The 56975-nt window shown below is 61.2% G+C and carries 49 protein-coding genes; 31 read left to right on the top strand and 18 right to left on the bottom strand.

Features of this window, described 5'->3' with window-relative positions:
- Positions 1-82: 82 nt before the first annotated feature.
- Together J7E24_RS16665 and J7E24_RS16660 are read right to left on the bottom strand one after the other, a co-directional pair.
- Positions 83-1330 carry a hypothetical protein gene (locus J7E24_RS16665; protein ID WP_215139253.1) on the bottom strand — a complete coding sequence of 416 codons (1248 nt, stop codon included), beginning with the start codon at positions 1328-1330 and terminating at the stop codon, positions 83-85.
- Positions 1331-1381: 51 nt separating this feature from the next.
- Positions 1382-3409, bottom strand: a complete 2028-nt coding sequence (locus J7E24_RS16660; RefSeq protein ID WP_215139252.1) for an OmpA family protein — start codon at positions 3407-3409, stop codon at positions 1382-1384.
- Between the two features lie 204 nt (positions 3410-3613).
- On the opposite strand from J7E24_RS16660, the gene J7E24_RS16655 reads away from it, so the two are divergent.
- Positions 3614-4174 carry a hypothetical protein gene (locus J7E24_RS16655; protein WP_215139251.1) on the top strand — a complete coding sequence of 187 codons (561 nt, stop codon included), beginning with the start codon at positions 3614-3616 and terminating at the stop codon, positions 4172-4174.
- A gap of 76 nt (positions 4175-4250) precedes the next feature.
- On the opposite strand, the gene J7E24_RS16650 is transcribed toward J7E24_RS16655, so the two are convergent.
- On the bottom strand, positions 4251-4766 hold the full coding sequence (locus J7E24_RS16650; protein ID WP_215139250.1) for an NUDIX domain-containing protein: 516 nt from the start codon (positions 4764-4766) through the stop codon (positions 4251-4253).
- A 213-nt stretch (positions 4767-4979) separates the two neighbouring features.
- Here J7E24_RS16650 and J7E24_RS16645 point away from each other — a divergent pair, with 213 nt between their 5' ends.
- Together J7E24_RS16645 and J7E24_RS16640 are read left to right on the top strand one after the other, a co-directional pair.
- A complete protein-coding gene (locus J7E24_RS16645) occupies positions 4980-6401 on the top strand; it encodes a DEAD/DEAH box helicase (RefSeq protein ID WP_215139249.1) in 1422 nt (473 codons plus the stop codon).
- Positions 6402-6719: 318 nt separating this feature from the next.
- Entirely contained in the window at positions 6720-7199 is a 480-nt protein-coding gene (locus J7E24_RS16640; RefSeq protein ID WP_215139248.1) for a hypothetical protein, read from the top strand.
- Positions 7200-7299: 100 nt separating this feature from the next.
- Here J7E24_RS16640 and J7E24_RS16635 read toward each other — a convergent pair whose 3' ends face one another.
- The 3 genes from J7E24_RS16635 to J7E24_RS16625 form a co-directional block, all read right to left on the bottom strand.
- On the bottom strand, positions 7300-7470 hold the full coding sequence (locus tag J7E24_RS16635) for a hypothetical protein (protein ID WP_215139247.1): 171 nt from the start codon (positions 7468-7470) through the stop codon (positions 7300-7302).
- Positions 7471-8369: 899 nt separating this feature from the next.
- On the bottom strand, positions 8370-8930 hold the full coding sequence (locus J7E24_RS18035) for a helix-turn-helix domain-containing protein (protein WP_215139246.1): 561 nt from the start codon (positions 8928-8930) through the stop codon (positions 8370-8372).
- Positions 8931-9353: 423 nt separating this feature from the next.
- Positions 9354-11123, bottom strand: a complete 1770-nt coding sequence (locus J7E24_RS16625; RefSeq protein ID WP_215139245.1) for a murein L,D-transpeptidase — start codon at positions 11121-11123, stop codon at positions 9354-9356.
- A gap of 298 nt (positions 11124-11421) precedes the next feature.
- Between J7E24_RS16625 and J7E24_RS16620 the strand changes: the two genes are divergently transcribed.
- Positions 11422-13248, top strand: coding sequence for a M1 family metallopeptidase (locus J7E24_RS16620; RefSeq protein ID WP_215139244.1), 1827 nt, complete (start codon positions 11422-11424; stop codon positions 13246-13248).
- Between the two features lie 209 nt (positions 13249-13457).
- On the top strand, positions 13458-14396 hold the full coding sequence (locus J7E24_RS16615; RefSeq protein WP_215139243.1) for a cyanophycinase: 939 nt from the start codon (positions 13458-13460) through the stop codon (positions 14394-14396).
- 172 nt (positions 14397-14568) lie between these two features.
- On the opposite strand, the gene J7E24_RS16610 is transcribed toward J7E24_RS16615, so the two are convergent.
- A complete protein-coding gene (locus tag J7E24_RS16610) occupies positions 14569-15534 on the bottom strand; it encodes an isoaspartyl peptidase/L-asparaginase family protein (RefSeq protein ID WP_215139242.1) in 966 nt (321 codons plus the stop codon).
- 170 nt (positions 15535-15704) lie between these two features.
- Between J7E24_RS16610 and J7E24_RS16605 the strand changes: the two genes are divergently transcribed.
- The 4 genes from J7E24_RS16605 to J7E24_RS16590 all read left to right on the top strand — a co-directional run bounded on the left by J7E24_RS16605 (position 15705) and on the right by J7E24_RS16590 (position 19575).
- Positions 15705-16130 (top strand): DUF3127 domain-containing protein, encoded by a 426-nt coding sequence (locus tag J7E24_RS16605; RefSeq protein WP_215139241.1) that lies wholly within the window; start codon positions 15705-15707, stop codon positions 16128-16130.
- 334 nt (positions 16131-16464) lie between these two features.
- Positions 16465-17805 (top strand): leucine-rich repeat-containing protein kinase family protein, encoded by a 1341-nt coding sequence (locus J7E24_RS16600; protein ID WP_215139240.1) that lies wholly within the window; start codon positions 16465-16467, stop codon positions 17803-17805.
- Positions 17806-17978: 173 nt separating this feature from the next.
- Positions 17979-18854 carry an SDR family NAD(P)-dependent oxidoreductase gene (locus J7E24_RS16595; protein WP_215139239.1) on the top strand — a complete coding sequence of 292 codons (876 nt, stop codon included), beginning with the start codon at positions 17979-17981 and terminating at the stop codon, positions 18852-18854.
- A gap of 82 nt (positions 18855-18936) precedes the next feature.
- A complete protein-coding gene (locus tag J7E24_RS16590) occupies positions 18937-19575 on the top strand; it encodes a helix-turn-helix domain-containing protein (protein ID WP_215139238.1) in 639 nt (212 codons plus the stop codon).
- A 286-nt stretch (positions 19576-19861) separates the two neighbouring features.
- Here the strand turns inward: J7E24_RS16590 and J7E24_RS16585 are convergent, their stop codons facing one another.
- Positions 19862-20392, bottom strand: a complete 531-nt coding sequence (locus J7E24_RS16585) for a DinB family protein (RefSeq protein WP_215139237.1) — start codon at positions 20390-20392, stop codon at positions 19862-19864.
- A 107-nt stretch (positions 20393-20499) separates the two neighbouring features.
- Between J7E24_RS16585 and J7E24_RS16580 the strand changes: the two genes are divergently transcribed.
- The 3 genes from J7E24_RS16580 (at position 20500) to J7E24_RS16570 (ending at position 25093) form a co-directional block, all read left to right on the top strand.
- Positions 20500-21018, top strand: a complete 519-nt coding sequence (locus J7E24_RS16580; RefSeq protein ID WP_215139236.1) for a YkvA family protein — start codon at positions 20500-20502, stop codon at positions 21016-21018.
- 228 nt (positions 21019-21246) lie between these two features.
- The gene (locus J7E24_RS16575; protein ID WP_215139235.1) at positions 21247-23490 is read left to right on the top strand and encodes a S46 family peptidase; all 2244 of its coding nucleotides are present in this window, start codon (positions 21247-21249) and stop codon (positions 23488-23490) included.
- A gap of 325 nt (positions 23491-23815) precedes the next feature.
- A complete protein-coding gene (locus J7E24_RS16570) occupies positions 23816-25093 on the top strand; it encodes a metal-dependent hydrolase family protein (protein ID WP_215139234.1) in 1278 nt (425 codons plus the stop codon).
- A gap of 105 nt (positions 25094-25198) precedes the next feature.
- Here the strand turns inward: J7E24_RS16570 and J7E24_RS16565 are convergent, their stop codons facing one another.
- On the bottom strand, positions 25199-25957 hold the full coding sequence (locus J7E24_RS16565) for a glycosyltransferase family 2 protein (RefSeq protein WP_215139233.1): 759 nt from the start codon (positions 25955-25957) through the stop codon (positions 25199-25201).
- A 184-nt stretch (positions 25958-26141) separates the two neighbouring features.
- On the opposite strand from J7E24_RS16565, the gene J7E24_RS16560 reads away from it, so the two are divergent.
- Positions 26142-26996: a DUF1571 domain-containing protein gene (locus tag J7E24_RS16560; protein ID WP_215139232.1), complete on the top strand. Its 855-nt coding sequence runs from the start codon at positions 26142-26144 to the stop codon at positions 26994-26996.
- Positions 26997-27127: 131 nt separating this feature from the next.
- On the opposite strand, the gene J7E24_RS16555 is transcribed toward J7E24_RS16560, so the two are convergent.
- Positions 27128-28009, bottom strand: coding sequence for an SDR family oxidoreductase (locus tag J7E24_RS16555; protein WP_215139231.1), 882 nt, complete (start codon positions 28007-28009; stop codon positions 27128-27130).
- A 173-nt stretch (positions 28010-28182) separates the two neighbouring features.
- Between J7E24_RS16555 and J7E24_RS16550 the strand changes: the two genes are divergently transcribed.
- Positions 28183-29049 carry an NAD(P)H-binding protein gene (locus J7E24_RS16550; protein ID WP_215139230.1) on the top strand — a complete coding sequence of 289 codons (867 nt, stop codon included), beginning with the start codon at positions 28183-28185 and terminating at the stop codon, positions 29047-29049.
- A 37-nt stretch (positions 29050-29086) separates the two neighbouring features.
- Positions 29087-30340 carry an NAD(P)/FAD-dependent oxidoreductase gene (locus J7E24_RS16545; RefSeq protein ID WP_317195678.1) on the top strand — a complete coding sequence of 418 codons (1254 nt, stop codon included), beginning with the start codon at positions 29087-29089 and terminating at the stop codon, positions 30338-30340.
- 123 nt (positions 30341-30463) lie between these two features.
- On the opposite strand, the gene J7E24_RS16540 is transcribed toward J7E24_RS16545, so the two are convergent.
- Positions 30464-31594: a hypothetical protein gene (locus J7E24_RS16540; RefSeq protein WP_215139229.1), complete on the bottom strand. Its 1131-nt coding sequence runs from the start codon at positions 31592-31594 to the stop codon at positions 30464-30466.
- A gap of 109 nt (positions 31595-31703) precedes the next feature.
- On the opposite strand from J7E24_RS16540, the gene J7E24_RS16535 reads away from it, so the two are divergent.
- Together J7E24_RS16535 and J7E24_RS16530 are read left to right on the top strand one after the other, a co-directional pair.
- Positions 31704-32030 (top strand): hypothetical protein, encoded by a 327-nt coding sequence (locus J7E24_RS16535; protein WP_215139228.1) that lies wholly within the window; start codon positions 31704-31706, stop codon positions 32028-32030.
- A gap of 343 nt (positions 32031-32373) precedes the next feature.
- Entirely contained in the window at positions 32374-32820 is a 447-nt protein-coding gene (locus J7E24_RS16530) for a PA2169 family four-helix-bundle protein (RefSeq protein ID WP_215139227.1), read from the top strand.
- Between the two features lie 360 nt (positions 32821-33180).
- On the opposite strand, the gene J7E24_RS16525 is transcribed toward J7E24_RS16530, so the two are convergent.
- Both J7E24_RS16525 and J7E24_RS16520 read right to left on the bottom strand, forming a co-directional pair.
- Positions 33181-35097: a DEAD/DEAH box helicase gene (locus J7E24_RS16525; RefSeq protein ID WP_215139226.1), complete on the bottom strand. Its 1917-nt coding sequence runs from the start codon at positions 35095-35097 to the stop codon at positions 33181-33183.
- Between the two features lie 335 nt (positions 35098-35432).
- Positions 35433-35624: a cold-shock protein gene (locus J7E24_RS16520; protein ID WP_019947277.1), complete on the bottom strand. Its 192-nt coding sequence runs from the start codon at positions 35622-35624 to the stop codon at positions 35433-35435.
- Positions 35625-35885: 261 nt separating this feature from the next.
- Between J7E24_RS16520 and J7E24_RS16515 the strand changes: the two genes are divergently transcribed.
- The 4 genes from J7E24_RS16515 (at position 35886) to J7E24_RS16500 (ending at position 42103) form a co-directional block, all read left to right on the top strand.
- Positions 35886-36320 (top strand): acyl-CoA thioesterase, encoded by a 435-nt coding sequence (locus tag J7E24_RS16515; RefSeq protein WP_215139225.1) that lies wholly within the window; start codon positions 35886-35888, stop codon positions 36318-36320.
- 48 nt (positions 36321-36368) lie between these two features.
- Complete coding sequence (locus J7E24_RS16510; RefSeq protein ID WP_215139224.1) at positions 36369-37094, top strand: hypothetical protein; 726 nt, start codon at positions 36369-36371, stop codon at positions 37092-37094.
- A gap of 36 nt (positions 37095-37130) precedes the next feature.
- Positions 37131-40628: a UvrD-helicase domain-containing protein gene (locus J7E24_RS16505; protein WP_215139223.1), complete on the top strand. Its 3498-nt coding sequence runs from the start codon at positions 37131-37133 to the stop codon at positions 40626-40628.
- 221 nt (positions 40629-40849) lie between these two features.
- Positions 40850-42103 (top strand): TCR/Tet family MFS transporter, encoded by a 1254-nt coding sequence (locus tag J7E24_RS16500; protein WP_215139222.1) that lies wholly within the window; start codon positions 40850-40852, stop codon positions 42101-42103.
- A 60-nt stretch (positions 42104-42163) separates the two neighbouring features.
- Here J7E24_RS16500 and J7E24_RS16495 read toward each other — a convergent pair whose 3' ends face one another.
- Positions 42164-42667: a vitamin K epoxide reductase family protein gene (locus tag J7E24_RS16495; protein ID WP_215139221.1), complete on the bottom strand. Its 504-nt coding sequence runs from the start codon at positions 42665-42667 to the stop codon at positions 42164-42166.
- Positions 42668-42855: 188 nt separating this feature from the next.
- Between J7E24_RS16495 and J7E24_RS16490 the strand changes: the two genes are divergently transcribed.
- Complete coding sequence (locus tag J7E24_RS16490; protein ID WP_215139220.1) at positions 42856-45960, top strand: PD-(D/E)XK nuclease family protein; 3105 nt, start codon at positions 42856-42858, stop codon at positions 45958-45960.
- A 3-nt stretch (positions 45961-45963) separates the two neighbouring features.
- Here J7E24_RS16490 and J7E24_RS16485 read toward each other — a convergent pair whose 3' ends face one another.
- A complete protein-coding gene (locus J7E24_RS16485) occupies positions 45964-46503 on the bottom strand; it encodes a hypothetical protein (RefSeq protein WP_215139219.1) in 540 nt (179 codons plus the stop codon).
- Between the two features lie 62 nt (positions 46504-46565).
- Here J7E24_RS16485 and J7E24_RS16480 point away from each other — a divergent pair, with 62 nt between their 5' ends.
- The 7 genes from J7E24_RS16480 to J7E24_RS16450 all read left to right on the top strand — a co-directional run bounded on the left by J7E24_RS16480 (position 46566) and on the right by J7E24_RS16450 (position 52129).
- Positions 46566-47000 carry a nucleoside deaminase gene (locus tag J7E24_RS16480; RefSeq protein WP_215139218.1) on the top strand — a complete coding sequence of 145 codons (435 nt, stop codon included), beginning with the start codon at positions 46566-46568 and terminating at the stop codon, positions 46998-47000.
- Between the two features lie 112 nt (positions 47001-47112).
- On the top strand, positions 47113-47433 hold the full coding sequence (locus J7E24_RS16475) for a hypothetical protein (RefSeq protein ID WP_215139217.1): 321 nt from the start codon (positions 47113-47115) through the stop codon (positions 47431-47433).
- Complete coding sequence (locus J7E24_RS16470; RefSeq protein ID WP_215139216.1) at positions 47406-47852, top strand: hypothetical protein; 447 nt, start codon at positions 47406-47408, stop codon at positions 47850-47852. The genes J7E24_RS16475 and J7E24_RS16470 overlap by 28 nt, the downstream gene beginning before the upstream one ends.
- A gap of 140 nt (positions 47853-47992) precedes the next feature.
- Positions 47993-48817 (top strand): mechanosensitive ion channel family protein, encoded by an 825-nt coding sequence (locus tag J7E24_RS16465; RefSeq protein ID WP_215139215.1) that lies wholly within the window; start codon positions 47993-47995, stop codon positions 48815-48817.
- Positions 48818-48908: 91 nt separating this feature from the next.
- Positions 48909-50708 carry a chloride channel protein gene (locus J7E24_RS16460; RefSeq protein WP_215139214.1) on the top strand — a complete coding sequence of 600 codons (1800 nt, stop codon included), beginning with the start codon at positions 48909-48911 and terminating at the stop codon, positions 50706-50708.
- A 153-nt stretch (positions 50709-50861) separates the two neighbouring features.
- Entirely contained in the window at positions 50862-51317 is a 456-nt protein-coding gene (gene rnhA, locus J7E24_RS16455; protein WP_215139213.1) for a ribonuclease HI, read from the top strand.
- 89 nt (positions 51318-51406) lie between these two features.
- Positions 51407-52129: a tRNA1(Val) (adenine(37)-N6)-methyltransferase gene (locus tag J7E24_RS16450; RefSeq protein WP_215139212.1), complete on the top strand. Its 723-nt coding sequence runs from the start codon at positions 51407-51409 to the stop codon at positions 52127-52129.
- A 44-nt stretch (positions 52130-52173) separates the two neighbouring features.
- Here J7E24_RS16450 and J7E24_RS16445 read toward each other — a convergent pair whose 3' ends face one another.
- The 3 genes from J7E24_RS16445 to J7E24_RS16435 form a co-directional block, all read right to left on the bottom strand.
- On the bottom strand, positions 52174-52875 hold the full coding sequence (locus J7E24_RS16445; RefSeq protein WP_215139211.1) for an ABC transporter ATP-binding protein: 702 nt from the start codon (positions 52873-52875) through the stop codon (positions 52174-52176).
- Positions 52876-52938: 63 nt separating this feature from the next.
- Positions 52939-53886: a hypothetical protein gene (locus tag J7E24_RS16440; protein ID WP_215139210.1), complete on the bottom strand. Its 948-nt coding sequence runs from the start codon at positions 53884-53886 to the stop codon at positions 52939-52941.
- A gap of 44 nt (positions 53887-53930) precedes the next feature.
- The gene (locus tag J7E24_RS16435) at positions 53931-55295 is read right to left on the bottom strand and encodes a saccharopine dehydrogenase family protein (RefSeq protein ID WP_215139209.1); all 1365 of its coding nucleotides are present in this window, start codon (positions 55293-55295) and stop codon (positions 53931-53933) included.
- 162 nt (positions 55296-55457) lie between these two features.
- On the opposite strand from J7E24_RS16435, the gene cdd reads away from it, so the two are divergent.
- Entirely contained in the window at positions 55458-55952 is a 495-nt protein-coding gene (cdd, locus tag J7E24_RS16430) for a cytidine deaminase (RefSeq protein WP_215139208.1), read from the top strand.
- Positions 55953-56088: 136 nt separating this feature from the next.
- The gene (locus J7E24_RS16425) at positions 56089-56733 is read left to right on the top strand and encodes an alpha/beta hydrolase (RefSeq protein ID WP_215139207.1); all 645 of its coding nucleotides are present in this window, start codon (positions 56089-56091) and stop codon (positions 56731-56733) included.
- Positions 56734-56975 lie beyond the last annotated feature (242 nt).

Below are 56975 nucleotides of genomic sequence, written 5' to 3'. Positions count from 1 at the left end.
GGAGACGAAAGCGCCGACGACTACCCCGAAACCTAGGCATCTTGAGTGGCTTTCCGTCGACACCAGTATTTCGGTGGTAGCGCTATCTTACGAGCTGAACATCCACGGAATCAGTTATCTGCCATTGGTATGCACTATCAATGGGGGCCATGGGGTCAGTAGCATACTCCTCAATAACGCTGCTTTTGCTCCAGTTAATTTTGATAGCCTGATTGCCGGCAAACAGCAGGCATGACGTTTCTACCCCTTCAGAAGAATCAATATTCATCAGCACACCCGCCGGGCCGTAGTCGACCGTTACCGGGTCATTAGCGTAGATGTCGTTGTAAAAGAGGGGGTCAACTGCCCGGAACGTGCCCGCCTGCCAGGTAGCCAGAAACGTGGTGTTGCGCCAGCTTACCAGGTACAGCGTTTGCCCATTCAGAGTAAAGCCCGACAGCAGCAACAGGCCCGAGTAGTCGAACAGTTTTTTACCCTGGCTCAGCTTCGCGTCGTAACTGCGGGCGAAATCCCGGTCCTGGGGCCTGTTTTCACCAACCCAGCGCGTTAGCTCGGCCGGGTTATCGATTTGCTGCAATTCTGCGGAGCCCATCATATGGGCCAGAGCAGAGAGCACAAAATACTTGCCGCCTCGCTTGGTAACCGCCACCGGGCAGGTAGCCCGGGCTATATAGTAGCAGTGCTGCTGTTTATCGTAGAAGTATACCTCGCCGCCGAACTCGCCGTTGCACCTCATGCAGACCACGTAGCGTGCATCTTCAAATAGCTTGGGCTGCTGGCTGAGTGGCAGCGGCTGGGTGTAGGGCTGCCAGCCGTTTTTTTCGGTGAAGGCCACCGGGCGGCCGTCGGCCAAGGCCACTAATTCCTGGCTAAGCACCCAATGGTAAGCGAATTTTCGGGTGTTGAGCTGCTGTTCCAGTTTTCGGTTTCGGGTCAGGGCCGGAAGCTGGTAGCACGCGAAGTAGCCCGGCTCGAACAGGACCACCAGATTGCCCCGATAAATCATGGAGTAGGAGAGCGGAAAAGGAGCTGCCGCGAAGGGGTTGCCCAGCAACACCTGACTTTTGCGCAGCCCCAGCGGCTGGTTGGCCAGCGCGATGGAAAAATCACGAGGGTTCTCGTCTCGATAGACAAACGGCAGGGCAGGCGGTATTTCCTCCGACTGCAGCTGAAGCCGTTGAAAGCGCTTCAGCAACTTCTGCAGCGCTGTCGGCGGTGTGTAAAAGCGGTTGCGCACCGTAATACCCGGCGAGGAATTATAGGCATATAGGGCGGCGGCCAGCAAAATCACCAACCCCAGCAGGCCCTCCAGCGACACAATTCTCTTCATAAACAGATTCGTCGATCAGCCATAAATAGCTATCAATATTCCCCTCCCTGCTTACTGCAGCCCCGTCACCCGAAACTCGACGCGGCGGTTGAGGCGGCGGGTATTTTCCTGGGTGTTGCTGGCCCGCGGCTCGCTGCCACCCAGGCCCACGCCGCTGATGCGCTCCGGGGCTACGCCGCGCTTTACCAGGTAGGCCTTCACGGCGGCTACCCGGCGCTGGCTTAACTCCACGTTTTTCTGCGGGTCGCCCACATTATCGGTGTGGCCGCGTAGCTCGATGGTAAGGCCGGGTGAGGCTGTAAGCAGCGTGGCCAGCGTATCGAGGGCTGGGAATGAGGTGGTGAGCAGCTCGCCCTGGCCGCGTGAAAACTGCACGTTTTCCAATTCCAGCGTCGAGCCCACGCCGAGCGGACGTAGCAGCACGTCCTGGGCGTAAGGGCCGGTGGCGGCGGCAAAGGTGGTATCGAGCGGTACGTAGCCGGGCAGGCGCAGCTGGGTGGCGTAGAGGTTGCCGGGCCGGGCCGGGAAGCTAAACACGCCACCGGCCGTGAGGGCCAGGGCCGTATCGGCGCGGGCCGACACCGTAATAGGGCGCAGGCGCAGGCCAGCACGGGGTAGTGGCTGCATCGTTATGGCATCGAGCACCCGGCCCCGCCATGGTGCCCGCACCAGTACGGGGGCCGACGGCTCGTCGGTGGCGGCCTTGCGGAACAGGTTGCAGCCCGCCAGGTCGGTGTACACGCCCCGCCGAATCCGGGCCACCTCTTTGGTTTCCATATCAATCTGATAAATGGCCTTGGGGCCGGCCAGAAACAGCCGACGGTTGCCGAACTCATCATTCTGCAGCAGAATACCACTGTAACCGCCCCGCTCGGGCAGTCCGTCGAGGGGCAGAATGTCGGGGGCGGGCTGGCGGCTGTCTATGTTGACGCGCAGCAGCGAGCCGTCGGTGCTGTAAACCTGGTAGAGCGTGCGGCGGGCATCGAAGCAGAAGTTGGCGTGGGTGCCGGCCCCCGCAAAGCCCAGCGCCCCGAAGTAGCGGGCTTTGCGCAGCGGATCGGTGCTCCAAACGGTGCTGACTGTGCCGCTGGCCGGATTCACGCGCACCAGCAGGTTGCCGTCGGCGGTGCTGAAGTACAGGTCGCCCCGGTCGTCGGTGCCGCCCGAAATCCAGACGCCGCCGGAACCCTGGGCCGGCAGCTGCCAGCTGGTGTACTCGCCCTGGCGGGTGGCGGGGTTGTAGCGGTACACCCGCTCGGGGGCGTTGGTAGGCGCTTTGGTTACGGCATACAGGCAGTTATCGAAGCCTTTGGCCAGGGCATATGACTGAAAGGGCAGTACCCGCCGATGAATGACGGGCGGCTGGGCCGGGTCAAGGCTGGAAAACTCATGTATCGTGCGGCAGTCGTCTTCCCAGATGTCGTTGTTGATGCGCAGGGCCGCAATGCCATAGAACTTATCGTCGCAGCCCTGGGGCGGCGGCGGTGGGGGGCGGCGGCTGGGGGGGCCGGGGTTCACGAGGCGCAACGAGGCCAGCAGCTGCCGGGCCGCTGCGCGGTGCGGGTCGGGCCTGTCGGGGCTGCGGTACTCCAGCCGGTACTCGTAGCCCTCGCGCCAGAGCCGGCGGCCCAGTACCCGCGTCCTCCGTGGCCCGCCGGCCGGGCGAGCCGTAGCGTCGTCGTAGGCATAGTCGTAGCGCAGCTCCTGGAAACGGTTTTCGTCGTGCTCCTCCAGCCGGTACACCCGCGCCCGGGGCAGGCTGGTTACATAGCGCCAAACCGAGTCGAGCTGACCGGCTTGCAGCAGGTTGAGGCTTTTCCGGTTGTCGGGTAGCGGGTGCAGACTGATGGAAGCCGCGGCGGGCGTAGTCTCCCAGTCGGGGCCCACATAAAACGTGGTGCGGTGGTTTTCGCCAGGCATTACCTGCCAGCCCGTGGGGTAGCCGAGTTGGTAGCCGCCGCGGGCATCGGTGTAGGTCTGGCCGGCGGCGTTGCCCTGGGCCCACCCCGGGCCGGGCGTGGCCAGTACTAGTAGTAAGAGCCAGATTTTTCCCCAGAGCATGTATTCGAACCACCTCATTGACTCAAAAATAGGCAGCAGGATTGGATGTTACTGGCTTGGGCCCGGCGGGCTGCGCCAACCCGAGAAAGGTGCGGCCAAAGACACTGCAGAAAACCGGTGAACCCGCGCCGGCCAGCGGGGGCAGGCTGCAAAGGCAGCTCGTTTATTGCGTATCTTTGCCCCCATATTGGCGAACCCATTGCCGCCTTCCTATTTACCCATATGAAAAAACTTCTCCTCATTACACTGATCCTGTCGGGCACCCTGGCGGCTTCGGCACAATCGATGGCTGGCAAGCCCCGTAAGAAATATGCTTTCCCTAAGAAGGATGAAGAAAGCACCTACGTGCTCAACGTAACGAAGAACACCGATGAGGAAGCGGAAGTCGATGCCTGCGTAACCCGGGTAGCCTACCTTCCCTACGTCGACCTCTTGGCTCAGATCAACGAGCTTAAGCGCATCAATAGCTGGGCTGATACCACCTACCAGCGCCGCCTGACGCAGCTCCCGGCCGGGGGGCAGCTTACCGTAACTATGTACCGGCGAGGTTCCAAGAATGCCGACCCCAGCTACCTGAGCCTGCTGGCAAAAAACAAGGCGGGCGAAGAGTTGCTCAACCTGCCCGAGTTGCCCGCTGGCCAAGGCCGCTTCTGGAACCGCGACCTATATATGAGTAAGCGAGTTATCCCATTTGTTAAAGTAGCTGGCGAACAGGATGTGTCTCTGACCATCAACGACGCTAAGACCAAGCAGAATTTCGAGTACATCATTAAAGCGCAATAGCACAAGCGTAAACCAAATGTATAAAGCCCGTATCCTGTCCTGGATACGGGCTTTATACATTTGGTTTACGCTTGTGCTATTGCTTATGCAGCCGGGCCCACTGCACGGCAATGATGGTTTTGGCATCCTCAAATTCGGCAGCAAATAATTCGTCGGCCGAGAATTCTACCGCTTCAATTCGTTCGTTCTCCGAAGCCAGCCCCCCACCGGGGCCTGACTGCCGGCTGACTTCGGCGTAGAAGACGGTGATAATTTCGGCGCTGGTGCCGGGCGAGGGGAACACGCGGGCAATCTGTTCCAGTTGGTCCACGTCGTAGCCCAACTCCTCCTGAAGCTCGCGGCAGATGGCCGTGGCCGGCTCCTCGCCTTTATCAACCATACCAGCGGCCAGCTCTATCAACTCTTTTTCGGGCCCGATGCGGTACTGCCGGGCCAGGATGTATTGCCCGCTGCCACTATGGCGTACCAGCGCCGCTACGGCCGTGCCCGGCTCGAACCGCTCGCGCTTAAGTGTCTTATCACCATCCTGAACCTGTAGCTGGCTGAGTTTGTAGTGGCCATCATAAGCCGTTTTGCGGTCGATAATGCGCATGCGTTGCGTTGAATCAGCGGGTTGTTGAAAGGTGGCCGGCTATTTGCGGCAAGCCGGGGCAGCGGCCGGACGGTCTGTGCCGCGCCGGCTTGCCCAACAGAGGCCTAGTATACGTCTTTATCGGCGCTATAAAACTAAAAAGCCCGATCTTTGCCGGCGGATATATTCCCGTGTCATTTTTGCCGCCTTCCGGCGGTTGCTTTTTCCCCTTAGATGTCGTTCGACGAACTCAACCTGATTGAGCCTATCCTCCGTGCCCTGCACGAGGAAGGTTACACCACCCCTACTCCTATTCAGCAGCAAGCCATTCCGCAGGTACTGGAAGGCCACGATCTGCTGGGTATTGCCCAGACCGGCACCGGCAAAACGGCCGCTTTCACCGTTCCCATTCTTCAGATTCTGCATCAGACGGCCCAGGTAGAGCGCCATGCCCCTGGTCGCATCCGGTGCCTGGTGCTCACGCCTACCCGCGAGCTGGCTATCCAGATCGGGGAGAGCTTTAAATCCTACGGTCGCCATCTGCCCAAGCTGCGCTCCACCGTTATTTTTGGTGGCGTGGGCCAGCACCCGCAGGTACAAATTCTTAAGCGGGGCGTCGAGGTACTTATTGCCACCCCCGGCCGCTTGCTCGACCTGATGAACCAGGGCTTTATTGACCTGCGCCAGATTGAGGTGTTCGTGCTCGATGAAGCCGACCGCATGCTCGACATGGGCTTCATTCACGACATCAAGCGCATCCTGCCCAAGCTGCCCGCCAGCCGCCAGACCCTGTTTTTCTCGGCCACTATGCCTGGCCAGATTCAGGAGTTGGCCGGCAGCATTCTGCGGCCCAACCCGGTGAAGGTGGCTGTAACGCCCGTATCGAGCACTGCCGAAACCGTAACGCAGGCCGTTTATATGGTCGATAAGAACGATAAGGCCGACTTGCTGGAGCACGTGCTGCAGGACAAGAATATCCGCCGCGTGCTGGTGTTCACGCGCACCAAGCACGGAGCCGATAAGGTGGTAAAAACACTGGCCAAGGCCAGCATTCCGGCCGAAGCTATTCATGGCAATAAGAGCCAAAACCACCGCCAGCGGGCCTTGTCTAACTTCAAGGCCGGTTCGACCCGCGTGCTGGTTGCCACCGACATTGCCGCCCGCGGCATCGACGTAGATGAGCTAACCCACGTCATCAACTACGAGATTCCGAACGAACCCGAAACCTACGTGCACCGCATCGGTCGTACCGGCCGCGCCGGTGCCGATGGGACGGCCCTCTCCTTCTGCGAAGATGAGGAGCGCGCTTACCTGCAGGACATTCAGAAACTCATCCGGCGGCAGGTACCGGTAGTGCAGAGCCATCCTTACGCCACATCGGCCGTGCAGCCAGTACCGCTAACCGGCGGACCACCCATCAAGCGCCCTAAGGGTCCGGCTGGTCGTCCGGCGCGTCCGGGCCGCGAAGGTGGCCAGCAGGGCGGTGGTGGCCGTGGCTGGGAGGGCCAACGCCCTGCCAGCGGCGGAGGCCGCGAGAGCAGCCCGCGCAGCCAAACCAGCAGCCAGGCCGGCCGTGGAGAAAGCCAGCGCAGCCCAGCCGGCGGCGGCTCGTCGCGAGGTGGTGGCGGTGGTCGGGGCCGGGGTGGCAGCCGGTAGGCGCTACATTGGTCTGTTGGCTGCTACCGGATAGTTTTTGGTTCGGTATCGCTCCCTAGCATCAAGCCCCATCGTTGCCCTTTTAGTGGGTGGCGATGGGGCTTAATTCGTAGAAACTGCCCGACACAACTGAGCAGATTTAGCCAGGCCGGCAAACAAAAAGGCAGCATGTTGCTTAACTATACGGAAGCTGTTTGGCAAGCCATAAGTAGCGTATGCTTTGGTTGCGCGGCAGCCAGCCGAGGCTTGATGTGCTTTTAGCCTGCCAAACAGTTTCTGTACCCACTCCCGCTCCGGAACAGCTCTTTATTCATCGTTATGGCTCAACGCACCCTTCCCGTTATTCAGGCACTGCGCGATACGGCTCAGCGCCTTGCCACCCAGGCCCCCTACCAATGGGGGCACATGGGCAGCTGCAACTGTGGCCACCTGGCCCAGACTGTTACCCGGCTCACCAAAGCCGAAATTCATACGCGAGCCATGCAGCGCTACGGCGACTGGGAACGGCAACTGCTCGACTATTGCCCTACCAGTGGCCTGCCCATAGATGAAACTATTGATGAGATGCTGGCCCTGGGCTTCAGCCGGACCGACCTCACGCACCTGGAGCGCCTCTCCGACCCTGCTATCCGGGCCGCTATTCCGTTTGAGCGCCGCAACGCCCTGCGCCACAACCAGCGCGATGATGTAGTGCTTTATCTGCGTACCTGGGCCGGACTATTGGAAGCCGAACTACTGGCTACCATTGAGCTGCCCAGCCTGGTGCCAACTGCAACTCTGGTAACTGTGCAGGTGTAGGTGTAGGTCGGGCAGAGTTAACTAGCATAAGCACAAAAGCCCCGCCGGCAGCTGCCGGCGGGGCTTTTCATTTAAACTGGTTTCCGTAGTGGAAGGAGTATTAATAATTGACGTTGCTCCGCTGGGCCTCGCGGTACTCCTGTGAGCGGTGGCTACGCTTATAGGCAGCATCGGCGTTGGGGTCCTTCTCCGGGTCGGGAGCCTGGGTGCAGGACGACAGAATCAGCGAAGCGCCAGCGGCGAGGAAAACGAGCAGACGAAGATTTTTCATAGCCCAAAGGTACGCACCAGACCTAAATCGGGCAAATCCATCATTGCTGCCTTTCGGCACTTGCTTTGGGTGCGTTGCCGAGGAGATATAACGAATGTAAACCCACTATCCGACCCAGCAATTGCGCACCTTATTGGCTAGAGTATTTACAACTATTAATAGGCACGAAAGCTATTCACTACCTCGTCGGGACAGTATCTGTAACTGAAACAAGGCTGGGCGTAGGAGCATTCCGGCCGGCGACCTCCCTTACTGCACTTAACCGTGGTATACTCGGATTCGCTAACTTCATTAGCGGTGCCAGAGTAATAACAAGTAGCACTTTACACGCTCCTGCTATCGACAACTTTCTTAGCAAAGACGGATGTCCCAGCAACGAATTTTATACGATATATTTATCCTTTGAAATATATATCAATAATCATACTATCGGTATCGTTTGCCAAAGCTTAATACCTTTATCATCAGTTTATACATACTTAAATTACAGCCTGAATAACAGTGTGTTGCAAACTACCAAAAACAACAGCTAACAACGTTGTTAGCAGAAAACAGTTTAGTGTATTTTCAATATCCGGCAGCGCCCAATAAGCTAGGTACAGAGGGTTAAACACCGCTTGACAAGTTTCGCCAAGAATCAAGGCAAGTGCATACTGACAAATTGCACTTGGCTTCTAACAACACCCTTCTGGTCGAACGGCTCATGCTGTTGGATAAGGCCGATAGCCAGCTGCCTCTTTCCTGAGTGTCAATCAATAGGGGGCATGATTACCAACTAACCGTGCGGATAACAATTACCTGCTTAACAAACAGTTACGCTGACGGGTTTTGTCACTCACACGCATCCGCTCAAGCGCGTGTCAGCACACAGTTCACCTGCCTACAGCTGTTAGAATACATTAAACCCCGGCTTCAGGCCTAAAGTCTGTAAACGTGCCATCCTGATAGAAGAGCACGATCCGGCGGATGCGCTTGCCTGGTTCCGCCAGCGCATAAGCTAAATCGGCTCCAGCAGGCGTGGCCGCTGACGCAGTGGGCTCCACCGATACCACAGGAGCGGCCGGACGTGGCTGAGGAGCCTGTTTGGGCGCCTCTACGGGCTCGGCAGCCACGGGAGGGACGTGGGTAGCAGGTGTGGGCGCTGTGGTAGGCACTGGCGCTGCTACTGAAGCTGGCGCGGTGTCTGGTTGGGCGCGAGGCACAGGAGCAGTAAGGGTGACGCTCTCTTTTGTTGCTCCTGCGGTTGCTACGCGTTCCAACATTGGCCCGGTTCCATTCAGCAGCCAGCTAAGCGAGAGGTCGGGGAAAGCCGCTATAACCTTCTGCACTACCTCCAGACTGGGTTTATTACGCCCGCTCAGTATATGGCTCACCACGGGCCTGGATACACCGATAGCATCGGCAAACTGCGAGGAACTGAGTTCTCGTACGCGCAATAACTCCTGGATCCGGTCGAGCATAAGCTATTCAGGTAATTTACAAATGTACGAATAGCCTGTAAATCAGCAGGCACATCAACGGGCATCAACCAACTGTTAACACCTGTGCAAGTCGCTTTATGTCCGTAAACAATGTTAAATCAATGCATTCATCAACTAACAACTGTTAACAATGGCTATTACCTTCTCCTTTATGCCTTGAACATGTGGTTGCCATACATTGGATATCTGACGAGGTAGATATGGTCGTTTGACTAAGCTTGACTAGTGGCCGTCCGTAGTCTAGCATTTAGTATCCTCGACCTCGCGGCTTCTTTGCATTGATGGTACTAATGGCGGCAGGTAGCAGCACATAAAAAGCCCCCACCTTACGCTTGTCGCGGGAGGTGGGGGCTTTGGGAGGGCTTGGGTTATCCTAGAAGAAAACCGGTAGCCGTTTTCCGTCTAGTTGAAGTACTCTTTGGCAAGAGCTTTATCGTGGCCGTAGATATCGTCGCGGAAGTGAACCTTGCCGGCATCATCTACCCAGGTAGTGAAGTAGACCAGGTACACAGGCAGCTTCTCGGGCAGCGTCACGTACTTCTCCTGGCGGGCAGCAATGGCATCGTTGATGGCCTGCTCGTCCCACCCTGCTTTGTTGCGTAGCAGGTACTCGGCCAGCCGTATGGGCTCGGCTACCCGCACGCAGCCGTGGCTGAAGCCCCGCTTGGTCTGGCTAAACAGCTCGTCGTTGGGCGTGTCGTGCAGGTAGATATCGTTGGAGTTGGGGAAGATGAACTTCACATTGCCCAGGTCGTTTTTGGGTCCGGGGCGGCGGCGGAGCGTGTACTTCCAGTCCTTTTGCTGCAGGTTGGCCCAGTCGATGCTGCTGGCATCAACGGGGGTAGCCTTGGCTCCCCAGCCTTTCACTACTTCCATATCGAGGCGGTCGAGGGTGCCCTGGGGGTTGGCGGCCAGCTTAGGACGCAGCTCTTTGTCGATGATGCTCCAAGGCACATTCCAGTAAGGAGCCATTACGACAAACTCCACTTTGTCGGAGAAGATAGGCGTGGCATTGAGACGCTTGCCCACGATAACAGGCATGTTGAACGCTTCTTTGCCGTCCTCCATTACGTGCAGCTTATACTCCGGAATGTTTACCAGCAGGTAGTCGGGTTCGAATTTCTTCGGAATCCAGCGCCAGCGCTCCATATTCATCATAATCTGCTGGATGCGCTGCCCCACCGATACATTCAGCTCGCGCAGGGTTTCGCCCCCTACTACCCCATCAGGCTTGAGGCCGTTAAGGCGCTGGAACTCTTTAACGGCAGCAAACAACTCCGCATCGTATTTCTGGGCAACCGGAGCAGCCGGCTGACCGGGTTTATTGGCCACGGCTACGGCGGGCACCTCGGCCGAAGCCGGCGCAGTAGCCTCGGGGCCCAGCAGACGGGCGCGCAGGGCAGCCACAGCCGGCGAGGTGGCACCGGGCTTGAGGCTGGTGCCAGCCGGGATGGTCGGCCAGCCGCCTTTACGCTCCAGTTCCCGGTAATTGGCCAGAGCTTCTTTCAGGCGGTCGTACTCGGGGTGCAGGGGCTCGAAATCGTAGTAGCCATAGGTGCTTTCCCGCTCTTTCAGGATGGTCATCAGCGCCTTGTGCAGCTTCACTTTATTGCGCTTCACATCCCAATCGATGGACTTAACGGCGCGCGGGTCGACGGTACCCCGATAAAAATCGGAAGCATAGTTGAAGTAGGTGGCCGACAGAGCCACATCAATCTTCTTTTCCAGCTCGCTGCGGCGGGCCGTATCGTTGCGGGCGGCCTCCAGTTCTTTAAGCAGGGGCTCGAAGTTAACTATTTGGTAATCTTTTGGTTTCAGACCTTCATCGGCCGCTTTGGCGATGACACCGAGCATGGTTTCGGCCTGTGGCACCAGCTCGTGGTTACGGAACCAACCCAGTCGGAAGTCACGGGCCTTATAAAACTTCTTGGCCCAGTCGATCTGGGTTTTAAAGCGAGGCTCGGTGTTCATATACCGGACGATATAGACGCTATCGAGCGTAGGCTGGGGGCCGGCGGCTCTGGTCAGGGCATCGGGCAAAGCGGCCTGCATGCCCTCCTTTACGCGGGCCTGCTGGTCCTGACTACACGAGGTAGTGGCCGTCAGCACGAACAAGGCGAGCAGCCAGATGCCGAAAGAGGTACGAAAAAAAGAATGAGGAGATGGATTCATGAGCAAGGAAATCGGGAAAGAAACAGCAAAGCGAGAACCACTTCCGTGCCAAGTAAGCCAGCGGACGGGATTCGGGCTTTCTACTGCGTTTCGAACAGCGGAGTTGCCGCTGAGGCGCATCTTTCCCAGTGTCGCAAGTTAATAGAATTCGCCTGATCCGCGCCGTGGCCAACCAGGCGTCTGCAGCCCGCGGCATCAATTCGGCGGTGGTGGGCGTATCAGTTCCCAACGGCCTGGCTCCTGCTGTAGGCGCGCTGGGCCGCACGTCTCCCACTTTCTATTCCGACTTTCCGACCATATGTCTGCTTCTTCCGGCCCGCTGCCCTCCGCCCCCACCGACCCGCACAGCTACGCCCGCCCCGCCGAAGTCAGCGTCCGGCACCTGGCGCTGCACCTGACCGTGGACTTCGCCACCCAAACCTTGGCGGGCCACGCCACCTGGCAGCTTACCCGCTCCGATGCGGCGGCCACCGAGCTGCTGCTCGACTCGCGCGATTTGCTCATTGAAGAGGTGCTGCTCGGCGAAGCTGATGCCGGCACGCCGACCGATTTCGAGTTAAGCCGCACCGACCCGGTGCTGGGCCAGGTCCTGCGCATTGCCCTGCACCCCGACACCACGGCCGTAACCGTGCGCTACCGCACGGCACCGGGGGCGGCGGCGCTGCAGTGGCTACGGCCCGAGCAGACAGCCGGCCCTCAGCCGTTTCTGTTCACGCAGTCGCAGGCTATTCTGGCCCGCACCTGGCTGCCCTGCCAGGATTCGCCGGGCGTGCGCTTCACTTATGAAGCTCAGATTACGGTGCCAGCCCAGCTGCTGGCCCTGATGAGCGCCAGCAATCCGCAGCAGCTCCGCCCCGACGGACGCTACCATTTCCGGATGGAGCAGCCCATTCCGGCTTACCTGATGGCGCTGGCCGTGGGCGATTTGCAGTTTGAGCCCCTGAGTGCGCGCACGGGTGTGTACGCCGAGCCGGCCACGCTACCGGGGGCCGTAGATGAGTTTGCCGACCTGGAGCAGATGGTGGCCGCCGCCGAGGAGCTGTACGGGCCGTACCGCTGGGAGCGGTACGATTTGCTGGTGCTGCCTCCCTCCTTCCCGTTTGGGGGTATGGAAAACCCGCGCCTCACCTTCGTGACGCCCACCATTCTGGCCGGCGACCGAAGCCTGACCAGCCTCGTGGCTCATGAGCTGGCCCATTCCTGGAGCGGCAACCTCGTTACCAACGCCACCTGGAACGACTTCTGGCTTAACGAGGGCTTTACCGTGTACTTCGAGCGGCGCATTATGGAGCGGCTTTACGGCCGGCCCTACGCCGAGATGCTGCAGGCCTTGGGCCACGCCGAGCTGCTGCACACCCTGACCGACCTCGGCCCCGGCAGCCCCGACACCCACCTACACCTGCGCCTGGCCGGCCGCGACCCCGACGAGGGCCTGACCGATATTGCCTACGAAAAGGGCAACTACTTTCTGCTGACGCTGGAGCAGCTGGTGGGCCGGCCCGCTCTCGACTCCTTTATAAAGGAGTACTTCGGCCGCCACGCTTTCCAGAGCATGGATACGGCCTCGTTTCTGGGCTACCTGCGCCGAGAGTTGCTCGACCAACACCCCAGCTTAGAGGCCCGGCTCCGGCCCGAAGCCTGGATTTACGGCCCCGGCATTCCGGATAATGCGCCGCCGGTTGGCTCGGAGAGGTTTGCGGCCGTGGACGCGGCCGGCCAGCGCTGGCAGCAGGGCACCCCGGCCAGCCAGCTGCCCACGGCCAACTGGAGCAGCCACGAGTGGGTGCGTTTTCTGAACCAACTGCCCGCCGATGCAGGCGCGGCGCAGCTCGGCGAGCTGGACGCCGCCTTCGGCTTCACCAACTCGGGTAACTCCGAGATACTAGCGGCCTGGCTGCCGCGCACCATTGCGGCGGGCTACGCCCCGGCCGAGCAGGCCCTGCACCGCTTTCTGACCCGGGTGGGCCGGCGCAAGTTTCTCACTCCCCTCTACAAAGCCCTGCTGGCCGCCCCCGCCAACGGCCCTGCCCGGGCCCGCCGGCTGTACGCCGAGGCCCGGCCCAACTACCACGCCGTGGCCACCAGCACCCTCGATGCCCTACTGGGCCGCCCAACCAATGCGTAATTCATTTTTTAAGGAAGAAGCGGGCCCTTTTCGGCGCTTTTTTGTTTATTACTTCTTCGCCGCTTTCCTCGGAGGACGCCATTAGTTCTGTCTGCCTGGGCGAGGGGTTGTTTTTTTTGTTTTCCGGAAGAAGCACCCGTGGCCCGAACCTTGCTGAGGTTTGGGCCTCAGATGCAGTATTTTTCCGTTGTTTAAAGTTGCTTTCTGTTTTGAAAAACTCCAGACCGCTCGGCAAGCTCATTGCCATTGGTGGCAACGAGGATAAGGGCACCTACCCTAATCCTCGCACCAAGAAGAAATACTACCTCAACTTCTTTGAGCTAGGCATCCTCAAGCGTATAGTCCTCGAATCGGGTCATGAAGACCCGCGCATTGAGGTTATCACGACGGCCTCCATGATTCCGGAGGAGGTAGCCCGCGTGTATATTTCCTCGTTCACGATGCTTAACTGCAACAATGTGAGCGTACTCGACATCCGCACCCGCGAAGATGCCGTGCGCCCCGACTACGTAGAGCGCATCCGCCAGGCCGACATCGTGCTGATGTCGGGGGGCAACCAGTCGCGCCTCACCACCATTTTTGGGGGTACCGAATTTTTGGCCGCCCTGCGCCACCGCTACCAGACCACGCCCAACTTTGTGGTGGCCGGTACTTCAGCCGGGGCCATGGGCATGTCGAAAACCATGATTAAAGGCGGCAGCGTACCCGACGCCCTGATGAAGGGGGCCGTGAAGATGGGCAGCGGGCTGGGCCTGATTGATAATGTCATCATCGACTCGCACTTTGTGAAGCGCGGACGCTTCGGCCGGCTCATCGAAGCCGTGGCCCTGCATCCCAAGCTCATCGGCATCGGCCTGGGCGAGGATACGGGCATGCTCATTACCGGGGGCAACCAGCTCGAAACCATCGGCTCGAACATGGTCGTGATTATGGACGGGCACCAGTTGGAACACAGCAACGCCGCAGCCGCCCAGAAGGGCGAGGCTATTTCGGTGGAGAACATGCTGCTCCATGTGCTGGTGCAGGGCAACCTCTACGATGTGGATGAGCGGCGCTTCTACCCTAACCTGAAGCTGCGTCAGCAAGCGGCCGAATCGGCCCGCATCACGGCCAACCAGCCTGCAAACGAGCCAATGCCAATTCAATAACCATATTACCCAAATACATAAAAAGGCTGTATCCGAAATAGATACAGCCTTTTTTTATTATCCATTTGTTTGTTCGACGAGAAACCAGCTATGCGCTGGGCAAGGCCCTTAATATCAGGTGGAGGAACGCGCAACCACTCCTTATATATATAGCACGTAAAACATCCTCTTCTCAGTTTTTGTAAATGGCGACGAAAGGTGCCGCATCGTGTGAGGTCTGGCTGGCGCGATACATGCCTTCAGAGTTGAAAGGCAGTGCCACGTTGCCGGCCGCATCTACGGCCACCAGCCCACCTTCTCCCCCGATAGGTGCCAGCTTGTCGTGCACCACAATCCGGCAGGCCTCGTCCAGGCTCAGGCTCCGGTACTCCATCAGGCAGCTGATATCGTGGGCGACCATGGCCCGCAGGAAAAACTCGCCGTGCCCGGTGCAGCTGATGGCGCAGGTGCGGTTGTCGGCAAAGGTGCCGCTGCCGATAACGGGCGAGTCGCCGATGCGGGAGTAGCGCTTGTTGGTCATGCCGCCGGTACTGGTGGCGGCGGCCAGATTGCCATGCTGGTCGCGGGCCACCGCCCCTACCGTGCCCATTTTCTTTTTGGGGTCTTCGCTCCCACTCCCGCTGGTCTGGGCCTGCGAGTGGTCGAGGCGCATGCGGCCTTCCTGCAGGGCCTCCTGCAACTGGTCGTAGCGGTGCTGGGTGAAAAAGTACTCGGCCGGCTGCAGGGCCAGGCCATGCTCGCGGGCCAACTCGTCGGCGCCGGGCCAGGCCAGCAGCACGTGCTCGGTCTGCTCCATTACCAGGCGGGCCGCGCGGATGGGGTTTTGCACCTGCCGCGCCCCGGCCACGGCCCCGGCCGCCCGGTTGCGGCCGTCCATAATGGCGGCGTCCATTTCGTGGTGGCCGTCGTGGGTGAAAACGGCTCCCCGGCCAGCATTAAAGAGCGGGCAGTCTTCGAGGCGGAGCACGGCTTGCTCGACGGCATCGAGGGCCGAGCCGCCGCCGGCCAGCACGGCGTAGCCGCTGCGCAGCGCCTCGTGCAGGGCGGCCTGGTAGGCCTGCTCTTTTTCGGGCGTCATCAGGGCGGGCGAAATAGTGCCGGCCCCACCGTGCAGGGCGAGGGAGAAAGATGGAGTCATGGGGGTGAAATTAATTTGGGTGGACGGAGGAAAGCGCAAGGCAAAGGTAGGCAGCCCGATGGGGCCGGCAGCCGGGCCGGATCCCCAAACAGGCCCGAACTAACCGCGTTTTTTTTCGTAGGTTTGGTTTACTGTTTCCACATCCCCAACACTCCCCTAGACTTACTACTATGGCTTACGAAGCTACCGGCCGCCTGCACGAAATTTTCGACGAACAGCAGGTGAGCGAAAAATTCCGCAAGCGCGAATTCGTGCTGGAGGTTATAGATGGCCAGTACCCCGAGCATATCAAGTTCCAGACGGTGCAGGACAAAACTGCCCTGATCGACCCATACAAAGTGGGCGACGAAGTGAAGGTATCGTTCAACCTGCGCGGCCGCGGTTTCAACAAAAACGGCCAGATGCTCTACTTTACCAACCTCGAAGCCTGGCGCATTGAAAACTCGGCTGGCGGCGGTGCTGCTGCTCCGCAGCAGGGTGGTTACCAGCAGGCCGCGCCCCGTGCTGCCGCTGCTCCGGCCCAGAACCAGAACCCCAACCTGCGCGCTTCGGCCGCCCCGATTGCCTCGGACGACGACAACGACCTGCCGTTCTAGTTTCTGAGAAGTCAGGAGTCGGGAGCGAGAAGTCAGTATCTATCTACTCTCCCTATTCTGACTCTCAGCTTCTCAAAAAACAAAAGCCGCTGCCGCAACTGGCAGCGGCTTTTTCGTGCCGTGCGATTAAGTAGCCATGCAGGAATAACAAGTTTCATTCAGCCCGCCATGCGGGGCTTGCCGAAGCATCTCCACTGTAATGGTATTCTTACTGATTGCAACGAAGCGGTAGAGATGCTTCGGCAAGCTCCGCATGACGGGCTTTTGGCTGCCGTTGCTTTTGCAGCTACTTGATGCCGCCTGAATCCGGCCTTCCCTCCTACTCACTATACCCATGCACACGCTTACGCAACTCCGGGCCGGCGAGCTGGCCGGCACCACTCGCCTGGATCTGGCCGAGGGCCTGACCGAGTTTCCGCCGGAGATTTTTACGCTGGCCGATACGCTCGAAGTGCTCAACCTCTCGGGCAATGCCCTGCGCGAGCTGCCCGCCGACTTGCCCCGCCTGCACCGGCTGCGGGTGCTGTTTGCCTCCGACAATCAGTTTGAGCGCGTACCCGGAGTGCTGGGCCAGTGCCCAAACCTGGAGATGGTGGGCTTCAAGGCCAACCGAATTCGGGAGTTGCCGGGCGCGGCGCTACCGCCGCAGCTGCGCTGGCTCATCCTCACCGATAATGCCCTGGAGGCGCTGCCTCCGGAAATAGGAAGCTGCCCGCGCCTGCAGAAGCTAATGCTGGCCGGCAACCGCCTGCGCACGCTGCCGCCCGAGCTGGCCCGGTGCACCAACCTGGAGCTGCTGCGCCTGGCCGCCAACGAGCTGCACGAACTACCCACCTGGCTGCTGACAATGCCGCGGCTGAGCTGGCTGGCTTTCGGTGGCAACCCGCTAACGGCCGGCGCCGAGGCCACCGCCGAAAGCTACGCCACTCGCCCCACCATTGCCTGGACCGAGTTGCAGCTCCGGCAGGTGCTGGGCGAAGGCGCGTCGGGCGTGATTTACCGCGCCGAGTGGCAGGCTGGTTCGGCGGCCCCGCGCCCGGTGGCCCTGAAGCTGTTTAAGGGAGCCGTAACGAGCGACGGACTGCCGCACTCCGAAATGCTGGCCTGCCTCGGCGCCGGCCTTCACCCCAATCTGATTGCCGTGGAAGGCCGGCTAGTGGGCCACCCAGCCGGCACGGAGGGGTTGGTACTGGAACTGATTGAGCCCAATTTCACCAACCTAGCCGGCCCGCCTACCTTGGATAGCTGCACCCGCGACGAGTACGCACCTACCACCCAGTTCGGGCTGCCCGCGCTGCTGCGGCTGGCTGGTGGCATTGCGGCGGCGGCGGCCCACCTGCACAGCCGCGGCATTACGCACGGCGACCTGTACGCCCACAACATTCTGGCCACCGACGCCGGGTCGGCTTTACTGGGCGACTTCGGGGCGGCCGGCTTTATGCCACCGGCCAGCCCCGAAGCCACCGACCTGCTGCCCCGCCTCGAAAGCCGGGCCTTTGGCAATCTGCTGGAAGAGTTGCTCGACCGTTGCCCAGCCCAGCCCGCAACTGCCGCCGCCGTGGCCGAGCTGCGCGACTGGCAGGCCCGCTGCCAGCAGCCCCGGGTAGCGGCGCGGCCTTTGCTGGCCGAGGTAAGCCAGCGGCTGGCCAACATGCAACGGCAGCTGGCGGACTAAAACCCCGGAACAGGTTTTTTACGTTCTATCCGCGTTGGCGCAGTTGTTGATGGCCGGCGGCCGGGGCAGGCATTTGCTTCGCGCTACTTTGGTTTGGCAAGGCCCGGCCAGCGTGTCAATTTAGCTCCTTCATCAGCTTATCTGCCTATCGGGCGCCTTAGTACAATTTTCATATGAGTTCAGATTCCTTGCGGCCACTGGCGGGCCAGACGGCCCTGGTGACCGGCGCAACCAGCGGTATTGGCTTGGTAACGGCCCGCGAGCTGGCCCGCCAGGGAGCTCGCGTAGTGCTGGTTGGCCGCGACACCGAGAAGGCTGCCCGTGCCCAGGAGGCCATTCAGCAGGCTGCCGGGCCCGAAGCCGCGGTACATGTGAAGTGTTTCGACTTGTCGTTGCTGCGCAATGTGCGGACGCTGGCCGAGCAGATGCAGCAGGAGTTTAGCCAATTGGACATTCTGGTGAACAATGCCGGCATTATGCCCGGCCGCTTCACCCTCACCGACGAAGGCCACGAACTGAGCTGGGCTACTAACCACTTGGCTCCTTACGCCCTCACCAACCTGCTGCTGCCGCTGCTCGATGCCGCCCAACGAGCCCGGGTAGTTACCGTGTCGTCGGTGGCGCACTGGGTGGGCGAGATTGAGCCGGAGCAGGAAGTACGCAACTCGCCCGAAAAATACAGTTGGCTGACAGCCTACGCCGATTCCAAGCTGGCCAACATTCTGTTTACTAAAGAGCTGGCCCATCGCCTCGACCTGACTTCCATTACGGCCAACTGCCTGCACCCTGGCATGGTGGATACGGCCCTGATGCGTGCCGACACCTCGGCCGTAATGAAAGCCATGTGGTGGATGGCCCGGCCCCTGATGATAGCACCCGAAAAAGGCGCTGAAACCACCCTGTTTCTGGCCGCTGCCCCTGAAGCGGCCCGCCTCAACGGGCAGTACCTCACCGGCCGGCGCATAGCCCGCTGCTCCGACCGGGCCAGCAGCAGCACTGAAGCCAGCCGCCTGTGGCGGATTTCGGCCGAGGAAACCGGCATCGAGTAACCCACTACAGGCCTAGCGACAAAAAAAATATGGGTAGCAGGCAGTTTCAGGACATTTCACACCGCTCGGCTGTTTGCTCGTTATGGATTTACTCGAACTTATCCGGCAGGGCGAGGGCGAACGGCTAGAATTCAAGCAGCGCACCACCCACCCCACGCGCATTGCCCGCACGCTGGCCTCACTGGCCAACACGCGCGGCGGCCGGGTGCTGGTGGGCGTTGACGATAAGGGCCGGATAACGGGTGTGCGCGATGTGGAGGAAGAACTCTACCAACTGCGCGAGGCTGCCCGCCACTACATAGACCCACCGCTGGAGGAGCAGCTGCAGTTTCGGGCCGTGGAAGACCACGAGGGCCGGACGGTGCTGGTGGTAACCGTACCCGAAAGCACCGCCAAACCCCACCGGGCCCAGGTAGCCGACGGCGACTGGCGGGCCTACGTGCGGGTACGCGACCGGAGCGTGCAAACCAGCCAGCTCACCGAAAAAGTGCTGGAGCGCGAAACCGCCCCCGAAACCGGCCGCTTCGAGCAGATTCCGCTCAACCGCGAAGAGCTGGCCGTGCTGGAGTATCTGCGCCAGCATCCGCGCATCACGCTGGCCCAGTATCAGAAGCTGCTCAACATCGGTCAGCGTCGCGCCCACCGCACGCTCATCAAGCTCACGCTGCACGGCTACATTAAGCACCACGACAAGCAGAAGGAGGTGTATTATACCTTCTAAGGCCCTCCTCAAAACCAGCAAGGCGCTGCAACCGGGGTTGCAGCGCCTTATCTATGTCCTGTTGGTAGCAGCATACTAATCCTGCTGGCGGGATTTAAGGGCCTTCTTCTCGTCTTTGGCCGCTTTTTTCTCCTTGGTGGTTTTAGCGGGCTCCTTCTTTTTCTCTTTGCGGGCGTCCTGGGCTTTAGCCATAATGGTAGGTTTTAGGGATGAATTCGTCCAAGATAACGCTTGGCTGGGAAACGTGTTGCATTGGCGCGCCCGCCTGGCCAGGCATACTGGGCGGCTACGCCAAACCAGGCAGGTACCGCTCCTGCAAAAGCTGCAGATGGTGTGCCTCGTGGCCGGCCAGCATGTAGGCCAGAGCACGCACACTCACCGGCCGGTCGCTGGCCGTGCCAATGCGCTCGGCCGCCGCCGCCCCAAACGACTCGAACAGGCAGAGCGAAGCGGCCCGCACGGCGTCGTACTCGGCCAGAATATTGGCCAGCGAACGGGCATCGGCCTCTGAGAGGGGCACGTAGTCGTCCTGCTCGTAGCCGGGCAGCGGCGTGGTGTCGCCGCGGGCTATGCGCAGGGCGCGGTAGGCGAAAATGCGCTCCGTATCCAGCATGTGCACCAGTTTCTCCTTGATACTCCATTTACCGGGCGCGTACCGGAACAGGGCCTGCTCGTTGCTGAGGCCCGCCAGCAGTTGGTACAGTACCGGAGGCTGGGCGCGCAGGGCCTGTAATGGGTCGGAGCCAGCCAGGCGCACGTAGTTGGCATAGAACGGGGCGTACTCGGTGGCGGTGGGCGGGGTCAGGAAAGGATTCATGCATCGAAGGTAAGCCATTGCCGCAAATGCCCGCTGCCGGGACACTGGCGGCAACGCGGGCCCGCACCGGCGCGTACACCGGGTCATCTTCATTTCATACCTCTTATATGTCTTCTCTCGCCGAAAAAGGCCTCTCCATTTCCAAAAACGCGCTCTTCAGCGTCTTCATAAACAGAGCCGGCAAGCTGCTGGGCCGCCCGTTTAAGGTGGTACTGGTCCTCAACGAAGCGGCCAACAAGCTCGCCAGCAAGGAAAGCGGCGACAACAAGTTCAAGCAGTTGTTCTCGGTGGCCTACACGCTTATCCGGCTCGTGCGCAACTACGTGAGCGGCGACTACCGGCAGGTGGAAACCAGCACCATCGTTTCGGGCCTGGGCGTGTTGCTGTACGTGCTCAGCCCCATCGATGTAGTGCCCGATTTCATTCCGGTAGTGGGTTTTCTCGATGATCTGGCCCTGATCAGCTGGTTTGTGGGCAAGTTCCAGGGCGAGTTGAACAAGTTCCGCGAGTGGGAAGAAACGCACGCCGCCGAAACCAACGACCTGCCGGCTGCCGCTCAGAAGCCCACCGATTCGTACACCAAGGCCGAACAACTGCCCGCCGTAGCCGAGCTGGGGCATTCCTAGAATCACAGATGTTGCAGATAAGGGGATAACACAGATTCGTTCTACTGGTTGTTTCCTTCTGTTTGGTTGAAGGATTTACGCCTGCCCGGTTTCGGGTGGGCGTTTTTTCTTGCCTCTGCGCTTCGCTGCGAAACCGCCACACACCTCTGCGGAAAAGCCCTTCCCCCGATTCGGAAGCAGCCAAAGCCGTAAATTAGCGTCCTGATCTTTCCATCCATTTCCGTTTTCATGACCTTACGCTCCCGGCTGGCGCTGCTGGCCCTCACTTTCCTCACTACCCTCTCGGCCCGCGCCGACGAAGGCATGTGGCTGCCGTTGCTGCTCAAGCAGCTCAACGAGGCCGATATGCAGAAAAAAGGCCTCAAACTGACGGCCGAGCAGATCTACTCCATCAACCAGGGCAGCCTCAAAGATGCCATTGTGCAGTTTGGTGGCGGCTGCACCGGCGAAATTATTTCCGACCAGGGCCTGCTGCTCACCAACCACCACTGCGGCTACGGCCAGATCCAGAGCCACTCGTCGGTCGAAAACGACTACCTGACCAAGGGCTACTGGGCCATGACGCCCGGCCAGGAGCTGCCCAACCCGGGCCTCACGGCCACCTTCATCGTGCGCATGGAGGACGTGACGGGCCAGGTGCTGGCCGGCATTCCGGCTACCGGTATTGCCGAGGCCCAGCGCGAGCAACTGGTGCAGCAAAACAGCCAGCGGGTGGCCCAGGCCGCCGTGCAGGGCACCGGCTACCAGGCCTTTGTGCGGCCCATGTTCAATGGCAACGAGTACTATCTGTTTGTAACCGAGGTGTTCCAGGATATCCGGCTGGTGGGCGCGCCGCCGAGTAGCATCGGCAAGTTTGGTGGCGACACCGACAACTGGGCCTGGCCCCGCCACACCGGCGACTTCAGTTTGTTCCGCATCTATGCCGGCCCCGACAACAAGCCCGCCCCCTACTCGCCCGACAACAAGCCGTTTAAGCCCCGCTACCACCTACCCATTTCGCTGGCCGGCGTGCAGCCCGGCGACTTTACGATGGTGTTCGGCTTCCCCGGCCGCACCAACGAGTACCTCACCAGCTGGGGCGTCGATGAGGTATTCTCGCTCTCGAACCCCGCTAAAATTGCCGTGCGCGACGCCAAACTCAAAGCCCTCGATACCGATATGAAGGCGTCGGACAAGGTGCGGATTCAGTACGCCGCCAAGTACGCCAGCCTGGCCAACTACTGGAAAAAGTGGATTGGCGAAAATCGGGGCCTGCGCAAGCTCGACGCTGTGCGCGTAAAGCAGCAGCGCGAAGCCGAGTTCCAGCGCTGGGCCGAAGGGGGCGATGCGGCTCGCCGTGCCACCTTTACCGGGCTACTGCCCGCCCTGCAGCAGCAGTACGCCACCTTGCGCGACTACACCCTGGCCCGCGACTACGTGAGCGAGGCGGCCCTGGGCGTGGAGCTGGTAGCCTACGCCAATAGCCTGCAGCCGCTGCTGGAGTTGGCCGGCGGCAAAGCCCCCGCTGCCGAGTTGGCTTCGGCCGTAGAAAAAGCCAAAAAAGGCACCAGCAGTTTCTTCCGAAATTACAGCACCCCTACCGACCAGAAAGTAGCCACCCAGCTGCTCCCGCTTTACGCCAACGGCACCCCGGTGGCCCTGCTGCCCACCTACGTGAAGGAGCTACAGAAGCAATATGCCACCACCGGCTGGGCTGCCTACGTCGCGCAGCTCTACAGCAAGTCGCGCCTGAGTTCGGAAGCCAGCGCCCTGGCTGTGCTCGATGAGGTGGCGGCCGGCAAGACCGACGGCCTGCGCCAGGACCCTGCCCTCAAGCTCGCAGCGGCCATTGTGAACAACTACCGCACGGCCATTTTGCCCACCTACAACGTGGCCACCGACCAGATTGCCCTGCTTCAGCGCACCTACGTGGCCGGCCTGCGCCTGCAACAGCCCGAGCGCAAGTTCTACCCCGATGCCAACTCCACCCTGCGCCTCGCCTACGGCCAGGTAGCCGGCTACGAGCCCGCCGACGGCGTGAAGTACGACTTCTACACCACCCTCGACGGTATAATGGAGAAGGCTGACCCTACCAACCCCGAGTTTGAAGTACCGGCCCGCCTCGCGGAATTGTACCAAACCAAGGATTACGGCCCCTATGCCTATAAAGGCTCGGTACCGGTAGCCTTCATTGCCACCAACCACACCACCGGCGGCAACTCCGGCTCGCCCGTCATCAACGGCAACGGCGAGCTGATTGGTATCAACTTCGACCGTAACTGGGAAGGCACCATGTCCGACATCATGTTCGACCCCGACCGCGTGCGAAATATCACTCTCGATGTGCGCTACATGCTGTTCGTGGTAGACAAATATGCCGGTGCCGGCCACCTGGTGAAGGAAATGACCCTGGTTGGCGCATCCGATTCGGATGCCGGAACCAAGTCGGAGAAACAGTTGAAGAAGGTAAAAGTGAAGCGTAAAAAGGCGTAACAGTCGTTCTCAATTTGGCAGGCTATTTTTTCTCTCAGAAGAATAACCTACCAAATTGAGAAGGCCAGTCTTCCCCATTTACCGACATTTCAGCTCCAGCTGTGCGATATATCGGTAGTGAAGCAGCTATCAGAATACCAAAGCCCCGGTGGGGCGACATCAATCGTTGAACCGGTTGTGTCGCCCCGCCGGGGCTTTGCTGTGCAGGGCTGATTTACCAGCTCCGATTTGTCGCCCCGCTGGGGCTGCCAAGTAGCGCCGGCCACATCACAAACTCCGGCGGCTATTGTAGCTTTAGGCACCACCCCAACTACTCCCGCTGCCCGTGCGCCCATTCCTGCTTGCTGCCTTTGCCCTGCTGACTGTTGGCCCGCTGTTGGCCCAGCCAACCACCCCCGCCCCACCCACGTCGTTGTTGCTGCGGCCCGCCGCCGTGTTCGATGGCCAGACCCTGCATCCCGGTTGGGCCGTGCTGACGGAGGGCGACAAAATAAAGGCGGTGGGGCCGGCGGCGCAGCTGGCGGCTCCGGCCGGCACGCGCACCCTGGAGCTACCGGGCCTCACGCTGCTGCCCGGCCTCATCGAGGGCCACAGCCACCTGCTGCTGCACCCCTACAATGAAACAAGCTGGAACGACCAGGTACTGCTCGAATCTCAGGCCCTGCGCGTAGCCCGGGCCACGGCGCACGCCCGCGCCACGCTGGCCGCTGGCTTTACCACCGCCCGCGACCTGGGCAGCGAGGGAGCCGGTTACGCCGATGTAGGCCTCAAGCAGGCGATTGACCGGGGCTTAATTCCGGGGCCACGCCTGCTGGTAGCCACCCGCGCTTTAGTGGCCACTGGCTCCTATGGCCCCAAGCTTTCGGTTGATGTAGATGTACCCCAGGGAGCCCAGGAGGCCGACGGCACCGACAACCTCATCCGGGCCGTGCGCGAGCAAATCGGCAAAGGCGCCGACATCATCAAAGTGTACGCCGACTACCGCTGGGGTCCCAACGAGCCCAGCCGGCCCACGTTTTCGCAGGACGAGCTGAACCTGATAGTCCAGACCGCCCGCAGCGCCGGCCGGCCCGTGGTGGCCCACGCCAGTACGCCCGAAGGCATGCGCCGCGCCACGCTGGCCGGCGTGCAAACCATCGAGCACGGCGACGGCGGCACGCTGGAAATTTTCAAGCTGATGAAGCAGCGTGGCGTGGCCCTGTGCCCCACCGTAGCCGCCGGCGACGCCGTGGCCCAGTACCGCGGCTGGCAGAAAGGCACCAGTCCCGAGCCCGAGCGGATTCAGCAGAAACGCCTCAGCATGAAAGCCGCCCTGCAAAGCGGCGTGGAACTGGCCATTGGCGGCGACGCGGGCGTATTTGCCCACGGCGATAACCTGCGCGAAGCCGAACTGCTGGTGCGTGAATACGGCCTAAAGAGCCTGCAGGTCCTCCGCGGCCTCACCAGCACCAACGCCCGCCTCTTCCAACTCCCCGACCGCGGCCAGCTAAAACCCGGCCTCCTCGCCGACATGGTAGCCGTTTCCGGCGACCCCACCCAGGATATCAGCGCGTTGCGGCAGGTGAAGCTGGTGGTAAAGGGCGGGGTGGTAATGGAGCAGTAGAACTGTCATTCAGAGCGCAGCGAAGAATCTCGCGTGCTGACGTTGGATTAGCATGACAGCCTCGGCACGCGAGATTCTTCGCTGCGCTCTGAATGACAGTTTTGGTTACGGTCGTTCTATTCCCATTTCCCCCAACTGTGCGGCGTACTTGTCGTAAATCACTCGCAAATCTTGGGCGTGCTTGTCGGCATCGACGCCGATGCTGACGTTGCTGTCGTGGAAGCGGTGCAGGTGACTAATGTGGGGGCAGATGACGGGCAGGTGGCCAGCCAGCAGGAAGCGCACGTAGAGGTCGAGGTCTTCGGCCATTTCGATTTCTTCGTCATAGCCGCCCACCTGCTCGAACAGCTCGCGACTGTAGCAGACGTTGCCCTGGATGAAGTGCTCAGCCCGGAAGATGGCCCGCAGCATGTCCTGGGGCGAGTCGAACTGCCAAGCGTAGTAATCATCGTTCGGCAGGTAGCAACGGTTCTGGTCGATGCGCAGAAAATCGGCCACCAGCCAGGGCCGGTTGGGGTGCTGCTGAATTTGGCTGGCGTAATGAAACAGGGTACGCTGGAGCAGCAGGTCATCGTCGTCGAGCGGGACAATCCAGGCGTCGGCGGGCGCATCGTGCCCGATGAGCAGGTTGCGGGCGGGGCCGGCTCGCAGCAGCTCGGGTTGGGGGCGCACCCGCAGCGGCGGGCCGGACTGGCGGGCAGCTTCTTGCAGGTAGCTGGCCGTGTTGTCGGAGCAGGCGTTTTCGCAGATCAGGTGCTCAAACGAGAAATCAAGCGGGGCCGATACGCTGGCCCGGACGCTTTCCACGGCCTCGGGCAAATAGGCGTGGCGGTTGTGGGTAGGGGTAATTACAGAGAAGTGCATGGCTTCTATTCCGGCAAACCACGGAAAAAGTTGCGCCTCGGCCCGACGCTCAACTTTTGCGCCACCCCAGCCGTTAGCCGGGCGGGCACTTCGGCACCAGGCAGCCCCGGCCGGGCGGTACCGCAAATGGCGCGATTTGTGCCTGTAGCCCAGTTCCCACCCCCTGCTTACCCCTTCCGATTCTATGGTTCGACGTTCTCTTTACCTGCCGATACTGGCACTGGCCGGCCTGCTGAGCAGTAGCGCCACGCCCGCTGCGGCGCCGGCTATTACCACCGAAACGCTCATCAGCCGCCTCACCAACGCCATCGACAACCTGAAAACCCTGCGTTGCAACGTGCGGGCCCAGGAGCGGTTAGCGGGTAAATACCAGCAGGCGCGCACCGCCATGAAGATGAACTTCAGCCCCTACAAAGTGTACCTGCGCAACGACCAGGGCATTGAGGTGCTTTACGTAACGGGCCAGAACAGCGGCGACGCCTGGGTGTACCCCAACAGCTTTCCGTACGTAACGCTTAGCCTCGACCCGCAGGGCTCCATTATGCGCAAAGGGCAGCACCACAGCGTATTGGAAGCCGGCTACGGTACTATTTCCGACTTGCTCGACAGCTCGGGTGAGCGGATAAATCCCGGCTTCGAGAAAACCTTTCGCTACACCGGCGACACGACCGTGGTGGGCCGCCCGGCCTACGTGCTACGTTCCAGATATCCGCAGTTTCGCTACGTGAGCTACAAGCCCACCAAGGCCGAAACCACCAAAGCCATTGCCAATAAGTTCGGCTGCGGCGAATACCGCATTCTGGAGCGCAACGGCCTGAGCCCCGGAGCCACTGTAGCGGCCGGCAAAACGATTCAGGTGCCCAACGCCTATGGCAGCCGCATCACCATCTGCATCGACCAGAAACTGTACCTACCCCTCGTAGTGCAGGTAAACGACGACAAAGGCCTATTCGAGAAGTTCGAATTTTCCGACGTAGTGGCCAACCAGCCCATCCCCGCTCCCGAGTTCGCCAAGGGCTTCAAGGGGTATAGACTTTAATCACAGATTTTGCAGATGAAGCCGCAGATGGCGCAGATTCGTTCTGATGCATGATTCGTTTTGATAACAGAATGAATCCAACGCTAGAACGAATCTGCGCTATCTGCGGCTTCATCTGCAAAATCTGTGATTTAGCGGCGCATGGTTTTCTCGATGTGGTCCCACATATCGGGCGTAAGCAGTTCGAGCTTGTTGAACTCGCCGGCCCCGTTGAGCCACTCGCCGCCGTCGAGCGTCACGACTTCGCCGTTCATATAGGCCGAAAAGTCTGACACCATGTAGGCGGCCAGGTTGGCCAGCTCCTGATGCTCGCCCACGCGCTTGAGGGGCACGTTGGCGGCCGGGTCGAGCTTGGAGGCCAGTGGCTCGGGGAACAGGCGGCTCCAGGCCCCTTCGGTCGGGAATGGGCCGGGCGCAATGGCGTTGGAGCGGATGCCGTATTTGGCCCACTCCACGGCCAAAGAGCGCGTCATAGCCAGTACGCCGGCTTTGGCCGCCGCCGAGGGCACTACGTAGGCCGAGCCAACGGAGGCATAAGTTGTCACGATGCTCAGGATGGTGCCGGGCTTTTTATCGGCAATCCAACGCTTGCCGAAAGCCAGGGTGCAGTTATAAGAGCCTTTGAGCACAATGTCTACAATCACGTCGAACGCCTTGTGGCTCAGGCGCTCGGTGGGGCTGATGAAGTTGCCGGCCGCGTTGTTGAGCAGCACATCAACCCCGCCAAAGGTGCTGATGGTTTTGTCGAGCAGGGCCTCTACCTCGTCGTACTTGCGCACGTCGCACTGCACGGCCAGGATGTTGGCGTTACCGGTCTGTTCGCGCAGTTCGGCAGCCGTTTTTTCGAGCACGTCGAGTTTGCGGGAGCTGATAACCACATTGGCCCCGAGCTGCAGAAAGTAGGTGGTCATGGCGCGGCCGAGGCCGGTGCCGCCGCCCGTCACGACGATGGTTTTGCCCTGCAGGGCATTGTCGCGGAGCATGGGCTGGGCGTAGGGATGGGCAGAGGCCATAGGCAGAAAAAGCGGGTAAGGGAAGGTGGAAATGAAGTAGAACCAGCCGCAAGGTCGGCCGGTTTTTCACAAGAAAGCCATTTCTCGCGTTTCTTGGGCTGGAGGCGCGCTTTCAGCGGCAGCCGGCTACCCGAATGGTTTGCCTACGCCGGTTTTTTGCCACCTTTAGCCCCATGACTCAACCTGCTACTCCTGCCATCCTTTCCAACGCCACTGCCGCCCTTCCTACCGTGGCCGTGCTGGGCTGCGGCTGGCTGGGCCTGCCGCTGGCCCGGGCCCTGGTGGCCGCCGGCTACCCCGTGCGCGGCACCACCACCACGCCCAGCCAGCTCCTGACGCTGCACGACGCCGGCATTCAGCCCTTTCTGCTTCGCCTCACTCCTACCCTCTCCCTCACCGACGCCGACACGCTGACCGTATTGCTGCAGGGCGTAGAGGTGCTACTCCTGAATGTACCGCCGGGCCGCGGCCCCGGACAGCCCGAAGCCTACCCCATCCTGCTCGGCCAGGTGGCTAAAGCAGCTGCCGCGGCCGGCGTGGCCCACGTGCTGCTGGTCAGCTCGACCGGCGTATATCCCGATCAGGCCCGCATCATGCACGAAGACGACGCGCAGGCCTCACCCGATGCCGAATCGCACCTGCTACGGGGCGAAGCCCTTTTCCAGGGGCCCGACAATACAGTGGTGCGCATGGCCGGCCTGATGGGCCCCGGCCGACAGCCCGGCCGTTTCCTTGCCGGACGCACGGGCGTGGCCCACGGCGAGGCTCCGGTCAACATGGTGCATCTGCACGACTGCATCGGGCTGCTGCTGAAAGTGCTGGAACTGGGCCTGTGGGGGTATACGCTGAACGGCTGTGCCGCCACCCACCCCAGCCGCCGCACGTTTTTCACCGCCGCCGCCAGCCAGCTGGGCCTCACTCCACCCACCTTCGCCGAGGGTGCCAGCGGCGGCAAACAGATTGATTCGACGGCCATCCGTCACCTCACCCAGTACCGATTCCGGCACGACGACGTGGTAGCGGCCTTGTCGTTCTGCTAATCCGCAACAAGTGCTCGGCGGTGGTTAATTTTGCCGAGTGAAGGATGAACTGAAGATAGTAGCCGTACTAGGTGGCGGCGCAGCCGGCTTTTTTGGGGCCATTGCCTGCGCCGAGGCCAATCCGGCACTACGGGTGCTGCTGCTCGAAAAAACCGGTAAGCTGCTGAGCAAAGTGCGGATTTCGGGCGGCGGCCGCTGCAACGTTACGCACGCCGCCGATACGCCCGCCCAGCTCGTGCAGCATTACCCGCGCGGCGGCGCGCAGCTCAAGCAGCCCTTCCACACGTTCGGCGCGCCCGACACGGTACGCTGGTTTGCCAACCGCGGCGTGCAACTCAAAACCGAGCCCGACGGCCGTATGTTCCCCATCACCGACTCGTCGGAAACGGTGGCCCAGTGCCTGCTCGACGCCGCCCGCCGGGCCGGCGTCGAAATCCTGACCCACACGGCGGCCGACAGCATTCGGGCGCTGCCCGAGGGCGGGTTCGAGCTGACGCTGAGCGGTTCGGGTGCGCTGCCGGTACTGCGCGTGGCGCGGCTGCTGGTGGCCACCGGCGGCGCGCCCAAATCGGAGCAGTACAACTGGCTGCGGCAGCTGGGCCATGCGGTGCAGGAGCCGGTACCGAGCCTGTTCACCTTCAACGTACCCAACTCGCCACTGCGCGAGCTGCCGGGCGTGAGCGTGCCGCGTGCCCGCGTGCGGGTAGCTGGCGAAAAGCTTGATTACGAGGGCCCGGTCCTGATTACGCACTGGGGCCTGAGTGGCCCGGCCGTGCTCAAGCTCTCGGCCTGGGGCGCGCGCCGGCTGAACGAGTTGAGTTACAAGAGTATTGCGCTGGTGAGCTGGCTGCCCGATTTCACTGAAGACAGTTTGCGCAGCCATTTGCAGGAGCACCGCGGCCCCCACGGCCGCAAGCTGGTACTATCCAACCCGCTGCTGGGCCTGCCGCAGCGCCTGTGGCGCACACTGGCCGAGCAGGCGGGCATCGGTCCCGAAATCCGCTGGAACGAGCTGCCGGCTAAGCTCCAGAACCGTCTGATTGAGGCGTTGCTGCGCACGGCCTTACCCGTAGCCGGCAAAACCACTTACAAAGAGGAATTTGTAACCTGCGGCGGTATTTCACTGGCCGAAATCAACATGCAAACAATGGAAAGCCGCCTCGTCCCGGGCCTGTACTTTGCGGGCGAGGTGCTCGATATTGATGGCATTACCGGTGGCTTCAACTTTCAGGCCGCCTGGACTACCGGCTTTCTGGCTGGCCGTGCCATGAGCCAACCACTTGCCTCCTGATATCCGCTTGCGGATATGAAACCGCCAAAAAAAGGGGCTCCAGCCAATTAAGCTGGAGCCCCTTTTTTTGCTGGCTGATTCAGGCAGATCAGATGTGACTATCTGCGCTGCCCAGGTCGGGCACTAGTAGCGGTTATCGTAATCATCGTCGCGGCGGTTGCCACGACGCGACGAGTTGTCGTCCGAATAGCTGTTGCGGCCGTCTTGGTTGCGGCGGTTCTGGCTGTAGTTCCGGTCGTTGTCGCGGTCTTGGTTTTCGCGGCCCTGGTTGCCATAGCCGCTATTCATCGAGCCCCCACGATGCATCGACGAGTCATCGTTGTACGACTGCGAACCGTAGTTGCCCCGCTGGTTGCCGTAGCCACCATTGTTCATAGAGCGGTTCGACGAGTAATCGTCGTAGCCACTATTCATGTTGCGGCCACCCTGGTTCGACGTTGAGCGGTTGCGCTGGTCATAATCATCCTGGTTGTAGCTATTCTGGTTGTAGCCACGGTTGCTGCTGCCATAGCTGTCGTCGTCGCGACGGGCGTTGTTACGGCCATACTCGTTGCGGTCATTACGGTCGTTGTCACGGCTGCTGTAGCCGCCACCGCTGTTCATACCGCTGCTCATATTACGGTTGCCCGACGAAGAATAGTCGTTGTCGCGGTTGCCGTAAGACCTATTGCCATACGAATCATTACCATACGAGCGGTTCCGGTCGTTGCCGCTGCTATAATAGTTGTCTTGGTTACGGTCCGATGAGCGGTGGTCGTCGTCGTAGCCCGATGAAGAGCTGCGGCCGTACGAATTGCCACCACCGTAGTTTCGCTCCGAGTTGTTTCGGTAGTCATTATCGCGTCCGCTGCTATAGCTACCATAGCTGCTACGGCCACGCTGGTCGTTGTCATTATCGTTGTAGCTGTTGCTGCGCATGTTGCTGTTGCTGCCCATGCCCATATCGTCGCCCTGGCGGCCATAGCTTCCCTGCTGCCCCGACGAACCACCGGAGTTCATCCAGTTGCGGTTGTTGTCGTCCTGCCGGCCGTAATTGCTGTTTGAGTTGTAGCGTTCATTGTCGCGGTCCTGATACGACGAGCGGCCGTAATTATCTGAGGAAGACGATGAGTAATCGTTGCGGCTGTCGTTCTGGCGGTCGGAGCCACTGTTGCGCCCGTAGTTTTGCTGGCTGCTGGAGCTACGGTCCTGATAACCAGCATTCATTGAGTTGCCATACTGGTTGTCGCGGTTCTGATTCTCTGAATTGTTCATAGCATTTTGGGAGTTAGAGGATTGATTGTTAGCTGTAGTGGCCGCATGGGAGCTGTCCGAATGTTGAGCGGAAGCGCCTTCACTACTTTTCTTAGCGGCATTGCTTTTCTTGTCTGACTTGCTTGCCGTGCCCGACGTTTTGTTGGTGCTCGTCGAACCCGACTTTTTCGCATCGGTCTTGAGCGCCGAAGGCTTGACTTCTTTGTTGGGCTGTTCCCTGGCTTCACCCAAGCCGCCTTTCCCGGCGCTCATTTCGGCCGAAACCAGCTCCTTGCTTGTCGTGCTATCAGCATTACTGCTGCTCGAACTCATCGGGCTGCCGGAACCCGGATTGTTTCCTGCTTGGCTACCTGAAGGCAGGCTTGAAGAGGAGGAATTGGTTGAGGAAGCGGATGTCTTTTTTTGTTCATTTTCCATGGCAGGGTGGGGTTACTGATGGTAGAATGATGAATAACAGACTGGTAAATAATACGCCTGTCCCCTTATACCGTTTAGATAAGCTGAGTGTAAGTTCTTGGTTATTTGCACTTTTCAAATCCACTTAGCTACTTACTGCCTGTTTGGAGCAGTCGGTTTTCATTTTTTAAACAGGAATCAACAACAGTATTTTACCAAGCTCAAGCATTACGAATAGCTTGTCGAAGCCTACTGTTCTGCTACCATGCCACTCACTTGGCGCCTCAACCCAGGCTGGACAGATAAGGCAACCCCACGTCTGTTTTAGGAGTAAAGAGAGGCATTACCGATTCTCCCATTTCTTACCTTAACTTCCTTTTCCTATGGATTCCAAAGTATTGCAAGCCGGCCTCAACGAACTGATTGAAACCCTGAAGGACGGCCAGAAAGGCTACGCCGAGGCAATGACCGACGTAGAGGGCGCCGACCTGAAAGACCTCTTCAAAAAATACGCGGCTCAGCGTTCCAGCTACATCACCGAGCTGGAAGACCAGATGTTCAAGCTCGACCTGAAGCCCGACGAGGAGTCGTCCATCACCAGCGCCGTACACCGCGCCTTCATCAACCTGAAGGGTATGATAACCGGCAAAGACCGCCATGCCATTCTAGCCGAGTGCGAGCGGGGTGAAGATTACGCCAAGGCGGCTTACGAGAAGGCCATGAAAATGCAGGATATTCCAGCTACGCTCAAAACGGTTATCGACAAGCAGGCGGCGGGCATCAAGCAGGCCCACGACGAAATCCGCAATCTGCGCGACGCCTCGAAGTAGGTTTTAAGTGCAGCACCCAAAGAAGCTGCCAGGTTTGGTTTCGGCCTGAAACCAAACTGCAAAACGCCCCCATCTGAACAAGGTGGGGGCGTTTTGCAGTATAAAAGCCGTTCAGAAACTTGTTGTCAGCCCACGTTGCAGTGGGAGTTCTTCCAGCGCAATGCAGGGGTTAGCCCTGCTCCTGTAGCGTGTCGTATCTGGCGGCCAGTTTGTATCTAAGTGGGTTTTGATCAGCAATATCCTTGGTTTAAATTCTACCAACTGACCACAAACGTAAAAGAGGACGTTTCGGTAGAAACGCCCTCTTTTGAAAAGCTGTGCTGTTAAGCAACGGCAGTTCTTACAGCTGCTGGAGCAATGTTAGTCGTCGCGACGCTTGCCTTTGTAGCCGCCGCCGAAGCTGCTGCCACCGCGGTTGCCGCCGTACGAGTTACCACCTTCGCGGCTGCTTCCATAGCGGTTGCCACCACTATTGCCATACGAGCCGCCGCGGTTGCCACCGCCGTACGAGCTGCCGCCCTCACGCCGGTCGCCGTAGCTGCCGCCGCGGTTGCCGCCGCCGTACGAGCCACCGCCTTCGCGCCGCTCGCCGCCACCGAAACCACCGGGGCCCCGGCGCGGACGGTCGCCGCCACCGCGGTTGCCACCTTCCTGCTGCGCATCTCCCTCCTGAACGGGAGTAGCAATATTGAATGCTACCGGACGGCCCTGGATGGAGCTACGACCAAGCTGTTCGATGATTTCCTGCACGAAATCGTTGGGCACCTCCACGAAGCTAAACTTGTCGTAGAGGGCAATGTCACCCACTTTAGCAGCCGAGAGGCTGGTATTTTCGGCAATCAGGTCCACAATGTCGCGGGGGTGCAGGCGGTCTTTCTTACCCATCGTTACAAACAGGCGGGTGAAGCCGGCGCGGGGCGCAGCCTGGCCGCGGCTGGCGTCGAGGCTTTCCTGGGCCCGCTTGTCTTCCTTCATCGTCATCTTCAGCAGCGCGGCTGCAATGTCGAGGGAAGTAATGCTTTCGTCGATGCTCTGGTCGATCAGGCGCTGTACGCGACTCACGTACTTGTCGAGGTTGCCCTTCTCGATTACCTCCTTAATAGAAGCGAGCATGAGCGTAGTTTTCACTTCCGACACATCCTCAAACGACGGCACGCGCTCCTGCTTGATGGTGGCCTTGGTGAAGCGCATGATGTCGCGCAGCTTGTAGATGTCGCGGCCGCTCACGAAGGTGAAGGCTTTGCCCTGCTTGCCGGCGCGGCCGGTGCGGCCGATGCGGTGTACATAGTACTCTTCGTCGGCGGGCAGGTCGTAGTTTACCACTACTTCCACGTTCTCTACGTCGATGCCGCGGGCAGCTACGTCGGTGGCTACCAGAATTTCGAGCGTGCCCTTACGGAACTTGTCGAGCGTGTTCTGGCGCTGCTGCTGGCCCATGTCGCCGTGCAGGCCCTCGGCGAAGTAGCCCTTGGCCTGCAGGTCGCCCACGATGTCGTCGACCATGCGCTTGGTGTTGGCGAATACAATGCCCGACTTGATATTGTACATATCAATGAGGCGGGTCAGCACGTCCTTTTTCTGCGGACCGCGCACCTCGAAGTAGCTCTGCTCGATGTTGGTAACCGTCATTTCCTGATGGTTCACCTTCACGATTTGCGGCTCCTTCTGGTAGCGCTTGGTCATCTCCATGATGGGCTTGCTCATCGTGGCGGAGAAAAATACCGTCTGGCGCTGCTCAGGCATCTTTTTGAGCACCGTCTCGATGTCGTCGCGGAAGCCCATGTCGAGCATCTCGTCGGCCTCATCGAGGATAATCATTTTGCAGTGCTCCAGCTTAAGCGTGCCACGCTCGATGTGGTCCATCACGCGGCCGGGTGTGCCGATAACAATTTGCACGCCGCGCTCCAAAGCCCGGAACTGACGGTCGTAGCTGGAGCCGCCGTAAATCGGCACCACGGCCAGGCCGCGCTTGTACTTGCCGAGTTTCTGGATTTCGCCCGATACCTGCACCGCCAGTTCGCGGGTAGGGCAGAGCACGAGGCACTGCACTTCGCGCGAGTCGGTGTCGACCAGCTCGATGGCGGGGATAGAGAAGGCGGCCGTTTTGCCGGTGCCCGTCTGGGCCTGGCCGATAACGTCGCGGCCACCGAGCAGGGCTGGAATAGCGCCGGCCTGGATAGGCGAGGCTTCTTCGTAGCCTACTTCGGTAATGGCACGCTGCATTTCTTCAGAAAGCGTCAGCTCGCTGAACTTGGTTTTTTGGGTTTCCTGTTCCATATCAGTGTTAATGGAGTGAGAGAGATAAGCTCTGAAAACAGCGGATTCAGCGACGCTCTTCTCCCACTCTCTCCACAACGACGAGTGACGGAACAACGGACGGAAGACAAAGCCGGCCCAACAAGTTTCTATAGGCAGCTCGAAGCTGCGCGGAACGTGGCCGTTCTCAAATGCGGGTGCAAAGGTAGGGTTTTTTAACGGGAAAAGCGAATAATGATTGGCAATCAATGATGACAGACGCTTTTATCCAAATTAGTCCCAGTCTCAACCCCAACCAAAAAAGCAGGCTCCCTAATAGGGAGCCTGCTTTCTATGCTATCTAAAAAGAAGGTCGCTTAGGCGAGCTTTACTTTAACAGCGTTAGGACCTTTGCGGCCCTGGGCGATTTCGAACTCAACTTTGTCCTGGTCGCGGATTTCGTCGATGCACTCGGTTACGTGTACGAAAACGTCTTCGCCGGTCTCGTCCACTTTGATGAAACCAAAACCTTTGGTCTCGTTGAAGAATTTTACAGTTCCTGTCTGCATGGGTACTCTTGATGATGATGGATGTTTTGTAGCAAGAAAAGCTGTCTGAGCTTGATTGGCGCATCTTTTGACAGAAACACAACCGGGCAACGAAACCGCTTATTCTTAACTTGCATCAAATATACAGGTATATTTTAGAAGTAAGCCTCCGGCGCAACGTCAAGTGTTAAATTTTAGTGTGTCAGAGGCCGTTGCCTCTGGCTGCCCGGCGGGCAAATAACGGCGCGAAGCTACAGCCCACCTGCCGTACCTTTGGCCGCTATGGATACGCCCGCCACCCCCGCCTTCCGCTTCGCCCATACCCTCACGGTGCAGCCCGCCGACATCGACGACCTCGACCACGCCAACAACGTGCAGTATGTGCGCTGGGTGCAGGACACGGCCGCCGCGCACTGGCAGGCCGCCTACCCGCCCGGCACGCCCGGCCACTCTTATATATGGGTGGTGCGCGAGCACCGCATCCAGTACCGCCACCCGGCCCTGCTACACGACGAGTTACGCTGCACTACCTGGATTGGCGAGGTACGCGGCGCCCAGTGCCAGCGCTTCGTGCGCATCGAGCGCGCCGCCGACGGCAAGCTGCTCTGCGAAGCCGAGACGCAATGGGTGCTGCTGGACCCCATCAGCAAGCGGCCTCTGCGCATTGAGGCCGGGATGCGGGACTACTTGTGGGGGCCGGTACAGCAGCCCCTATAATAACTATCTTGCGCGGGCTTCGCCCTTCCTTCCTGCTTTCCAAGCACCATGCGTATTTCTGTATTTACCCTCATAAGCTCGGCAGCTACCACGCTGCTGCTGAATGGCTGCAACTACGCCAAATCCAACCAGCAGGTAGTTGTATCGGACGACTGCGGCAAAAAATGGGAGCTGATAGCCGCTGGCAATGCCGTACCCAAAGGCACTATGAACCCCTGCTTTATGAAGGTCGTCATCCCCAACTTCCCTATGCAGGGCGACAGCCGCTTTATCACTAACCTGAAAGACCGGGTGCGGGCCGCCGTCCACATCGATTACGATTACTCTATTATCGACCCGCTGGTATTTATCCGGCAGGCTAAGTTTCTGGGCAAGGCCAATGCCGATGCCGACAGCGAAGATGCCCTAAACCCACGGGCCTTCGAAGGAGCGGAGAACGTAGTTATTGATAAGCGCATCCGGGATGTGAGCAAGGCCCTTTTTCTGAACGAGGACATTGTGGAGCTGGACCAGGCTGACATCGAGAACGACTTGTTGCTGCAATCCAATAAGGTGCTGGAGCCCCTAGGCGTACACCTGAATTTTATTACGCTTACGTTCGATTTGGACGATCAGACCCGTCAGGCCATCGACGTATCAACGGCCATGAAAATTTACGAAAGCCGCAACCTAGCTGATATAGGCCGGCAGGTGATGGTGGCGCGCGCCGGTGCCGCTAAGGTAGCCGTTGAGGCCCCACCCTCCGCTCCGGCTCAATCTGCTGAGGAGAAGTAGGGCCCTTTATACCTTTGGTATTTACTCGTTCCCTCCATGCCCTCAAAGCCCACCTTCCGCATTTACTCCTCCTCGGCTGGCTCGGGCAAAACCTACCAGCTGACCAAGGAATACCTGAAGCTGGCGCTGGGCTCAGAGGAGGCGGGCTACTTCAAAAGCATTCTGGCCATCACGTTCACCAACGACGCAGCGGGCGAGATGAAGCAGCGGATACTGGGGGCGTTGCGGCAGTTTGCGCGCCTGCCCGAGGGCCAGCACGACCCACTGCTGGCCGATATTGCTCAGGAGCTAGCCGCCGAGGGGCCGCTGGCCCACCTGGAAGCGGCCGAAGAGCGCGAGCGGGTGCTGCGCGAGCGGGCGGCGGCCACATTCCGGCTGGCGCTCTACCACTACGCCGACTTTGCGGTAAGCACCATCGACTCGTTTGTACAGCGAATTGTCACGGCCTTTACCCGCGAGTTGGGGCTGCCGGCCACGTTTGAGGTGGAGCTGGACAGCTCCCTGGTACTGCAGGGCGCGGTGGCCCTGGTGCTCGATCGCGTGAACCGTGACCCGAACGCCGAGCTGCTGTCGCGCACCATTTCCGATTTTGCGCTTAATAAAGCGGAAGAAGGTAAGAGCTGGAACAACCTGCCCGAAGAGTTGGTCGAGTTTGGGCAGTTTTTGCTGAGCGAGCCGGTGCACGAGGCCATGCAGCAGTTGCAGGTACTGAGCCTGGCCGATTACCGGCGGCTGCATGAGGGTCTGCGGGCCCGACAGCGCGAAATTGAGGCGCTGGTGCAGCAAACGGCCGCCCTGGCTCTCGACGCGCTGGCCGACGCCGGGCTGCAGGCCGAGCACCTGGCCAGCGGCACGGGCGGCGTCTTCGGCCACTTCCAGAACTGGCGCCGCTGGCTGGAGGCTCCGGCCAAGGACGCCAGCTTCCCGACGGCTACTGCCCTCAAAACCGTGGAAACCAACGTCTGGTACAGCGGCAAGGCCAAAACCGGGCCGCTGCGGGCGGCCGTCGACGCAACCGCGCCGGTCCTGACGGACGTTTTCGAGCGCCTCCAGGAGATTCGGGCGCGGCTGCTGCCCAGCTACCTGCTGGCGGCCGGCATGCTCCCCTACGTGTTTCAGGTGAGCTTGCTGAGCGAGCTGAGCAAGGCCGTGGAGCAGCTCAGCCGCGACCGGAACGTGGTGCTGATTGCCGAATTCAACCGCCGTATTGCCCAGATTGTGCTGCACGAGCCGGTACCGTTCCTGTATGAGCGCATGGGCGACCGGTACCAGCACCTGCTGATTGACGAGTTTCAGGACACCTCGGTGCTGCAGTGGAACAACCTGCTGCCGCTGGTGGAAAACGCGCTGGGCAGTGGCCACCTGAACCTGGCCGTAGGCGACGCCAAGCAGGCCATTTACCGCTGGCGGGGCGGCGAGATGGAGCAGATTCTGCGCCTGTACAAAAAGGAAACCAGCCACCTCTACGACCGGGTGCCCGCCCCCGAAACCCGCCAGCGCCTGGCCGACCGCTACCAGACTATCACCCCCGCCCTGGAGGCCCGCAACCTGAACGTGAACTACCGCTCGGGCCGCGACATCATTGAGTTCAACAACGCCTTTTTCGGCCACGTAAGCGCCACCCACGCCGCGCTGCCGCTGGTGCAGAGCCTGTTTGATGCGGACTTCACCCAGCAGAGTCCGGTCGGCAGCGCGGCGGCGCGGGCCCACGTGGAGCTGCTGTTTACCGACAACGACGCGCCCGCCACCCGCTACGATGCGGACCAGGGCACCTTCATGCCCGAACCGCTGCCCGGCTACCTGCCCGGCCAGACCCTGGACTACGCCGAAAGCACGCTCTACCTGACACTGCAATTGGTGCAGCAGGCGCTGGCCGACGGCTACCGGCTGCAGGATATTGCCGTGCTCTGCCGCACCCGCGGCAACAGCCGCCGCACCGCCAAATTCCTGAAAGAGCGGGGCTACAACATCATTTCGGCCGATTCGCTGTCGTTGGAGTTTGCCGAGGTGGTGAACCTGCTGGTGGCCGTGTTCCGGGTGCTCAACCGGCCCGCCGATACGCTGGCCCGTGCCGAAGCCCTGCTGCTGGTTGACCGCGTGGTGCGCGGCCACGCCCCCACCCCCAACCGGGCCCGGCGTTGGGCCGAACTGGCCAACGATGCGTCGGCCGAGCCGTTTTTTGAGGAGCTGCGCGCCCTGGGTTACGACCTTCGGGAGAAAGAAACCGGCAATCTGGGCCTGTATGAGCTGACCGAGCGGCTGCTGGGCCTGTTTGGGCTGCTCGACAGGGCGGCGGAGCGCGAGTACCTGTTCCGGTTTCTGGACCTGACGCTGGAGTACAGCCTGCGCTACGGCAACAACCTCAACAACTTCCTGGCCTACTGGGACCAGAAGAAGAGTAGCCTGAGCATCAATGCCCCGGCCGGCCGCGACGCGCTGACTATTACCACGGTGCATAAGGCCAAGGGCCTCGCTTACGGCGTGGTGATTGTGCCGTTTGCCGATTGGTCGCTGCAGCCGTTTGCGGGCACGCTACTCTGGGGCCGGCTGCCCGAGGTAGCCGACCGCCCGGTGGCCGAGATGCCCGGCGTGGCCGTGCTCAACCAGAAGCAGGACCTGCTGCTCACGCCCCTGGCCGCCCAGTACACCGAGGAACTGGAAAAAACCTTTCTGGAGGGCCTCAACATGCTCTACGTGGCCTTTACCCGCCCAAAGCACCGCCTCTACGTCATCAGCAAAAAGCCCAAGCCCACCAAAGCCAACAGCAAGGCCGACGGCGAAAACGCCTCCGAAAAAACGGCCGGCACAGTGGCCGAGCTGCTGCACCGCTACCTGGTAAGCACCGGCCACTGGAACGATGAGCAGATGGCCTACACGTTATCTTCTTCAACTGATAGCTTAGAGCTGTTAGCGGGTAGTTCTTCGGCCAACAAGCAAACGAGCCAAAAACCAACAACTGACAACCAACAACTGACAACCAGCAACCAGCTCCTGCTCACCAACCTCACCAGCACGCCTTGGGAGCAGCGGCTGCGGCTGCGGCGGCATGCCAATACCGTATTCGATTTCGATGAGCAGCAGGAGCAGCGCGAGTGGAACCGCCGCCTGCACTACGCCCTGCGCCGCGTACGGCAGGCCACCGATGTAGAGCGCGTGGCGGCCCAGCTCGCGGCCGAGGGCCTTATCAGCCTCCAAGAGCGCCCCGCGCTGCTGGCCAAGCTGCGCGAGGTAACCAACGATGCGCGGCTTGCGCACTACTTTGGCCCCCAGGTGGCGGCCGAGGCCGAGCGTGAAATTCTGGTGGGCGGCACCCGCAAGCAGGACTACAAGCCCGACCGCATCGTGTTCGAAACCACCCCCGACGGCTCGGGCCGCCGCGTAACGCTGCTCGATTTCAAGCTGCCGCCCGCCGAATACCGGCACCGCGTGCCCCTGCAGCAGTACGCCGCCCTGTTCCGGCAGCTGGGCTTCGAGCAGGTGCGCTGCGTGCTGTATTATTTCGATACCCAAGAAGTGGTGGAGTGGGAGGCGTGAGGCGGGGCGGTGAATGGGTGAAGGAGCGAATTGTTCTGTCATCCTGAGCGGAGCGAAGGACCTTATCGCATAAAACAAGCAGGCTTGGCTATTCAGGCGTGATAAGGTCCTTCGCTCCGCTCAGGATGACAGTTCTTTTCACCCACTCACTCATTCACCCATTCACTCATTCGCCGCCCCGCCACCGCCTACCTTTACGGCCCGCTCGTTTTGCCGCTTTCATGGAACCCACTGCTGCGCCTGCGCCCCGCTCGGCCCTGACTTTCATCTTTATTACGCTGTTGCTGGATGTGACGGGCATCGGCATCATTATTCCCGTCATCCCGAAGCTGATTCAGCACCTGACTGGTGGCTCCGTGAGTGAGGCGGCGCAGGTGGGCGGCTGGCTGGTGTTTGCCTACGCCGTGATGCAGTTCCTGTTTTCACCGGTGCTGGGCAACCTCTCCGACCAATTTGGGCGGCGGCCGGTGCTGTTGTTCTCGCTGCTCGGCTTCGGCATCGATTACCTGTTTCTGGCCTTCGCGCCCACCCTGGCCTGGCTGTTTGTGGGCCGGGCCATTGCGGGCATCACCGGGGCCAGCGTCACGACGGCCTCGGCCTACATTGCCGACGTATCGACGCCCGAAAACCGGGCCCAGAACTTCGGCCTGATTGGCGCCGCGTTTGGGCTGGGCTTCATTCTGGGGCCGCTGATGGGCGGGGTGCTGGGCGAATACAGCCACCAGCTGCCGTTTCTGGCCGCTGCGGGTCTCACGCTGCTCAACGTGGTATACGGCTACTTCGTGCTGCCCGAATCGTTGCCCCTGACGCGGCGGCGGGCGTTTGCCTGGAAGCGGGCCAACCCTATCGGCAGCCTCCGGATGCTGGGGCGCTACCCCGTTATTCTGGGGCTGGTGGCTTCGCTGCTCTTCCTTTACGTAGCTGCCCACTCCACCCAAAGCACCTGGACGTACTACGTAATGGAGAAATTCAGCTGGAGCGAGAAGTGGGTGGGCTACTCGCTGGCCACCATTGGGCTGCTGGTGGCCGTTGTGCAGGGTGGGCTCATCCGACGCATCAACCCGGTGCTGGGGCCCCAACGGTCGGTGTACTGGGGGTTGCTGCTGTATGCGCTGGGCTTCGTGCTGTTCGCATTTGCCAGTAAGGGCTGGATGATGTTCGCCTTTCTGGTGCCTTACTGCCTGGGCGGCATTGCCGGCCCGGCTTTGCAGGGCATTATCTCGGGCCAGGTGCCGGCCAACGAGCAGGGCGAGCTGCAAGGGGCCCTCACCAGCCTGATGAGTCTCACCTCCATCGTAGGCCCGGTGCTCATGACAAGCCTGTTCTCCTACTTCACCCGCCCCGCGGCCCCGGTGTATTTCCCCGGCGCGCCCTTCATTCTGGCGGCTGTGCTTACCCTCATCAGCGTGGCGCTGGCCGCCCGCTCACTGGCGACCTACGTCGCGCCGGCAACCAGCGAATCAGCCAACACCTGACCCCTGCGCGCAACTGGGCCCCAAACTTTAGGCCGGGCCCCGGTTGTGCGGAAGAGTTAGTCACTTCTTTCCCAACAGCTTTTTCAGACCCTCTAAAGCCTCGGGTACGGCCAGGGCCAGCGAGGCCACGGAGGCCACCGTGGCTACCTGACAGTAGAAGCACAGGGCCTTGTTTTCCTGCCATTCCTCCCGGCCCAGCTTCACGGTGTTGAGCACGTCGAAGAGCACTTTAGCACCCATTGCCACGGGCAGCAGGGGCTTGTCGGTGGCGCGGGTGAGGCCGCCGGCCCCGGCCAGCGCGGCCGTGAGGCCGTAGGTGACAATCATAGGCAGCGCGTCGGGCGTATCGAGGCGCTTGTAAGCGTAGTCGGAGGCATCTACTTTGTCGGAGTTGAAGGGGCCTACGGGCGGGTCGGGCAGGTGGTGGATGAGGCCGGTCTGGTAGAGGCTCACTATTTGGCCAGCGGCTACGCCCACCAGCGAGAGGCCGATTATCCAGCGGCGGCGGCTCATATCGGGGCTCTGGCCCAGGCGGAGTTCGTGGCTGAGTTGGGTAGGGTTCATAGGGGCAAAATTTGGTGAAAAACGTATAGGAACAGGCCGTACAGGGGCCATAGGCCAACATTGGCAATAATTTCGCCTACGCATCAGGTAGGAACCGAGTTTCGGTAGACTCCGAGCTACAGCCCGGGTGCCGCCTGGGGCGGCGGGCCGCTAGGGTTGTAGCGGGCAGCACGGTATCTTTACTGAACATGAAAACCGAATCTGCCGCGCTGCTCCCCGACCTGCCCCTGTTTACTGCCCCCGCTTCTATCCCTGCCACCCCTCCCGGCCCCGATGCTACGCCTTTCCTGACCCGGGTGGCGCGCGAGCTGGTGGCCCAGTACGGCGGGCCCGGCGGCGAGCTGTCGGAGCTGGTGGTGGTGGTACCTACACGGCGGGCGGTGGTGTATCTGCAGAACGAGCTGAGCCTGGCCGCCGAAGCCGGGCAGGCCGTGTGGAGCCCGCGGGTGGCTTCGATGGAAGACTACATGGTGGAGCTGGCCGGCGTACGCGTCGAGGAGCCGATTGCCCTGCAGCTGCTGCTGTTCGAGATTCTGCAGGACATCGACCCGCAGCTGGATTTCGACCAGTTCGTGGGCTGGTCGGCGCTGCTGCTGCAGGACTTTTCGAGCCTCGACCAGAACCTGGCTTCGCCCCGCAAGGTATTCGAGTACCTGAGCCAAGCCAAGGCGCTGGAGCGCTGGGATTTGGGCGCCGAGTATCAGCCCCAGGCCAGCACCACAGCCTACTTCCGCTTCTGGGACGACCTCGACAAGGTGTACCTGCGCCTGAAAAAGCGCATGCGCCGCGACCGGCTGGCCTACCCCGGCCTGGCCTACCGGCTGGCCCAGCGCCGGGTACGCGAGCAGCTGGAGGCGGGCGAAACCCTACCCCGGCACGTGTTCGTGGGCCTGGGCTTTTTGTCGAAGGCGGAAGAGCGGCTTATCCGCCACCTGCGCAAGGCCCGGCGGGCCGAGGTGTTTTTCGACGGCGACGCGTTCTACCTCGAGCCCGGCTCGCCCAACCGCGCCGGCCAGCACCTGCGCCAGTACCAGGAACGGCTCGATTTGCCCTGGGAAAACTTCGGTGGTCCGGCCGAGCTGCTGCGTCAGCTGCCGCGCACGGTGCGGCTGGTGGGCGTGGCCAACTCCTCGATGCAGGGCAAGCTGGCCGGCCAGCTGCTGGCCGCCGCCCGCCAGGCCAACCCCACCGCCAAAGTAGCCGTGGTGCTGCCCGACGAAACGCTGCTGCTGCCCGTGCTGCACGGCCTGCCCCCGCGCGAGGTGCCCGAGTACAACGTCACGATGGGCCTCAATTTCCAGAGCACGCCCCTGTTCAACCTCGTGGATCTGCTGTTTGAAGTGCACCTGACCGGTGTGCGCGAGGGCTCGCAGGAAACCGGCTACGGCGTGCCCCGCTACCACCACCTGGCCGTGAGCAAGCTGCTGCAACACCCGTTTCTGCGGCGTTACCAGACCTGGCTCGACAAGCAGCCCGATACGCCCGAAACCCAGCAGGGCCTGCTCGATAAGGTGTGCCGCGCCATTGTGCAGCGTCACGCGGTGCTGCTACCGGCCGAGGAGCTGGTCGAGCTGGGTCAGGGCCACCCGCTGCTCACGGCCCTGTTTGCCACCTGGAACAACTGCGACGATATTGTAGCCGCCTGCCAGACGCTCATCGACCTGCTCAAAAAGGCCTACCAGGACCAGCATTCGGCCATCGAGGCCGAGTATCTGTATCTGTTCTATACGCTCATCAAGCGGCTGCACTCGGTGTTCGACTGCCGGGAGCAGCGGCTGTCGGTGCGCTCGTTCCGGCGGTTTTTGTACGAGCAGATGCGCAACACCCGCCTGCCGTTCAGCGGCGAGCCGATTGCCGATGTGCAGGTGATGGGCCTGCTTGAAACCCGCGCCCTCGACTTCGACCACGTTATCATCCTGAGCTGCAACGAGAACGTACTGCCGGCCCCCAAGCGCCACAGCTCCCTGTTTCCGTACGATGTGCTGACCACCTTTGGCCTGCCCACCTACGCCGACCACGAGGCCGCCACCGCCCACCAGTTCTGGCGCCTGCTGCAGCGCGCCAGTCAGGTCGATTTGCTGCACATTCTGCCCGGCGCCGAGGGCACCCGCACCGGCGAGCGAAGCCGCTTCCTGCTGCAGCTCGAAAACGATTTGGCCCTGCAGAACCCGCAGCTGGAGCTGCTGGATTTGACCGTAACGGCTGATGAGTTGTCAGTTGATAGTTGTCAGTTGTCAGTTACTGACGGTGGTTTCCCGGCAGGTACAGACAAAGTGGGCCTGACAACTGACAACCAGCAACAGACAACTGATTTGGTGCTGGAGAAAGACGCCGGAATGCTGCTGGCGCTGCGGGAGCTGCTTACGAAAGGCCTCTCGCCTACGGCCCTCAACCAGTACCTGGGCTGCTCGCTGCAATTCTATTTCCAGCGGATTGCCAAGTTCAAGGAAAACCAGGAAGTAGAAGAGGTGCTGGACTCGGCCGAATTCGGGACGGCCGTGCACGATGCATTGGAGGAGCTGCTAACGCCGTTCGCGCAGATTATCCGCCGCAAATCGGCGGCTACGGCGGCCCCGCCCCTTACAGCCGCCGATGTGCCGGGCTTGTTGGCGCTGGCCCCCATCATGGTGGCCAAAGCCCTGCGCAAGGAAGAAACCGGCCGCCATGCCCGCGCCGATGAGGGCCTCAACCACGTGCTGGGTCAGGTGGCCAAGCAGCTGGTGCGGCGCTACCTCGAAAGCCTGCTCGAAGCGCCCGACGCCCTACCCTTGCATATTCAGGGGCTGGAGGAGGAACTGCATGCGACTGTGTTCGTGACGCTTGTGGAGGGCGAAAAGCTGGCCGTACGCCTGCTAGGCAAGGCCGACCGCGTAGACCAGCTGCCTAACGGCGACCTGCGGGTAGTGGATTATAAGACCGGCCTCGTCGAGAAGTCGCACCTGCAGCTGCTCAAGCGCAACGAAGCGCCAGCCGCGGCCGTTGAGCGTCTGCTCACCGAGGCTACCCCGGCCGCCGATAAGGTGCGTCAGCTCTGGCTCTACCGCTTCATGCTGGCCCAGCAGGGCCGCCCCGCCGCCGACGCGGCCATCATCTCGCTGCGCAACCTGGCCGCCGGCCCTATGTCGGCCGATATGGGCTTCCTGACGGCTGAGGGCCAGGATTTCAACCGCCACAGCGAGGAGCTGCTGAGCCAGCTGGTGCGCCGCATGCTCGACCCCGAAGAGCCCATCCGCAAAACCGACGACCTTGATAAGTGCCAGTACTGCGCCTACCGCGGCATTTGCGCTCGGTAGCTTTTACGCCCCAACCTGCTGATAACGCCGGTGCCACTCGCGCCAGAACGCCGCGTACCCGGCAGCATCTTCTGGGTCGGTTGGCAGCTCTTTAGGCTTGCTGGTTTGATAGAAGGCATGAACTTCATCCACAAATTGCAGCACAGTATGCTGGTATTCCTGGCTGGTTATAACGACTTGGGCGCCTTCGGGAGGAGTCAATATTACTCCTCCCGCGGTATTCTCTACCGACCAGTCGACACCATTCGGGCAGCCAAATACCAGTACGTCGCCGGAAATATCATCGGGGTTGGGCCACATGGCGAAGCCACAGCAGGGCAGCAGTTGGTCGCCGACGGGGGCGGCGGGCGTGTGGTTGAGGGTGAGCGTACGCAACAGAAACAGGGCCGTTGCGCTTACTGTCCAGCTTGAGCCACTGGCGTCCGAAACAACGGTATTTCCGATTCGGGCCAGCACCTGGCCGTGTGCGCACAGGTCCTGCTCTTCCTCCATATTTTCCAGCCAGCCAATGTTTAGCAGCCGTAAGTCAAACTGATTTTTCATATCCAATCAACTTTGCCAACTGGCGAAGATACCTTTGCGGCTCACTTACGACCCCAATCACCATGGACGAATTTATGCAGGCTGCCATTGATGAGGCGCGCCAAGGCCGCCAGGAAGGCGGTATTCCGATTGGCTCGGTACTCGTGCGTAACGGCCAGCTAGTGAGCCGCGGGCGCAACAAGCGCGTGCAGGAGGGCAACGCCATCAAGCACGGCGAAATGGACGCCCTGATGAACGCCGGCCGCCAGCGCACCTACCGCGACACGGTACTCTACACCACCCTGATGCCCTGCTTTATGTGCGCCGGCACCATTGTGCAGTTCAAAATTCCGAAAGTAATCGTGGGCGAGTCGCGCACCTTTGGCGAGTCGAAAGCTTTCCTCGAAAGCCACGGTGTAGAGGTGGAAATTCTCGACCTCTACGAGTGCGTACGCATGATGGAGCGCTTCATCGAGGAGGAGCCCGAGCTTTGGAACGAGGACATCATGGAGCTGTAGAAATCGGGGCGGGGAAACGGGGCAGAATGTGACGGAACGCTCAAACGTGCGTAAGTAGCATCTGGCAGACCCTCCTGCCCGCTCTATATTAGCACAGCAAGCATACCATAGCATGGCCACGCCCGACTCTACCACTCCATTCGCCGCCACCAAAAAATGCCCGCACTGCGGCCGCTGGACCGAGTGGCAGCAGCGCCCCACCGACCGTTGCCAGCACTGCGGCCAGGAGCTGGAGCCGCACCGCGCCGCCGCCGATGAGCACCGCCAGCAGCAGGCCGACGCGCCCCTCTCCGACCGCCTGATGCTCATCGAAATCAAGCCCGACGACAACCCGGTCATCAAGTTTTTCAAGTACATCATCCGGGGCGGGCAACTGGCTTTTGGGGCCCTCATGGCCTTTTTCGTGTGGCTGGTGACGGTGGCGGCCGGATGAGTGGCGGCCGGATGAGTGGTCGTCGCCGGCTACCGGCCGAGTTGCGCCACCCGCTGTTTGTGGCCGGCGTGGCCATTTACCTGGCACTCATCCTGTACAAAACCGGCAGCCCACTGGTGGCCGGGTGGCCCCGCCCCCCGGCCCTGCTGCGCGCCCACCTCGCCGACGCGCTGGCCCTGCCGCTGCTACTTACGCTGGAGCTGTGGCTGCTACGCCGCTACTACTTCCGTCGGCCGGCCTTTGTGCTGCCTACGTCCTGGGTGTTCAGCACCTGGCTGGTATTCAGCCTGTGGTTTGAGGGGTTGCTGCCCTACCTGGATGCCCGCGCCACCGCCGATTGGCGCGACGTGCTGGCTTACGCGTTGGGCGGGCTGGTATTTGGTTGCTGGCTGAACCGGCCGGCGGCCCCGCTTGCCTAACCCCGCACCCCGCCGGCCCGCTTGCCCGTATAGAGCGTATTCAGGCCCCGCTGGCACCTCGCCAACGGGGCCTTCCGTTGCCTTCGGCCACTGCCGGCTTATGTCTGTTTTGGGCTTCCGGTTCACAGCTTCTTATCGTTATGACCACCGACTTCCACCACATCCTGCTTGCCTATTGGGAGCAGTTTCTGTTTGTACTACCCAAGTTGCTGATTGCGCTGGTACTGCTGGCGGTGGGCCTGTTCGTGGCCGGCCGGCTTAGCGCGCTGCTCAGCCGCCGCCTGCACCGCCGCTCCGCCGACCCGCTGCTGGCCGATTTCCTGACCCAGATAAGCAAGTGGGTGCTGGGCCTGATTGCGCTGCTGGTAGCCCTGAATGTACTCGGTTTCACGGGCGTGGTGGGTAGTCTGCTGGGCGCGGCGGGCGTGTCGGCCTTCATTGTGGGCTTCGCGTTCAAAGATATTGCCGAGAACTTCCTGGCCGGCGTCATTCTGGCTTTCAACCGGCCGTTTCATATTGATGATACGGTACAGATAAAGGATTTGGTGGGCCATGTGGTGGCCCTCAACCTGCGCACCACGCTGGTTCGCACCTTCGATGGCAAGCACATTTTCCTGCCCAACTCCATGGTCCTCAAGGAGCCCCTTACCAACTACACCCGCGACGGCGACCTGCGCATGGACTTTTTGCTGACCGTGGAGCTGGCGCCTACCGATACGCCGGCCGTGGCCACGGGCATTATCCTCGACTACCTGCAAACCGTGCCCGAGGTACAGACCGGCGCCAAATCACCCTACGTGAACCTGGAAAAGGCATCTGCTACGACCGTCGACCTGCGGGTGTATTTCTGGGGCGACTCGAACGACTACCGCCGGGGCGTGCTGCAGCTTAAAAGCCGCCTGATGCAGCAGGTAAAGCAGGAGCTGGTAGGAGCCGGCCTGAGCGTGCCGGCGCTGACAGGCTAACATACTTGGGGCAAAATAGGCGAACCGAGCGCGCTTTTCGTTAGGTTGCAGAATCCTGCCTGCCGGGCCTTTTTTGCGGCCCTCGCTGCCTATGTCCCAGAACTCCATTCATCGGCTGTTGCTGCCGCTGCTCCTGTGGCGCGTACGCCACATCAGCGACCGGGCCTACCTGATTCTGGTGAGCATTCTGATTGGCGTGCTGGCGGGGCTGGCGGCGGTAGTGCTCAAAACCCTGGTACACGACACGCAGGGGCTGCTCAATGCCTGGGTTGCCCCGCAGTATCAGGTGTTCAGCAGCTCCTTGTACCCTATTATCGGCATTGCCCTTACGGTGCTGTTTACGCGCTATTTCCTGGGCGGCGACCTGGGCCGGGGCATCGGGCCGGTGATATACAACGTGGCCCGCCAGGGCAGCATCGTGCCGCGCAGCAAGCTGTACTCGCAGCTTGTGTCGTCGTTCCTCACGGTTTCATTCGGTGGGTCGGCGGGTTTGGAGGCACCCATTTCGGTTACCGGCGCGGCCATTGGCTCCAACGCCTCGCGGGTGCTGCGCATCGGGCGGAGGCAGCGGCGCCTGCTCACGGCCTGTGGCGCGGCGGGCGGCATTGCGGCCATCTTCAACTCGCCCATTGCGGGGGTACTGTTCGCCGTTGAGGTGTTGCTCTCCGAGCTGTCGGCGGCGTATTTCGTGCCGCTGCTCATCTCCTCGGCCACGGCCACCGTGGTGTCGAAGGCCCTGTACGCGGGCCAGCCCTTCGTGCTCATCACCACCAGCTGGCCCGTCGATGCCGTGCCGCTGTACCTGATGCTGGCCTTGTTTACGGCCCTGCTTTCGGTGTATATGATCCGGGTGTATTTCTGGGCCGACCGGCAGTTTGCCCACTACCCCGGCGTTTTCTGGAAGGTGGTGTTCGGCGGGCTGGCGCTGGGCGGGCTGGTTTTCCTGTTTCCACCGCTTTATGGCGAAGGCTACAACAGCGTGCAGCAGTTGCTGGGAGGCCACTCCGAGCAGCTCGTAAATGGCTCGCTCTTCGATGTGTTCAAAGACCAGAGTGCCTGGCTGGTGCTGCTGGTGGCCGCGGGCAGTATGCTGCTGAAGGTGGTGGCCACCACCATTACCATTGGTTCGGGCGGCAATGGCGGCATGTTTGGCTCGTCGCTGTTTGCCGGGGCGCTGTGCGGCTTCATTTTCGCGCGCCTCATCAATTTAAGCGGTCTGTACCCGATTTCAGAAGTACACTTTATTGTGCTGGGCATGGCTGGCACCCTGGCCGGGGTGGTGCACGCCCCCCTCACGGCCATCTTCCTGATTGCCGAAATAACCGGCGGCTATGCCCTGTTTGTGCCGCTGATGCTCGTTACCTCGGGCTCCTACCTGATTACGCGCTACTTCGAGCCGTACTCGGTGTACACCCGCAAGCTGGTGCAAAAGGGCGTGTACGTGAACCATGACCGCGACCGGGGCCTGCTGGCCCTACTCGACGTGACAAGCCTGCTGCAAACCGATTTCCAACCCGTACGGCCCGACGACACGCTGGGCGAACTGGTACAGACTTTCCGCAACACGTCGCGCAACCTGTTTCCGGTGGTCGATTATGACGACGGAGGCCGGCTGCTGGGGGTGGTTAGTCTCGATGCCGTTCGCCACGCCCTCTTCGACGACGCCCACTACACCACTACCCGCGTACGCGACCTGATGGACGAGCCGCTGGCCATTGTTCGCCCCGATGATACGCTGCTCGACACGCTGCGCTGCATGGAGCAGCTCGATGCCTGGGCCCTACCCGTGCTCGACGCCGACGACCGATACCTGGGGTTCCTGCTCAAATCCACCATCCTGGCCAACTACCGCCGCCAGCTGCTGAAAGACAGCGGAGAGCAAGGAATGTGACGGACATATGGCTAAAATGTGGCTGGAGTGCAGAAAATGAGAAGTGTTGAAACTTGGCGCGTCATCTTACTGTAATTTGCGGGCCCTTTCTTCGCGCCTGTGCGGCACGTTCTGCACATTCAAGCCCCATTTCTCACATTTCGCACATTACTCTTGATTTACCTGTTCACCGATGGCTCCTCGCGGGGCAACCCCGGGCCGGGCGGCTACGGCGCCATTCTGCGCTTTGGCACCCACGAGAAGGAGCTTACCGAGGGCTTCCGCCTGACGACCAACAACCGCATGGAGCTGCTGGCCGTGATTGTGGGCCTGGAAGCCATTAACCGGCCCGAACTGCCTATTATGGTCGTTACGGATTCGCGTTACGTGGTAGATGCGGTGGAGAAAAAGTGGGTGTTCGGCTGGGCCAACAAAGCCGATTTTGGTAAGAAAGCTAACGAAGACCTGTGGCGGCGCTTCATCAAAATATACAAGCAGCGCACGGTACAGTTCCGCTGGGTGCGGGGCCACAACGGCCACCCCGAAAACGAGCGGTGCGACCAGCTGGCCGTGCGCAGCGCCACCCGCGGCCCTCTGCTGATTGACGCGGGCTACGAGGCGCTTGGGTAGGGATTAGGATAAGAACGTCATTCTGCGACTTCGCTCCGCTGCGCTCAGAATGACAATTTCTCTGGCAAGTCATAACTGGCAACCCCAAAATGGCTAACTCCTACTTCCAGTTCAAACAGTTCCGCATCGAGCAGGCAGCCTGCGCCATGAAGGTCTGCACCGACGCCTGCGTGCTGGGCGCCGTGGCTGCTGTGGAAGGGGCAGCGCGGATACTCGACATTGGCACCGGTACCGGCCTGCTGGCCCTGATGGCCGCCCAGCGCAACCCCACGGCTACCATCGAAGCCGTGGAGCTGGATGAAGCAGCAGCAGCACAGGCCGCCGCCAACTTCGCGGCCAGCCCTTGGGCGGCGCGGCTGCACCTGCACGCGCAGCCGCTGGCCCAACTGGCCACCGCCCGCCCCCGGCCCTTCGACCACATCATCTGCAACCCGCCCTTTTTTCGCCGCGCCCTCCGCTCGCCCGACGCCCGGCGCACCACCGCCCGCCACGCCGCCACCGACACGCTGAGCTTCGCCGAGCTGACCCGCTTCGCCGCCGACTTCCTGACACCCACCGGTCGCCTTACAGTGCTGCTGCCGCCGCCCGAAATGCAGGAATTTGAGCGCGAGGCCGCCGCTACAGGCCTGTTTCCGACAACCCGGCTGGTGCTTCGACACCGCGCCACCAGCAAGCCGCTGCGCCATATCATGGAATTCAGCCGACAGCCTACGGCGGTGCAGGAGCAGGATTTACCGCTGCACGAGCCGGACTCCGAAGCCTATATGTCCTGGCTTCGGGGGCGGCTGGGTCCGTTTTATTTGGCGCTATAGGATTATAGGAGCGTTAGACTCGACGCCCTAACGTCCCTGCTGGCTTAGATGAGTGGCAGCAGGGACGTTAGTGCTGCCAGCTTCTGCTGATGCAACTGGCCCAGCAAGTCGGTGGGCAGGCGGGCGAAGTCGGTGGCAGGATAATGGCGCAGCACCCGGCCCTCGGCCAGCACCGTAATTTCGTCGCACAGTTCGGTGAGGGAGCCTAGCAGGTGCGAGGTCAGCAGGATACCGGTGCCCTGCTGGCGTAGGCGGCGCAGCACTTCCATGAGCAGCAGGTTGGCGCTCAGGTCGAGTCCGTTGAAGGGTTCGTCGAGCACGAGGTAGCGGAAATCCTGGACCAGCAACGCCAGCAAAGCGAGCTTCTTCTTCATGCCAGCCGAGTAGTCTTCTGCGTACTGATCGAGGGGTAACTCCAGCAACTCGTTCCAGGCCGCGAGGCTGGGCACCGGCCAGCCGCGGGCCTGCAGGCAGAACTCCACGTACTCGCGGCCAGTGATGCGCGGGTAGAAATAGGGCTCATAGGGCAGCAGGCCGGTGCATTGGCGGATGGGCCGACCGCCGGTTTCGCGCACCGCTCCGCGGTAGTCGGCGTGTAGGCCGTAGAGGCAGTGTAACAGCGTGGTTTTGCCCGCCCCGTTGGCCCCCACCAGCCCGTGCAGCGTGCCCGGCCGCAGTTCTAGGTCGATGTGGTGCAACACGGTATGCGTGCCGAACGCCTTACCCAGTCCTTCGATTGCTATCATATTTTGTACTGAATTGTCTATTGCCGGTTGTGAGTTGCCAGAGGAACCCTTCTTCTGACAATCTTATTCCTGTCGGTACTGCTCCAATCGGCTCCGGCTTTTCAGCAGCAGGCCCAGAAAGCAGGCCAGCAGCAGCGCCAGATAGGCCGGGTTGCTGCCCAGCACCGACATCCCCACCACCACAGCCCCGACCTGCGTGAGGCGGCCCAGCGTGGCGTGCGGATAAAAGGCGTATTTGGCCAGCACAACCATCGTTAGCACGGCGGCGCACCAGCCCAACGCCAGCCCCGTACCGGCTACCCCGGCCGGACCGTTGGCCAGTACGGCTGCTAGCGGAGCCACTGTAAGGCCGAAATACAGCAGCCCCCAGCCTAGCCGCTGCCGCAACCAGGCGCCCGGTGTGCGCATAGCGGGCAGCAACCAACTCCAGGGCTCGGCCGGGCCATAGGTATCAAGCGTGAGCAGCAGCCAGGCCAACACGGCCAGCGCAGGGCCGGTGCTACTGGCGCGGGTGACGATGGCTACCGCCAGCAGCACCAGCCACGCCAGCCCCAGAACCGGCCGGCGGCCCACACTCACCCACTCAAAGGCCACGCTCCGATACCAAGTTGGCCGCCATTGCCGGCTGGCGGACAGAGCCGCGGCCGGTACCAGTGCAACCATTGCTGCTCCAGTTACCGTCAGCAAAGCCGGGCCAACGCGGCCCCAACCCAGTAGCACCAGCGCCACCGGCAAGCTTCCCAGGGCGCATTCCGCCGCCAGCCAGACCCGGAACCCGGGCGCGCTAAGGTGCAAAAAGGGTAAGTCGGCGCGGCGGCGGTGCAGGCTAAGCACGAACAGGACCACTACCAGCGGCACCACCCAAGCCAGTGTAGGATGAGCGGCAGCCGTGAAAAGCGCCCGGGCCGCCGCCAGTCCCAGTAGCGCCCCCAACATCAGCAGCCGCCACCAGCCTAGTTCGCGTAGCTGCCGGCCCAGCAGCCGGGCCCGCAGGCGTAGGTAATAGTGCATAGCGAGTTGGCTTGTCCGGATGCTATAACTCGGACGCTGGGCGCTTATTGTGGCGCGCCCGGAACACGCACTTCTTCCTCCACGAAAGCAATACCATACTCTGCGGCCAGCTCGTCTAGGATTGGCTCGTAGAGTTCCGGCAACGTTGGGATAACCCCCCCCCGCTGCAGCAGCTTCCCGGTGGCCAGCCGCCGCACGGCCATGCCCAGCGGCAGGCCCACGGTTTTGGCCATGGCTGTGTGCATCGCGTCATCGCCCAGCACCACCACCGACGAGTTGCGGCCGTGTAGCTGCCCGTTCAGCTCATACTCAAATTGGTGCTGCATCACAATCATGTCATGGTCGGTGGGGGCCAGCGCCCACTTTTCGGTCAGCCGCTTTTCGAGCAGCTGGGCCGGTGTGGCATTGGCCTGGCCTACCGGCACCTCATCAAACAGCCCCAGCCAGCCGAGTTGCTGCATCTCCGCTGAGTCGGGCATCAGGTTTAGGTGCGCTGCCACGCGGGCTGGCAGCAACTGGCCAGCAGTAGTGGGCAACGGCAGGTAGGCGGCTACCAGTTCGGCCCAGGTAAGGCTGGCGGGGTTGCCCAGTTGCACGTTGTCGTCGGTGAGGCCCAGGCGTACCAGTTGGTGCCAGGCGGTGCAGTAGCCCGGCCGGCGTAGCGTGCCGCGTAGCATAGTATGCACATGGGCTAGCGCATACGGGGCACGGTAGCTGAGCGAGTCGCGGTTGGCGTAGCCCTCAAACTCGCCGAAGCCGGGTACGATTACCGTTTCTAGGCGCGTAAAAAGCTGCTGGTACGGAATGAAGCGCAGCCGGCCCTGCTCGAGGAATTTGGCCGTGCCCTGCCCTGCCAGCACCACATTGCGCGGGTTCCAGGTAAACTTATAGCGCCAGGGGTTGCCCGCCTCGGCCTCGGGGGCCAACAGTCCCCCACAATACGATTTGAACGAGGTAACCCGGCCGCCCTGCGCCCGGATGTCGGCAAGCACGCGCATGGCCGACATGTGGTCGAGGCCGGGGTCGAGGCCGCACTCCATGAGCAGCGTAACGCCCGCCGCCTCGGCTGCCGGCCCCATTGCCCGAATTTCGTCGCTTACGTAGCTGGCCGTAGCCAGGTGCCGCCCGTGCCGCACGCAGGCCCGCGCCACCGGGGCATGAAACAACGCCGGCAGCATCGACACCACCACGTCGGCGTCGGCTACAAGCTCCTCCAGCCGACTCTCATCATGCACATCAAATGGCACAGCCCGGGCATACTCCGAGTGCGCGGCCAGCACCGGCGCCAAATGAGCCGGTTGTACGTCGGCTATGGTTAGCCGCCAGCCTTCAGTGGGAGCGTGGTGTAGCAGATAGTTAATAAGCGAGGAAGCCGAACGGCCGGCTCCCAGCAGCAGAATACGCGCCATAAGTGGGTGATTGGGTGGGGCGGCAAGATAGGGAAACGGGCACTGAGTGCGTTTGAAATCACTCAGTGCCGTATTTTTCGACTATTCTCGCAAAAAACCGTACATTAGTCGCCCCTTTTCACTTTCCCGGGTCCACTTGCGGCACCCGCTCCTTTGCCCTGCATGGCCCACACTCTCACCCTGACCATTACGGCCGACATACTGGCCTCCGAAGCCGATCTGACACCTGCCGAAACGGCCACCTGGCAGGCTGCCCGGGCTGCCACTGCCACCTCCCACTCTCCCTACTCCCACTTCCAGGTAGGCGCGGCGCTACTGCTCGATGACGGCACCACATTCGGGGGGTCCAATCAGGAAAACGCGGCCTATCCTTCGGGCCTGTGCGCCGAGCGCACTGCCCTGTTCGGGCTGGCCGTTTCGCAGCCCCAGCGCCGCATTGTGGGCATGGCAGTAGCTGCCCGCCCCGCCGGTGGCAACTTTGGGCCGGCCAACCCCTGCGGAGCCTGCCGCCAGGTAATGGCCGAGTACGAGCAGCGCCAGCAGCAGCCCATTCCGTTGCTGCTACCCGGCCCCGATGGCGCTATCTACCGCTTCTCCTCCCTCTCCGCCCTGCTTCCCTTCGGTTTCAGTGCCGACGACCTGCCGAAGTTGAAATAGGGCATTGGCAGGTTGATTTTTCAGGTAAAACACTTATTGCAAAGGCTCTGAAAGCAGTATCGGCGGCCCGGAAGGCTATCGGGTGCATCATCCGGTTGTCTGGGTGCTAGCTCGCCGTTTCGCTCTTTATTGCTTTATGGAACACTTGCTTACAGTTGCACGCACGGCCCGCTATCAGCAACTAGGCGAGTTGTCGGCGGCTACGCGGCGGGTGTGGTTTGTAGCGCACGGCTACGGACAGCTGGCGGCCTATTTCGTACGACATTTCGCCCACCTGGTGGCCGCCGACCCGCACTTGGTCATTATCGCGCCCGAAGGATTGTCGCGCTTTTACCTCAACGGCACTGGCGGCCGGGTAGGGGCCACCTGGATGACCAAAGAGAATCGGCTGGCCGAAATCGACGATTATGTGGCTTACCTCAATCAACTGGCAGCCACTATTCTGCCTCGGGTGGCCCCCGATGCGGCCGTTACAGTGCTGGGCTTCTCGCAGGGAGCAGCCACCATTAGCCGCTGGCTGGCCCGCGCGCCATTCCGCCCGGCCCGGCTAATCCTCTGGGCCGGCGCCTTCCCCCCCGATATGGATTTCTCGGTGGCTACCCGCCTGCTGCAGGGCCTGCGCGTTACGCTGGTATGCGGCACCGAGGATGAGTTCATCAAAACCGATGATCTACAGAACCAGCAGGATTTTCTGCGCCGGCTGGGCGTTGAGCCAACGCTGATCCGTTTTGTCGGTACGCATACGCTGGACCGGGAGACGCTGCTGGCACTGGCAGTGTAGAGCTGTATTTTCGGCGCTGCAGAAAACTGGGGCTACTTAAGGCGCCCTCTTACTGAACTTGCAAACTCAGGTTGCGGCGGGCGGTGTAGGGGCGGGGGGGTGTCCCCCCCCCCCCTCCCGCCCCCCCCACAGCAATAGTCTAAACGGCGGGGCGGGAAGACCCCCCCCCCCCCCCCCCCCCCCCCCCCACCGGTCGAGGAAACCCTTATTTTTCCTCTAACACATTGCCGGCCCCGCGCGGT

This window comes from Hymenobacter sp. ISL-91, assembly GCF_018613725.1.
Taxonomy (GTDB): domain Bacteria; phylum Bacteroidota; class Bacteroidia; order Cytophagales; family Hymenobacteraceae; genus Hymenobacter.
The sequence above is the reverse complement of the archived record's forward strand: the minus strand, read 5'-3'. Positions and strand labels throughout refer to the sequence as shown.

Excerpts from the sequence above, each read along its gene's own strand:
- J7E24_RS16665 (WP_215139253.1), bottom strand. The coding sequence starts at position 1,330 with ATGAAGAGAATTGTGTCGCTGGAGGGCCTGCTGGGGTTGGTGATTTTG.
- J7E24_RS16660 (WP_215139252.1), bottom strand. The coding sequence starts at position 3,409 with ATGAGGTGGTTCGAATACATGCTCTGGGGAAAAATCTGGCTCTTACTA.
- J7E24_RS16655 (WP_215139251.1), top strand. The coding sequence starts at position 3,614 with ATGAAAAAACTTCTCCTCATTACACTGATCCTGTCGGGCACCCTGGCG.
- J7E24_RS16650 (WP_215139250.1), bottom strand. The coding sequence starts at position 4,766 with ATGCGCATTATCGACCGCAAAACGGCTTATGATGGCCACTACAAACTC.
- J7E24_RS16645 (WP_215139249.1), top strand. The coding sequence starts at position 4,980 with ATGTCGTTCGACGAACTCAACCTGATTGAGCCTATCCTCCGTGCCCTG.
- J7E24_RS16640 (WP_215139248.1), top strand. The coding sequence starts at position 6,720 with ATGGCTCAACGCACCCTTCCCGTTATTCAGGCACTGCGCGATACGGCT.
- J7E24_RS16635 (WP_215139247.1), bottom strand. The coding sequence starts at position 7,470 with ATGAAAAATCTTCGTCTGCTCGTTTTCCTCGCCGCTGGCGCTTCGCTG.
- J7E24_RS18035 (WP_215139246.1), bottom strand. The coding sequence starts at position 8,930 with ATGCTCGACCGGATCCAGGAGTTATTGCGCGTACGAGAACTCAGTTCC.
- J7E24_RS16625 (WP_215139245.1), bottom strand. The coding sequence starts at position 11,123 with ATGAATCCATCTCCTCATTCTTTTTTTCGTACCTCTTTCGGCATCTGG.
- J7E24_RS16620 (WP_215139244.1), top strand. The coding sequence starts at position 11,422 with ATGTCTGCTTCTTCCGGCCCGCTGCCCTCCGCCCCCACCGACCCGCAC.
- J7E24_RS16610 (WP_215139242.1), bottom strand. The coding sequence starts at position 15,534 with ATGACTCCATCTTTCTCCCTCGCCCTGCACGGTGGGGCCGGCACTATT.
- J7E24_RS16605 (WP_215139241.1), top strand. The coding sequence starts at position 15,705 with ATGGCTTACGAAGCTACCGGCCGCCTGCACGAAATTTTCGACGAACAG.
- J7E24_RS16600 (WP_215139240.1), top strand. The coding sequence starts at position 16,465 with ATGCACACGCTTACGCAACTCCGGGCCGGCGAGCTGGCCGGCACCACT.
- J7E24_RS16595 (WP_215139239.1), top strand. The coding sequence starts at position 17,979 with ATGAGTTCAGATTCCTTGCGGCCACTGGCGGGCCAGACGGCCCTGGTG.
- J7E24_RS16590 (WP_215139238.1), top strand. The coding sequence starts at position 18,937 with ATGGATTTACTCGAACTTATCCGGCAGGGCGAGGGCGAACGGCTAGAA.
- J7E24_RS16585 (WP_215139237.1), bottom strand. The coding sequence starts at position 20,392 with ATGAATCCTTTCCTGACCCCGCCCACCGCCACCGAGTACGCCCCGTTC.
- J7E24_RS16580 (WP_215139236.1), top strand. The coding sequence starts at position 20,500 with ATGTCTTCTCTCGCCGAAAAAGGCCTCTCCATTTCCAAAAACGCGCTC.
- J7E24_RS16575 (WP_215139235.1), top strand. The coding sequence starts at position 21,247 with ATGACCTTACGCTCCCGGCTGGCGCTGCTGGCCCTCACTTTCCTCACT.
- J7E24_RS16565 (WP_215139233.1), bottom strand. The coding sequence starts at position 25,957 with ATGCACTTCTCTGTAATTACCCCTACCCACAACCGCCACGCCTATTTG.
- J7E24_RS16560 (WP_215139232.1), top strand. The coding sequence starts at position 26,142 with ATGGTTCGACGTTCTCTTTACCTGCCGATACTGGCACTGGCCGGCCTG.
- J7E24_RS16555 (WP_215139231.1), bottom strand. The coding sequence starts at position 28,009 with ATGGCCTCTGCCCATCCCTACGCCCAGCCCATGCTCCGCGACAATGCC.
- J7E24_RS16550 (WP_215139230.1), top strand. The coding sequence starts at position 28,183 with ATGACTCAACCTGCTACTCCTGCCATCCTTTCCAACGCCACTGCCGCC.
- J7E24_RS16540 (WP_215139229.1), bottom strand. The coding sequence starts at position 31,594 with ATGAACAATTCAGAGAATCAGAACCGCGACAACCAGTATGGCAACTCA.
- J7E24_RS16530 (WP_215139227.1), top strand. The coding sequence starts at position 32,374 with ATGGATTCCAAAGTATTGCAAGCCGGCCTCAACGAACTGATTGAAACC.
- J7E24_RS16525 (WP_215139226.1), bottom strand. The coding sequence starts at position 35,097 with ATGGAACAGGAAACCCAAAAAACCAAGTTCAGCGAGCTGACGCTTTCT.
- J7E24_RS16520 (WP_019947277.1), bottom strand. The coding sequence starts at position 35,624 with ATGCAGACAGGAACTGTAAAATTCTTCAACGAGACCAAAGGTTTTGGT.
- J7E24_RS16515 (WP_215139225.1), top strand. The coding sequence starts at position 35,886 with ATGGATACGCCCGCCACCCCCGCCTTCCGCTTCGCCCATACCCTCACG.
- J7E24_RS16510 (WP_215139224.1), top strand. The coding sequence starts at position 36,369 with ATGCGTATTTCTGTATTTACCCTCATAAGCTCGGCAGCTACCACGCTG.
- J7E24_RS16505 (WP_215139223.1), top strand. The coding sequence starts at position 37,131 with ATGCCCTCAAAGCCCACCTTCCGCATTTACTCCTCCTCGGCTGGCTCG.
- J7E24_RS16500 (WP_215139222.1), top strand. The coding sequence starts at position 40,850 with ATGGAACCCACTGCTGCGCCTGCGCCCCGCTCGGCCCTGACTTTCATC.
- J7E24_RS16495 (WP_215139221.1), bottom strand. The coding sequence starts at position 42,667 with ATGAACCCTACCCAACTCAGCCACGAACTCCGCCTGGGCCAGAGCCCC.
- J7E24_RS16490 (WP_215139220.1), top strand. The coding sequence starts at position 42,856 with ATGAAAACCGAATCTGCCGCGCTGCTCCCCGACCTGCCCCTGTTTACT.
- J7E24_RS16485 (WP_215139219.1), bottom strand. The coding sequence starts at position 46,503 with ATGAAAAATCAGTTTGACTTACGGCTGCTAAACATTGGCTGGCTGGAA.
- J7E24_RS16480 (WP_215139218.1), top strand. The coding sequence starts at position 46,566 with ATGGACGAATTTATGCAGGCTGCCATTGATGAGGCGCGCCAAGGCCGC.
- J7E24_RS16475 (WP_215139217.1), top strand. The coding sequence starts at position 47,113 with ATGGCCACGCCCGACTCTACCACTCCATTCGCCGCCACCAAAAAATGC.
- J7E24_RS16465 (WP_215139215.1), top strand. The coding sequence starts at position 47,993 with ATGACCACCGACTTCCACCACATCCTGCTTGCCTATTGGGAGCAGTTT.
- J7E24_RS16460 (WP_215139214.1), top strand. The coding sequence starts at position 48,909 with ATGTCCCAGAACTCCATTCATCGGCTGTTGCTGCCGCTGCTCCTGTGG.
- J7E24_RS16450 (WP_215139212.1), top strand. The coding sequence starts at position 51,407 with ATGGCTAACTCCTACTTCCAGTTCAAACAGTTCCGCATCGAGCAGGCA.
- J7E24_RS16445 (WP_215139211.1), bottom strand. The coding sequence starts at position 52,875 with ATGATAGCAATCGAAGGACTGGGTAAGGCGTTCGGCACGCATACCGTG.
- J7E24_RS16440 (WP_215139210.1), bottom strand. The coding sequence starts at position 53,886 with ATGCACTATTACCTACGCCTGCGGGCCCGGCTGCTGGGCCGGCAGCTA.
- J7E24_RS16435 (WP_215139209.1), bottom strand. The coding sequence starts at position 55,295 with ATGGCGCGTATTCTGCTGCTGGGAGCCGGCCGTTCGGCTTCCTCGCTT.
- cdd (WP_215139208.1), top strand. The coding sequence starts at position 55,458 with ATGGCCCACACTCTCACCCTGACCATTACGGCCGACATACTGGCCTCC.
- J7E24_RS16425 (WP_215139207.1), top strand. The coding sequence starts at position 56,089 with ATGGAACACTTGCTTACAGTTGCACGCACGGCCCGCTATCAGCAACTA.